We start from the raw sequence: 57,671 nt of genomic DNA on the forward strand, positions 1-57,671 counted from the left end.
GTTCTTCGCTGTAGGCGGGGAGAAAGCCGGTATCCAAGCCTTCACTGGCGCCAAGTTCATGGAGCATTCGCAGGATGCTGGGTTGGGAGGGTTTGAGAATGTGTACCGAGGTTTTGAGTAATTCGCCCTTGGCGCAAACCCGCTCAATCAGGGGTGTCACCGGGCTGGGTGGGAAGAAGACGGTGGCGGGTGGGGAAAATGGCGGTGAGGCGGTGGCTGTCTGCTGGGCTTCGAGTTCTTGCCAGCGAGCGATGATACGCATCCTCAAGACGGGATCATAACCACTGACCAAGGTTAGTGTAGTTAATTTATCCAGCCGGTACTGCGTTCGTTTTTTCCTTGCACATCAACATAAGATTCTGATTCACAATGCCAATCCAGATTTGGATCGGCCTCCAGGCGCGTAATCATGGTGCGTATGTCCCGCAGGATATGCGGATGTTGTTTCCGGTCAGGTCCGCAATTTCGCGGCTGGTCATGGATAATGCCGGATTCAAGAACGTTTGAGACATGAGCAAGTTTCTCCGTAAATTTAAGGATAAACCGCCGTATATAGTGCAAAGTATAGGGACGGCGGATTGCGCAAGGTTTGCACTACCGTTACAGAGAAACCGGCCACCGGGAAGGTGCCCTGCGCAAGCCACCACAGCGAAATGATAGGCAGGAAAAAACGCGCCGGATTATGGCGAGCGTGGGTTATGGTCTCTGTTTTCGGGGTGCAAATCCCGACACCATTTACACGGTGCATGGCAAGCTTAGGCAAGCCCATTCGCCCTGTCAACCGGGTGTGAAGGAGCGCCGAGTGGTACTCGGCCAGCTCCAACGCCAGGCTTAAAACCCGCCGAGTGCAACTCGGCGATCCCAATGGCGACATCATCCTGATGCCGCAAACAGAAAGCGACACCGGGAAGGTGTCGCCACGAAGGCCAAAAGCCCATTACTGTCGCGCGCGAACGAGACGCACCCGGTAAGCATAGTACTTGTAGTAATGGCTGACAGGACCGTTATCGAAGCCCACGCACCACGCATGGCCACTATTATAGGCATTGGGCGAGGACGACCAAAACCAACTAGATGGCGTGTTGGGAAAGGCCTGTTCTACGATGGTGGGACGGTGGTAACCGCCACTACAGAATGTAAAGTCAGCCTCCATGCCAAATTCCTGTGGTAAACCTGTGGAGCAGTAGACCAGGCTGCGCAGTTCGGTGCGATTAGGCAGACGAAAGCCTCCGGGAGGAGTCAGGGCGATGGCATCGTCCCAGGTAAACCTGCCAGCCTCGCCATCACAGGATTGCTGCGCTGAATTCCAGGTCTGCCCCACGGAGCAGCGCTGCCATTCCAGGTCGGTGGTGATGTCGCGGATGATGGAGCCGTCTTCGATGGGTAGATAGCGCCCGGCGATCAGATCATCATCCGGGCTGGAATCCGGTGTGCGAACGAGGCGTACCGAGCGATTATTATCAATAGATTCATAATTAACATAACCAGCATTAAAGGTTACATGCCACGCATAACCACCATCTCTTGCATAGGGCGATGATGACCAAAATGCTGTTGATGCTGTATTGGGAAAAACAGTGATATTAGCAGATGGAATACAGCTTCTTTCTACAATAGACATCAGTTCACGACGATTAGGTAAACGCCAATCTGTATAGCCTGCAAATTCAGTGTTTTGTGCGGTTTGCAGGGCACCAACCCAGGTGTAAGTTGATGCATCACCAATACAGGTATTGTTATCCCATATTTGACCCAAACTGCAGCGCATCCACATCAAGCCCGTTTTGGTATGTGTAGCTACACCATTTTCGTGCAATATAAAATCAGTGGTGGGAGTAGTAATGGGTACACTAGGATCTTGGCGCATACATATTACATCAGCTAGCACCGCAGCGGGCAAAGTGATTAACACCATCAACACGATGCCAAGCATATGGAATTTTATTCTTAAAAGCATTTTTCACGTTCTCTATTGTTCGTCGGGGTAAGCGTCAACGCTTGATTGATACTATAACGCTGATTAAAAGCATCAATATCGCTCCAGTAAGTAAATTTTGATAAGTGGAGCTGATGATTTTCTATGATTCCAAGGTGAATCTGAAAAATAATTCTAAAATATTAGCGTATCACACGAACGAGACGTATCCGTGCACGTTGTTCAGCTACCTTTTCATAATCGTTGACTAGGCCATCATAAAATCTCACACCCCATGCATACATATTTATAATGGACGTAGATGTGGATGACCAAAATACACTGGAACTCCCCTCAGGGAAGTAGTGAATATCAATAGCAGGATCAAAGCGCCCGGCATGGACAAGAGATTCCAGTTCATTGATGTCTGGAAGACGCCAGTCATTGGCGCCACACAAGCCCTGAGCGTTTACCGCTTGCACATAACCTAGTGTGTCGCAAGCACTGCCTACGCACCTACCGCCATTTTGTGTGCCTGCATCTCCGCCGTTGGTGTTGGGATCGGGGTTGTACCAGGAATAGGTGTGACCATGATAACGCAGGGTAGACTCATTGACCTTGACCTCCCAGATCAGACCGGTGACGTTATCTTGTACGCATGACCAGCGCGTGCCATCGGTTTCATTGCCGCCATCACTCCAAGGCATGTTCTGAATGGCCAGCGGTCTGCCGTTGGCATCGAGCTTGGTGTAGTCAAAGCCTGCCGCACCTGCGCCTATCTTTTGCAGTTGCCCTTGGCGTGCTAAGGCATCGCGGCCATGATCACCATCTTGGTCTGGAAAACCGGCAACCGGGCAGCTCAGGTTATTGCTGCTGTTATCGGCACACCAGTCAATGCCGGTGTCGTTTAACGGGATAGCACTGTTGATAACGACAGATGGGGGTTCAGTCTCAATTGCCTGCGGGGTGGCCGCAACTGCTCCGGTCAATATGGGGCTGTCGATGCCTTGGCCTTCAACTTGCAATACCACGTAATATTCCCTGCTATTATCCAGGCCACGGAGGGTGTAACCACTGCTGACATTGCTAAACATCTGGCCATTGGCGCAACGGCTGTAGTTACTGATATCGCAGTTGGCATCGCTTGAAATGAACAGGTTGTAGACATAGCCTGATGTTTCATTCCATGAAGCGGTGATCTGGCTATCACCGGCCTCAAGCCTTAACTCAGGTAGAGGGTGTTCAACCTCGTTTGGATTGCGAACGAGACGCACCCGGCTTGCATTGTCTTGGAAAGATCCGAAGATGCTACCGTTATCGAAGTCTACCTGCCACGCGCTAGTATCCATGCCAGAGCCTCCACTGTAGGATGACGACCAGAAATAAACGTAAGGTATAGGCATATTGGGAAATGCATGTTGCACGATGGTAGGACGCTGGAAATCGCCACTACAGCGTGTAAAGTTTGCATCCATACCAAATTCCTGTGGTTGGCCGGTGGAGCAATAGACCAGGCTACGTAACTCGGTAATATCAGGCAGGCGGAAACCTCTGGAATCTGTCAGTTGCATAGCATTATCAAGGGGATATCTAACCCAGTCAGCCTCGCCATCACAGGATTGCTGTGTGGCGTTCCAGGTCTGCCCCACGGCGCAACGCTGCCATTCCAGGTCGGTGGTGATGTCGCGGATGATGGAGCCGTCTTCGATGGGCAGGTAGCGCCCGGCGATTAGATCATCATCCGGGCTGGAATCCGGCGCGCGAACGAGACGCACCCGGAGAGTATTGCTCTTGTAGCCGTTGAGGACACGACCGTAATGGAAGTCCACGCCCCACGCATGGACACTACTATAGGCATGGGGCGAGGACGACCAAAACCAACTAGATGGCGTGTTGGGAAAGGCCTGTTCTACGATGGTCGGACGCTGGTAATCGCCACTGCACGCTGAAAAATTTGCATCCGTTCCGAACTCGTGTGGTTGACCTGTGGAGCAGTAGACCAGGCCGCGTAGTTCGGTGATATCAGGTAAACGAAAGCCACCGGGGGCAGTTAGGGTAACGGCATTGTCCCAGTTAAAGGTACTAGCGTCGCCATCACAGGATTGCAGCACTGCATTCCAGGTTTGCCCCACGGCGCAGCGCTGCCATTCCAGGTCGGTGGTGATATCGCGGATGATGGAGCCGTCTTCGATGGGCAGGTAGCGCCCGGCAATTAGGTCGTCATCAACGGTGGGCTGCGGCGCGCGAACGAGACGCACCCGGCTTGCAAAGCTCTTGCTGCTGCCGCTGACACGACCGCTATTGAAGCTCACGAGCCACGCATGGAGACTATTACCGGCATCGGGCGAAGACGACCAAAACCCAAGAGATGGCGTATTGGGAAAAGCCTGTTCTACGATGGTCGGACGCTGGTAATCGCCACTGCACATTGTATAGTCTGCATCCATACCAAATTCTTGTGGTAAACCTGTGGAGCAGTAGACCAGGCTGCGTAGTTCGGTGATATCCGGTAGACGAAAACCACCCGGGGCGGTCAGGGCAACGGCACTGCCCCAGCCAAACCCGCTAGTGTCGCCATCACAGCTTCGCTGCGTGGCATTCCAGGTTTGCCCCACGGCGCAGCGTTGCCATTCCAGGTTGGTGGTGATATCCCTGATGATGGAGCCGTCTTCGATGGGTAGGTAGCGCCCGGCGATCAATTGCGCCGTGGCGGCGTGTGGCGTGCCACTCACTACCGCACTGGGGCTGCTTTCAACCGTGTTGCGTTGACTGGTTAAGACAACATAATAGGTCGTGCCATTGTTAAGCCCGCTTACACGATGCTGTGTCACATTTCCCAGGACTACTCGCTGCGTAAAACTGTTATTGACATCTGGATGGATATTGGAATCCGTGCCGTAATACAGCACATACGCTGTGGCATTACTGACAGCATTCCAGGACAACTCGATACTTTGATCGGCTGCCACGGCCACAAGATTTCCCGGTGCCGGAGGTGGTTGTGTTGTTTCCACCACAGGCAAGGTGTTTGCCACAATCTGGCCATTTTGATCCACCTGAATGCGCGTATCGCTGCTGTTCTCACCTACCTTGATGCGTGGCGTTTCCCCTTGGCGGTTGACGGGTAAGCTGAGCATGAGATTACCCGCATGGCGAATCTCTACGCGGCCCGTATTGACATTGAAGCGGTATGTGTATTGATCGCTGTGTGGCAGGGTGAATTGCGCATGACGGGCAATAGCGGCGCTTAGATGTGCGATGCGGGCGTTGGTATCTTGCAGGATAATATCCAGCGTACCGTATTGGGTGTTAGGCCGTGGGTAAAGGTTGACGGTGCCACTGATCCAAACGGTGGTATTGGTGCTGTCAAGGTAAGCCGTGCCGCCATTTAACTGTAAAACGGTTGCCTGTACAGCGGGCAGGCTACTTAAGCCGAATAAGAGCAGTAGAAAGACGATGGTATGCCGTAGGCGGTGTTGGGATCGTAGTGAGTCCATGATGAGTCGATGCTCTAAGGTTGGGTTAGGTCAGTGCCTTTGGGGCGCGAGTGATGACCACGGGCGTTGTCAGGGAAAACAGGAACGTGTAAAGAGGCTCCAGATATCTGGCGCGTGGGTAGGATTTCTTGGTGCGGTTACGGTTTTGCGTGTTCACGTCCAGATGCCATGCTTATGTTTATCCCACAGGATTTTTGGATTGATCCTGATACGGGTAACGATATGCAAACAGCGCAGCAAAGGCAAGGCTTTTTTGATGAAAAAATTGATTTATATCAATCATTTGGCGTTTTGTGAACTATAAAATCTACCCGCGACTACACCGTGCAGAGGTGCATCGTTTTCGCTGTGTTTGTGTGTCGCTCAGGGGCGCTGGGGGCGGATGCCGCGAATGTCTTGCCACATGAGTAATAAATCCTCTGCCAGGACGTAGTAATCGAGGCTGCCTCGGCTGCGTGGGCTGTAGAGCTGGATGGGTTTTCTGGCGGCGAAGGCCTCGGCCAGGCGGATGTCGGTGCGGATGCCGCGCAGCAGGCGTTGGCGTCCGTATTGCAGGGAGATGTTGTCGAGTACGGATTGATGACATTCGACGCCGCGTTCGAGCATTACCGGCAAAAGTCCCAGGAGTTGCAGGTGGGGGTTGATGCTGCTGCCGATGCGGAAAAACAGCCGGGACAGTTGGCGCACGCCTTCGCCCGAGAGGTGATGCGGGAGCATCGGGATGAGGATGCCATTGGCGGCGGCCATGGCGTTCATGAGCAGGATGTCGAGGCTGGGCGGTGTGTCGATGACGATGATGTCGTAGTGTTCGGCAATCGCCGGGGCCTCTATCTGGCGTCGGAGCACCAGCAGATCTTTGGGGCCGCCGCCATGTTCGAAATTCTGGTCAGCAGGCACGAAATGCAGGCCGCTGACCAGGGTGGGCACGATGGCGCACACCAGGGCAAAATCTGGCTGCACGAACATGTCCTGCGCAGTGGGCGCACCGCGCGGACAGTTCACATCCAGCCCAACAGCCGCATGGCCTTGGGTGTCAAGGTCGATCAGCAAGACCTGATAATCGCGCTGGGCGAATTCCACGGCCAGATTGACGGCGGTGGTGGTCTTTCCGGTGCCGCCTTTGCGATTGGAGATGCTGACCACAAACGGGAGTGGGTTCACAAAAACAGCCCTTGCGAAAAAGCATCGTGGGTTGCGCCAAACCCGGGGCGTGCTGTATAGCGCCGGCGTTGCGGGCCTTTAGCGATGCAGGCGTGGCCCGATGCGGGCGGTTTTTACGCCATTGTGTTTGATCTGTACGATTTCAATGGGGTAATGGTCAATCAGCACGCTGGTATTGGCATCGGGAATATCTTCCAGGTACTCAAGAATCAGGCCATTGAGCGTTTTGGGGCCGCTTAGCCGAAAGTGTGAGCCAAGGACGCGGTTTAATTCGCGCAGATGGATGCCGCCATCGACAATGTAGCTACCATCGGCCTGCGGGATGACCTCCGGTGAGCGGGCGGCCGGGTCGCTGGTAAATTCGCCGACAATTTCTTCGAGCAAATCCTCCAGGGTGACCAGTCCTTGTATATCGCCGTATTCATCGACCACCAGGCCGATGCGGCGGCGTTCACGCTGGAAATTGATCAGCTGGCGGTTTAATGGCGTGCCCTCGGGGATGAAGTAGGGATCTTTGAGCAGCAGGCGCAATTCGTCGATGCTGAAACGATCCTCATAAATCAGTGCTAACACTTTGCGTAGATGGATAAAACCCAGGACCTGATCCAGATTGCCGACATAGACCGGCAGGCGGGTGTATTGGCTGTTTACCAGTTCGCTGGCCAGCTCATCTAAATCCTTTTCCAGGTTGAGGCCGATAATCTCGTTGCGCGGCACCATGATGTCTTCTACCGTGGCTTTTTCCAGGTCAAGAATATTGATCAGCATGCGTTGATGCTTGCGCGGAATCAGGCTGCCGGCCTCGTTGACGGCGCTGCGCAATTCTTCGCTGGACAGCGCCTGCTGTTGAGCTTCGTTGGCCCGCACGCCGAGCAGGCGCAAGACCGTATTGGATAAGAGGTTTATCGACCAGACCAGCGGGTAGAGGGGTTTTAATAGCAGCGCATAAACCCGGGCAGCCGGATAGGCCAGCCGTTCGGCATACAGGGCGCCAAAGGTTTTGGGTGCTACCTCGGCAAAGATTAACAGACACAGGGTTAACAGCCCGGTCGCCAGTGCGATGCCGATGTCGCCATACAGCCGATAGCCGATGTAGGTGGCTAACTGGGTGATCAGAATGTTGATCAGGTTATTGCCCAGCAAAATCAGGCCAATCAGCCGGTCTGGCTTGGCCAGCAGACGCTGGGCCTTGAGCGCGCCGCGATGCCCCGTTTGCGCTAAATGGCGCATACGGTAGCGGTTAAGCGACATGAGCGCGGTTTCTGAGCCGGAAAAAAAGGCCGAGCAAAGAAACAACGCGATCAGAACAGAAAATAAAACCGTGAGAGAAATGTTTTCCAAGGGCGGAAAAAACCTCAAATTTTGGCGGGTGCGTGGGGTGTCGTGCCGCCATGCGGCAACGACGCCAAGGTGTTCAGGCCGCTTTTCCAGGCGGCCTTAGATGATGCCAAACCGGGCGCGCTGCTCACAGGCAGGGCGTGGTTAGTGGCTGATCAAAGCCATGCTATTATAATGCCCCAGTACCCGTTTGACGTAATTTTGCGTTTCTGTGTAGGGCGGGATGCCGCCGTGGCGTTGCACGGCACCGGGGCCGGCGTTGTAGGCGGCCAGCGCCAGGCGGGTGTCGTGATTGAAGCGTTCCAGCATCCGTGCCAGATAGGTAATGCCGCCGCGAATATTCTGGCGGGCGTTGAAGGCATCATCCACCCCGACTTCGCGGGCCGTGCCGGGCATCAGTTGCATCAGCCCCTGAGCGCCCACGCGCGAGACGGCGAGACGATCAAAGCAGGATTCGACCATGATGACGGCGTGGACCAGGTTGGGATCAACCCGATAGTGTGCCGCGTAATGGCGGATGATCTCTTGATAGGGTGCAGCGCGATCACTCATGACGCGGCTGTTGACGCCCTGACAGGATGCCGTGGCGGTGGGGCGGCCATGGGTGCCGATGAAGGTGTAGCCGGCGCCCATGTCGCGCCGGTCAGTAAACCAGCGGGTGCCGTCTTTGTCACGATGGATGTAGATCTCGGCATGGACCAGCAGCGGTGCGCTGAGCAGGCTCAGCCCGGCCAGCCAAAGTGCCAGAGTGTAGGCGCTGCGGGGCGCGAGGCGAGGGCGGTGGCGACACCCGCCCAGCGGGATCATCCTCTTGAATAATGCATACATGGCGGCTGCGTATTCCCATCTAATTAAAATGTCGGAATGATTGACCGTGCGCGACGATACGATGTTATCCGCTGAGCGGGTATTTGCGGCCCTGCCTGAGCGCTTGCAGCACAGTTTGCCCAAGCCGCTGGTGTTGGCCTCGGTAGATTCTACCCATGCCATGCTGTTAGGCCAAGCGCGTAGTAAAAAGCACATCACATGCCAAATCTGTCTGGCGGAGTATCAAACGGCGGGGCGCGGTAGGCGCGGTTCTTGCTGGGTGATGCCTGCAGGCAGCGGTATTGCCTTATCCTTGCTCTGGCCAGTGGATGCATCAAGTGCGCTGGCACCCACACTGAGTCTGGCCTTTGGGGTGGTGATCGCCGAGGCGCTGGAACGGCTGGCGCCATCGCCAACGGCGCATATCGGTTTGAAATGGCCCAATGATCTGCTGGTCGAGGGTCAAAAACTCGGCGGTCTGATTTCTGAGGCGGTGTTTTGTGGGGGACAGCCCAGGGCCTTGGTGGTGAGCGTGGGACTGAATGTGTGTTTGCCCGCTGATGCACCGATTGATCAGGCCTGGACAGATCTGGTGCGCACCGGCCTGCAGCCGCCCAAGCCTTCGCGCTCGGTGATTGCGGCGGTGCTGATCACCGCTCTGGTGGATGTTCTTGACACCTATCCGGCTCACGGGTTTGCCGCCTATGCCCCGCGTTGGCAGGCGCGTGATGTGAGTCATGGGCGCGCGGTCAGCTTTATCCAGGCCGGTCAGACTATGCAGGGGATTGCCCAGGGGCTTGATCTTGAAGGTAATCTGCGGGTGCTGTGTCAGGGACAGACCTATACCCTACGTTCGGCGGAATGCAGTTTACGCATAGCCACTGACACACCCTCCCGGCGCTGAGCACGGTGTACTTGCCAGCGGGGCTGTGGCTGTCGATACTGTGCGCTATTGATGCGAGGGGGGTGCCGTTTTCCCACGCTGGCTGTGTGACCATCATTGAACCCGATCCATTAACCCTAAAGATAGCCAAGCTGATCATAAAGAAGGAGATGGGGCTGAGGGCGGTGCCTTGGCATCGCGTGCTATCCCTCCCTAGCCTTTCGCGGTTAGGCCGTCCCGCGCAAAATCCATGAAATCACGTTATGCTCATGATGCAATGTCCGCCGATGATCAAGATAGTGTCTATCAAAGCATCAGCCGCCGCATTGATGGCTTTTTGTACCGTTGCCGCAGCGACACCAGTTTCAGCATGGTGGTGATGAGTGGCGCGGTTAAGGAGATCACCGGTTACAGCGAAAAGGATTTTCTGGAAGGGCGACGGGTCAGCTACGCCAATCTGATTCATCCAGACGACGCCACCGTGGTCAATGATGCCATCAAGAAAGCCAACGCCAAAAAAACCAACTGGCGGGTCGATTACCGTCTGCAAAAACCCGGCGGTAAACACTGCTGGGTCACGGAAAGCGGGGGGGCGATTTTTGATGAACATGGCGAGCCGCTATTTCTTGAAGGTCTGGTCATCAATATCAGTGACCGCAAGGATCTGGAGGCTGAGCGGCGGCGGCGGCTTGATGAGGTTGGCCAGACCAGCAGCTCGATTATCAGCGAGACGCAAAAGATTTTGCAGATCCTGCGCACCCTCAAGATGCTCAGCCTGAATGCCAGCATTGAGGCAGCCCGTGCCGGTGAAGCAGGGCGCGGTTTTGCCGTGGTGGCGGATAAGGTCAAGGAGTTGGCGGATGAAACCGGCGAATCGGCAGAAACCATCACCGCCTTGATGAGTGAGCTCAAGCGGCTGGTCATGGCCGAGTCCATGGCCGAATCGGAGCATCACTAAACACGTATGTCTAGTTATACCGCCTCGGATATCGAGGTTTTATCCGGACTGGACCCGGTGCGCAAGCGTCCGGGGATGTATACCGACACCACGCGCCCCAATCATCTGGCCCAGGAGGTGATCGACAACGCGGTGGATGAGGCCATTGCCGGTTTTGCCAAACGCATTGCGGTGGTGTTGTATGCCGATGGCGCCTTGTCAGTCACCGATGATGGCCGGGGGATGCCGGTGGATCTGCATCCCCAGGAAAAGCGTCCGGGGGTTGAGGTGATTCTGACCACCTTGCATGCGGGCGGCAAGTTTTCCCATAAAAATTACCGTTTCTCCGGAGGGCTGCATGGGGTGGGGGTGTCGGTGGTCAATGCGCTGTCTTCGCGCCTGGAGGTGAATATTCGCCGCGAGGGCAAAGAGTATGCGATGCACTTTGTGGATGGCTACCCGGCCAGCAAGCTTTTGCAGATTGGTACAGTGGGGCAGCGTAACACCGGCACCCGGGTGCATTTTTGGCCGAATCCGCACTACTTTGACAGTGTGAAATTTTCCGTTTCCCGACTCACCCATATTTTACGCGCCAAGGCGGTACTGTGTCCGGGCCTGCACATCACCTTTTATGACCAGGCCCAGGATGCCTTTCAGGAATGGCATTATCAGGCTGGGCTGAAGGAGTATCTGCAGGGGCTGTTGCACGGTTTTGAGTATTTGCCGGATGAGCCGCTGCTTGGGGCGCTCAGCGGCGAGACTCAGGCCGCCGAGTGGGCCGTGGCCTGGCTAACGGAGGGCAGCGCCGAAACGCTCAGTGAAAGCTATGTGAACCTGATTCCCACCGTGTCGGGCGGTACGCATGTCAATGGCTTGCGCACGGGCCTGACCGAGGCCCTGCGTGAGTTCTGCCAATATCGCAATCTCTTGCCCAAAAACCTTAAAATCAGCGCCGATGATGTCTGGGAGGACGTGGCCTATATCCTGTCTTGTAAATTGCAGGAACCGCAGTTTTCCGGCCAGACCAAGGAGCGGCTGTCCTCACGCGAGGCCGCCGCGTTTATCGCCGGGGGCGTAAAAGACAGCCTGAGCCTGTGGCTCAATCAGCATCCCAATACCGGCGAGCGCATTGCCGAGCGGGTGATTGCCCGGGCGCATAGCCGTGCCCGTCTGGGGCGCAAGGTGGCACGCAAACGCCTCACCCAGGGGCCGATGTTGCCGGGCAAGCTGGCCGATTGTGCCAGTCAGGATTTAAACCGCACCGAGCTGTTTTTGGTGGAAGGTGATTCTGCCGGGGGATCGGCCAAACAGGCGCGTGATCGTGATTTTCAGGCCATTTTGCCATTACGTGGTAAGATTCTTAATACGTGGGAGGTCGCGGTCGATCAGTTATTGGCTTCGCGCGAGGTGCATGATATTGCCCTGGCCATCGGCGCAGAGCCCGGCAGTGAGGATCTGCGCGGTCTGCGCTACGGCAAGATCTGCATCCTTGCCGATGCCGATTCCGACGGGGCACACATTGCTACCCTGCTGTGCGGGCTGTTTGTGCGTCATTTTCCCGCGCTGGTGCAGCAGGGGCATGTGTATGTGGCGATGCCACCACTGTTTCGCATTGATGTGGGTAAAGAGATTTTTTATGCCCTGGATGAGGCAGAAAAACAGGGGATTCTGGCACGCATTGAGGCGGAAGCTAAACGCGCTAAAATCAGCGTGACCCGTTTCAAGGGACTGGGCGAGATGAACCCCTTGCAGCTGCGGGAAACCACCATGGACCCGGATACGCGCCGCTTGGTGCAGCTAGGTCTGGAGGATGTCGCGCAGACCCTGGATACTCTGGATCGGCTGCTGGCAAAAAAACGTGCCGCCGATCGTCGGCGCTGGTTAGAAGATGCCGGCAATCTGGCCGATCCTTCTTAGAAAGAACGGTTATTATGGCTTTTCAATACGGCACACGGTTGAGCAGGAACTGATGACAGATGAATTAGTCAAGGCCGAAGGGCTTTATCGTTATTACGGGCCGCATTGTGCGGTGGCCAACCTGGATTTATCCTTGCATCGCGGCGAGGTTTTGGGCTTGCTCGGGCCAAATGGGGCCGGCAAATCCTCAACCCTGCAGATGCTTACCGGAAATCTGGCCCCCAGTGCCGGACGCATCCGCATCAATGGTGAGGATTTGCTCGATGAGCCGCGCAAAGCCAAACGGCATATTGGTTATTTACCCGAGCAGCCGCCCTTATATCGTGATCTGACGGTGCGCGAGTACCTGCGCTATTGTGCGCGCTTACATGCCGTGCCGGGGCGGGAGGTGCAATCTGCGGTGGATCAAGCCTGTGCGCGCTGTGGCCTGAAAACGGTCAGCCGCCGCTTGATCGGTCATCTCTCCAAGGGGTATCAGCAGCGCGTGGGCATTGCCCAGGCAATTATCCATCGCCCGGCAGTGATTGTGCTTGATGAGCCGACGGTGGGGCTTGATCCCCTGCAGATTCAGGAAATTCGCCGCCTGATCCAGGAACTGGCCAGTGAACATGGGGTGATTTTATCGACCCATATTCTGCCCGAGGTGCAAAGCGTGTGTTCACGGGTGCAAATCGTCCACCACGGACGCACAGTGTTCTCGGCCCTATTGAGTGAGCTGGATCGAAATGCCTCCGGCGCGGTGTTAGCCCGCTTTGCCAATCCACCCGCCGTGGAGGTCTTGCAGCAGCTTGAGGGGGTGCGCGAGGTCGAGGTGCTGGCTGATGGACATATCCGCCTGGTGCCCCACGCCAAGATGGCACTGGCGGAAGGCATTGCCGAACAGGCGGTGGCTCACGGCTGGCGCTTGCAGGAATTACTCACCGAGCAGGCCAATCTGGAGCGTATCTTCACTGATGTGGTGTATCACGAACGCAATGCCGCCACTGCCCCAGAGGCCACCCAGGAGAAGGCTTTATCATGATATTTGTCATTGCCGCCAATGAACTTCGCCGCATGTTCTACAGCCCTTTGGCCTGGTTTATTCTGGCCATGCTGTTATTGATCGAGGGGCTGTTGTTTTTGGTCTTTATCGAGACCTTCTTGACTCAGGTGCAGCCGCGTTTTGCCGGCATTGATGGCGCACCGGGCGTGACCGATTCGGTGATTTCGCCGCTGTTTTTGTGGGCAGGGGTGTTGATGCTGGGAGTGATGCCGCTGTTGACCATGCGCCTGTTCAGCGAGGAACGGGCGCGTCAAACCTTGGTATTATTGCGCTCCGCTCCGCTATCGACCACGCAGATGGTGCTGGGGAAATTTTTTGGCTTGCTGGGGTTTATTCTGGCGATGCTGGCCTTGATCTTACTGATGCCGCTGGCCTTGGCGCCCTTTACCAGCCTGGATTGGGGTAAGCTTTTAAGCGGTGCGCTGGGATTGTTTTTGCTCAGCGCCTCCTTTGGCGCCGCCGGGCTTTATCTGTCCACCCTGACCGCACAGCCCACCATTGCCGCTGTCAGCAGCTTTGGCTTGCTGCTGTTTTTGGTGGTGTTATATCTTTCCGGTAGCTCGCCGGGCACGGCCTCGGAACTGTTCGTCTATTTATCGCATTTCGGGCATTTCATCGCCTTTTTGGAAGGGCTGTTTGATACCCGCCATTTAAGCTATTACCTATTATTCATCGCCGCGTTTCTGATTCTGGCCGTGCGTCGCTTAGATAACGAAACCCTCAACCGTTAAATCAGCCAAGCCTTTAAACTCATGCAGATCAGTTCTCGTTCACGCTGGCAGATACGCTTGCAAAATGCCCTGTTTGTGGTGTTGTTTCTGGGTGTCATTGGCCTGCTGGCCTGGCTCAGTCAGCAGCATTACCGCGAAATCGACTTAAGCGCCGGGGCGCGCAATTCACTCACCGAGCAAAGCCGTCAATTATTGCAGGCGCTCGAAGGCCCTGTGCAGTTTACCGCCTTTGTGCAGGATGACCCCGGTCTGCACCAGGCGATCACTAAGCGCATTGGCATGTATCAGCGCGTCAAGCCCGATATTAGCCTGCATCTGGTCAACCCGGATTTAAACCCCGATGCGGCGCTGGCTGCCGGGATTACCCGCCAGGGGCAAATGCTGATTACCTGGGCTGAGCGGCAACAGCGCGTCGAAAGCCTCGCCGAACAGGAAATCGGTCAGGCGCTGCAACGCCTGCTGCGGGCAGAAGACCGCTGGCTGGTTTTTGTTGAGGGCTTTGGAGAGCGCTCCCTGCAGGATTCTGGGAGTCGGGGACTGAGCCAGCTACAGGGCCTGCTGGAACGCAGCGGGTTTATGGTCAGCGGCCAGAACCTGATTCGCAACCCCACGCTGCCCGAGCTGGCCAGTGCTCTGGTGCTGGCCGGTCCAGTCAACGCGATGCCAGAAGGGGTTCAGCGTGCGCTGCGTGATGAGCTGGCGCGGGGGCGCTCGCTGCTGTGGCTGGCAGAACCCAACACCCAAACCGGTCTGGATGATTTAGCCGCCGATCTGGGCATTGCCTTTATCGACGGGGTGGTGGTGGATGCTAATCTGGAATTGCGCGCCCTGATGGGGATTGATCATCCGGCGGTGATTCCGGTGGTGGACTATGGCGGGCATCCATTGACCCGTGAACTCAATGTCCACACCCTGTTCCCCGTAGCTGTGGCCATTGATCTGGATCTGGAAAGTGCCTGGGATGCGCGTCCCTTTTTGATCACGCTGCCGCGTACCTGGGCAGAAACCGGCCCGCTGGAAGGCGAGCTGACCTTGGATGAAACGGCTGGTGATCGGCCCGGCCCGCTGGTGTTGGGATTGAGCCTGAGCCGTGAGCATCCCGAAGCGGGAGAGCAGCGGGTGGTGGTGATCGGCGACAGCGATTTTATCGGCAATCACTACCTGGGCTATGGCGGCAATCTGGATCTGGCCATGAATGTCTTTAACTGGTTGACCCAGGATGACACCCTGCTGTCCATCAATCCACGCAGTGCACCGGACACCCGTCTGGACATCGGCGAACGCACGCTGATTGCCCTCGGGGTCATTTTCTTAATCATGTTGCCACTCACCCTTCTGGCGATAGGCATCGCTATCTGGATTGCGAGGCGCCGTTCATGAGCACTGCACATCGTCGTCGTTTATGGATCAACCTGAGTCTGGCGATCATCGTGATTTTGCTGTTGAGCCTGGCCTGGTGGCTGGATCAAAAAGATGAAGAACAAGATGCCGCTGAGCCCTTGCTGAACTTGAGCAGCGAGGCATTGACCCGCATTGAGATTGGCTCAGCCTCCGCTGACAGCCGCGCAGTGGTACTGACGCGGGATGCGGAGGATAAATGGTGGGTGAGCGCACCGATTCAGCACCCTGCCAATCCCGGTCGGGTGCATCAACTCACGCGCTTGCTGGCCTTAACGCCGACGGTCCGTTACAGCGTTGAAGATGAGATGCAGTTACACAGCTTTGGTCTGAGCAACCCCCAGCATATCGTGCGCTTTAATGATATTCGCCTGAGTCTGGGGCAGGTCAATCCGGTCACCCGGCAACGCTATGCGCGAGTGGATGATGGCGATATTCTGCTGATTCCCGATTATCTGACCCGGGACCTGCCGCAAAATTTTGCCGCCTATGTCAGCCCGCGCCTGCTGCCCGAAGGGGTCGAGATCGTCAAGGTGGAATTGCCACAGGCCACCTTAAGCTATGATGGCGATCACTGGGAGGCCTCGCCAGCGGATACCGTCGATGCGGTGCAGGCGCGGCTACTGGCGGATACCTGGGAGGAGATGGTGGCGGCTGGCGCTGAAGCCTTGGGCTCACAGACACCTGAGTATGAATTGACCCTGCATCTGGATAGCGGCGAGCAAATCACCTTTCAGGTTCTGGAGACTGAGCCGGTCCTGCGGCTGGCGCGTCCCGACCTGGGGATTGTCTATATCCTGCCCGCTGGGTGGGGGCATGATTTGATCATCCGCTAGGCCCTGTCACCGTGTATGCGCCCCCATGCTGACTGAAGCTGATCTTTCCACTGCGTGCCCGCGTGTTCACCTGCACCTTGCGCCGTTCACCGCGTCCACGCAGGTCACGCAGTCTCTGATCCAGATCGGCTTTGGTGAAGCGCATCAGGCCAGCACCGCACATCCAGGCCTGTTGCAGGTGGGTCTGCCGCCATTGGGGCAGACCTTGGGGCTGGAATGCTGGGAAGTCAGCGGCCCGATTGAGCGGGGCCAGGTGGACGGGCTGGCCTATAACTATACCGAAGATTTTCTCTTTGGCTGGCTGTTGCTGGAAGACAGCGCGCACGGTGACGCCTTTCAACGCATCAGTGCCCACGCCTATACCCAGTTACTGGGCTTTGTCCGCGAGAGTGGTTATCCGCATATTCTGCGCATCTGGAATTATTTTTCGGCCATTCATCAACTTAGCGACGGTCTGGATCGTTATCAGCAATTCTGTCTGGGGCGGCATCAGGCACTGTGCCGCGCCGCCTTGCAGGAAAGCGAACTGCCCGCCGCTACCGCCATCGGCACCGCAACACCGGGGCTTTTGATTTATTTTCTTGCCGGCAAACAGCCCGGTCAACAACTCGAAAACCCCCGACAGCTTAGCGCCTTTCAGTATCCACGCCGTTACGGTCCGCAAAGCCCTTCCTTTTCGCGGGCCACCCTAAGCCATTGCGGCCAGCACAGGCAGTTGTATATCTCCGGCACTGCCAGCATTGTGGGTCACGAAACCGTGCATCAGGACCCCATCGCCCAAAGCACAGAAATCATCAACAATCTCAAGGCCTTGCTTGAGCAAGCCCGGCTGGGTATCGAGCACCCCGGTGCGCTGGATCTGATCAAAGTCTATGTGCGCGATCCGGCCATGCAACCGGCCATTGCCCATTATCTTCAGCAGGTGCTGGGCGGGCATGAGGCCATCATTTATCTGCGCGGGGATATTTGCCGTACTGACCTGCTGGTTGAGATTGAAGCGCTATGCCTGAATTGCCCGAAGTAGAGACCACCCGGCGCGGCATTGCGCCGTATCTCATCGGACGCCGGATTATTGGCGTTACCGTCAGAAATCCCCGGTTACGCTGGCCCATCGCCCCAGACCTTGCAAGCACACTGTGCGGTCAGCGCATTCATGCGGTAACGCGGCGCGCTAAATACCTGCTCTTGGCCGCTGATACCGGCCAGCTTTTGCTGCATCTGGGCATGTCGGGCAGTCTGCGCATCAGTACGCCCGCGCAGGCTTATAAAAAGCATGACCATGTGCAATGGCATTTAGAAGACGATATCGCCATGCGTTTGCACGATCCACGTCGTTTTGGCTGCGTGCTCTGGCTTTCTGGGGAGCACAGCGCCACTCATCCGCTGCTGGCCGGACTGGGGCCAGAGCCACTGGAGGATGTCTTTGATGCGGCCTACCTGTATCACTACACGCGCTCGCGAATCATACCCATCAAGGTGTTGATCATGCAGGCGCGCTGCGTGGTCGGTGTTGGCAACATTTATGCATCAGAATCCCTGTTTATGGCCGGAATACGGCCCGGTACCGCCGCCGCCCGGCTGAGTAAAGCCCGCTGTGCACGGTTGGTGACGGCGATCAAGACGGTGTTACAGGCCGCCATTGCGCAGGGTGGTACCACCTTGCGCGATTTTGTCCGCGAAGACGGCCAGCATGGCTATTTTCGCCAGCAATTGCAGGTGTATCAGCGTGACGGCCAGCCGTGCCACCACTGCCACAGCCTGATCAAAAAGGCCGTGCATGGGCAGCGTGCCAGCTATTATTGCCCCGCCTGTCAGGCTTAACGCCCACAGATGCAGGCGCGTCTTGAGCGGCGGGCGGCGCAGGCAGGGCCCAGATCGTGACCCTAAGCCTGGCATCCCCTCTAACTGAACCCAGCAGGAACCGAGACTGACATGCGCAACAACCAGCCGATCACGCAAAAAGAATACGTCTTGCCTGAAGGGAGCGTCATCATCTCCTATACCGACCTCAAGGGGCTGATCACTCACGCCAATGAGGATTTTATCGAGGCCTCCGGCTTTGAGCGTGATGAACTGATGGGCAAGCCGCACAATATCGTGCGTCACCCGGATGTCCCCGTCGAGGCCTTTCGTGATTTATGGGATACCATCCAGAACGGACGCCCGTGGGAAGGCATCGTCAAAAACCGGCGCAAAAACGGGGATCATTACTGGGTGAAGGCCACCGCCACGCCCCTGCCCAATAACAGCGGCTATATGAGCGTGCGGATTGCGCCCACCCGTGAAGAGATCAAAAGCGCAGAGATACTGTATGCCGCGATGCGCAAAAACCCCAACATCCGCCTGGCCGGTGGACTGTTATACCAGCCGGGAATCATCGGCGCGCTGCGGCGGGTTTATGCGCGCCTGCCCTTGCTGGCCAAAATCCTCCTGCCCACCGTGTTGATCGCGCTGCTGGGCGGCCTTGGCGGTACCGTCTGGCTTGCTCTCATGCTGGAAGGGGCATGGTGGCCGATGGCCCTCGGGGTAGGTCTGCCGCTGCTGCTGACCCTTGCTGCACTGGCGACGCTGCTACACCAGCAAACCCGGCGCCTTGGCCGGATTGCCACAGCTGCCCAGGCCATTTGTGCGGATGACTATACCCATTCACTGCCCTATGGCGGCGAAGACGATGTGATGGTATTGGCCTGTGCCGTGGCCTTTATGCGCAACCGCATGGCCGAGATGGTATTTAGCCTGCGTCAGGGACTGGAAAAACTCAACGACAGTGCGCGAGGCTTGGCCCAATCCAGCCATAACACGGCCACTGGCGCAGAAAATCAATCAGCCGCCGCCATTACCATCTCGGCGGCGGTGGAAGAATTATCGGCCTCCATTCGTACCCTGGAAACGGACGCCGGCGAGACGCAAAACATTGCGGTGGATGCCGGACATGCCTCGCGCCGGGCGGCCAAGACAGTGCATGATGCGGCGCTGGAAATCGCCCATATTGCCAAGGCCGTCAATCACGCCGCCGCTGAATTGAGTGAACTGGAAAACATCTCGCAAGAAATCGGCAAAATCGTCAACAGCATTCATGAAATTGCCGAACAAACCAACCTGCTGGCGCTCAACGCCGCCATTGAGGCCGCTCGCGCCGGGGAGCGCGGACGCGGCTTTGCCGTCGTTGCCGATGAGGTGCGCAATCTCGCCTCACGCACCACCAAGGCCACCGCTGAAATTGGCAATATGGTGGAACGCATCCAGGCGCGCACCGAGCAAACCGTCGGTGAGATGAAACACAGCGCGTCTCTGGTCGATGATGGGGTACGCTCTGCCCATGATGCCGGGGATCAGGTCGCCGCACTGGAAGACAAGACCCAGCGCGTGGAACAGTCCATCACCCACATCTACGAACTGCTGCAACAACAAGCACTGGCCACCGACGAGATTGCCGGCAATGTCGATGGGGTGGCCCACACCGCCGAGGATAATCTCGACGCCGCTCGCCAGGTGGCCAACGCCGCCAGCGAAGTCGAATACATGGCGCAAACCCTCACCCGTCTGGCCTGGCGCAAATAAAATACCGCAGATGCGCGTTTCAGGGCACTCAATCTATATCAGTTTGTTATAAACTTAGCATATAAAAACATGCCATGGAGCGGCCCCGCCCCAGCTCGGCGATACAAGGCCACGCGGGAGCGTGGCGCGCCATCTCACATACACATAACACCTGCCCGAGGTAAATGATTGATGAGTGCCCTGCCTGAATTTGAAAACCACGCCCAGCAAGAAGTCAAATATACCACCTGCTATATGTGCGCCTGTCGGTGTGGGATCAAGGTGACCCTTGAAGAGGGTAAAATCCGCTATATTCAGGGAAATCGCGAGCATCCTGTCAATAAAGGGGTGTTATGTGCCAAGGGTAATGCGGGCATCATGAAACAAAACTCACCGGCCAAGCTCACGCAGCCTTTGTGGCGCAAAGAGGGCAGCGAACGTGGAGCCGGTGAATTTGAACCCATTAGTTGGGAGCAAGCACTGGATCGGCTGACCGAGCGTCTGGCACAGATTCGGGCAACGGATCCCAAAAAGCTGGCCTTTTTCACCGGGCGTGATCAAATGCAGGCACTCTCCGGGCTTTGGGCGGCGCAGTTTGGTACCCTTAACTGGGCCGCGCATGGCGGGTTTTGTTCGGTCAATATGGCCGCAGCGGGGCTTTATACCACCGGCTTTGCCTTTTGGGAGTTTGGCGACCCTGACTGGGAACACACCAAATATTTCATGCTCTGGGGGGTGGCTGAAGATCATGCTTCCAATCCCATCAAGCTCGGTATAGAACAGATCAAACGGCGCGGGGCTAAATTTGTTGCCATCAATCCCGTACGCACCGGCTACCAGGCCGTCGCGGATGAATGGGTTGCCATTCGCCCGGGTACGGATGGACTGCTAGCCCTGTCGATGATTCACGTCTTGCTGAAAAATTCGCAGTTTGACTGGGCCTATCTGATTCGCTACACCAATGCGCCCTGGCTCGTCATTGATACCCCCGGTGTCAAGGGGCATGGCCTGATCTGGCGCGATGCGCAGGGACGCCCCCAGGTGTTTGATCAAACCAGCCAGGGCTTTGTTAATGCCCTGGAGGTTGATACCACACCGGCGCTGTTTGGTGAGTTTGTTACCCCGGATGGGCGCAAGCTCAAAACGGCCATGACGCTGTTGGCAGAACGTTACCTGGATGCCCAGTATGCACCGGAGACGGTGGCTGCCACCTGTGGGGTTGCGGCGCAGACCATTGAGCGTCTGGCACTGGAGATGGCGCACGTTGCCTTTAAGGAAAGCATTGAGATTGACTGTCAATGGACAGATGCCTACGGGCGCGTGCATGATAAATTCATTGGACGTCCGGTATCCATGCATGCCATGCGCGGTATCTCGGCGCATTCCAATGGTTTTCAGACGGCCCGCGCCATTCACCTGTTACAACTGCTGCTGGGTAGCGTGGATGTGCCAGGAGGCCATCTCGCCAAACCACCGTATCCCAAACATATTCCGCCGGCGATCAAACCGGCGCGGCAAACTACCCCCAATACGCCCTTAAAAAGCCCACCGCTGGGTTTTCCTACAGGTCCTGAGGATCTGGTCATCGACGAGGCCGGTAATCCCTTGCGTATTGACAAGGCTTATTCCTGGGAAGCTCCTATGGCCAATCACGGATTGATGCACATGGTGATTACCAATGCGGTCAAAGGCGATCCGTATCCGATTGATACCTTGATTTTTTTCATGGCCAACATGTCCTGGAATTCCACCATGAACACCAGCGAGATCATGGATATGTTGCGTGCCAAACACGAAGATGGCCGCTATAAATTGCCCTTTTTGGTCGTGTGTGATGCCTTTGATGCGGAAATTGTGCGTTTTGCCGATCTGGTACTGCCGGATACCACCTATCTGGAGCGTCATGACACCATCTCCATGCTGGATCGTCCTATTTCAGAACCCCATGTTGCGGCAGATTCGATCCGGCATCCGCTGCTTGTGCCGAAGCGTGATGTACGTCCCTGGCAGGAGGTGCTGGTTGAACTCGCCACACGGCTTAAATTCCCTGCTTTCACGCGTGAGGATGGCAGCCCTCGTTTTAGTTCCTATCAGGACTTCATCATCAACTACGAAAAAGAGCCCGGCATTGGCTTTCTTGCCGGTTGGCGAGGCAAGGATGGTACACAACATCTGCGCGGTGAACCTAATCCGAGGCAGTGGGAAAAATACATTGAAAATCAGTCGTTTTTTGCCCATCACTTTGAACCATCGCAGCGTTTTTACCGTTTCGTCAACCGCGATTATCTGACATTAGCCAAGCATGCCGGCTGGGTGGGTTCAACCGATCCCATCATCATGGAGATCTATTCCGAAACCCAGCAACGCTTCAAGCTGGCCGGGCAAGGGCTGTATGAAGGACCTATGCCAAAGCAGCCTGAACATCAACGGCGTCTGCGTACATACTTTGACCCATTGCCCATCTGGTACACGCCTTTAGAACAAGGCCGTATTGACGAGGCAAAATACCCGTTTCATGCCATCAATCAACGCCCGATGTTTATGTACCACGCCTGGGATTCGCAAAACGCCTGGTTGCGCCAGATTTGTGCCCATAATTATCTGTACATGAATCGGGCACAGGCTGAATCCATGGGCATTGCTGATTTATCCTGGGTATGGGTCAGCTCGCACAAGGGCAAGATTCGTGTACAAGTCAAGCTGATTGAGGCGGTGGAACGTAACACGGTCTGGACCTGGAATGCCATTGGTAAACAATCCGGTACCTGGGGCCTTAAAGCGGATGCCAACGAAGCGCAAAGGGGTTTTTTGATGAATCATTTGATCTCGGAGTTGCTGCCTGCACGCGGTGATGCACAGGATGCCATCACCAACTCAGATCCCATCACCGGACAGGCTGCCTGGTATGATCTGCGTGTGGCCATCACCCCAGCAGCGCCTGGGGAAACCGGCACCTGGCCGACCTTCGCCAGCCATAAACCCCTCCCTGGGCAGACCGCCTCACCGGATGTGCTACGCTATCAATCCCATAAGGCCGTGCATCTAAACCGCAGCCTGCGCGACATCCTGACCCGCAAATAATCCCGCAACTACATGGCGGCATCATCTTGATCTGGATCGCCGAGTTATACTCGGCTGATCTTGACTTGGCGTCTTCGCGTGAGCTGTCTTGTTTTCGTTGCCGGGAGCAACTGGGCGCTCCAGTTGTCTCAGTACATCACCGCCAGCCAAAACATCGGCATGATGATCATCGCCAGTTTTAGCCAATCCCTCATGCTCGGACGCGCCAGCGGCGATACTGTCAGGCAGGTCAACGGCGCCTGCCGGGCGTGCGTCAAAATCGTATCCAGCAATTGCGCGGAGCGTTCCAGCGGGCCACCGTGTCCGTCCTTGACCAACTTCGTCGCCAGCTCATGCACCTGCGGGGCGGCATCCAGGGTCAGCACCAGACGCACCGCAAACCGCTGTGCCGGAAAACCCACCGCCTGCAATGGTTGGGTGAGCCACAGCAGACCGCGCACCAGCGTATCCTGCGTGGTGGTCTGCAACAGCCAGATCACCGCCCCCAGCGACAACACAATCAATAGTGTGTGCTGCACACCCGCGAGCAAACCCATCGCGGTCGGTGACAGCAGACCCAGCGCAGGCCACAGCGGCTCACCCGGTGTAAACCAGCCAAAAATAGCGAAAATGGAAAGATAAAACCACACCAGCCGCCGCGCCATCTGGCCAAAACGCCGCCAGGCCAGGCTACCAAGAAAAGAAAGTCCCAGCACGATAAACACCGCACCGAGCAGCAACACAGGCCACCCCGTCTGCGCCAGACAGGCAATAAACAGCATAACCCCAAGGATACGCAAGGCAGGATGCATCAGGCCGATCGCCTGTTAAGAGAAAAAACGAAGGGATAAATCTATGGTGCAGATGGTCGGAGTCGAACCGACACGGCTTGCGCCACCGCCCCCTCAAGACGGCGTGTCTACCAATTCCACCACATCTGCAAAACTGAAGGCTGCGCATTATAGCAAAAAAATCCCAACTTGCCAGCCTTCATACACGGTGGATTGCCCCAAGCTGGAACCTTTGCAGCAGGCCGAGGCGCTGATGGGGATGCTCTCGCACCTGTGGCGGCATCATCCTGATGCCGCGTAAAAGCAACGGCTGGAAGCCGTCGCTACGCTACGGTCAAGCGCTGCTGGTGAACAGTTCTCGAAATACCGGGAAGATGTCGCCTTTGGCGCGTACTTTGCGCATGGCCATGGCATGTCCTGCTTCCAGCAATCCTTCGTACAGTAGCCACAGATCGGAGGGGATGTCCCAGCCGCGTTCTTCGCTGACTTCAATATAGGCAAAATAACGACACAGCGGCAAAATCACGTCTTCCAGAATGCGTGCCACTGCCGGGTTGTCGCTTTCGGTGTTGTCGCCATCGGAGGCCTGGGCGGCGTAGATGTTCCAGTCGGCGGGGGTATAACGCTCGCGCACCACGCGCTGCATTTCTTCAAAGGCGGGCGAGACGAGGGTGCCGCCGGTTTCGCGGGAATAAAAGAAGGTGTCTTCGTCCACTTCCTCGGCGATATGGGTGTGCCGGATAAAGACCACATCCACATGCCGATAGCGCCGCTCCAAAAACAGATACAGGAGGATAAAGAAACGCTTGGCCAGGTCTTTCATGCCCTCGGTCATGGAGCCGGAGACATCCATCAGACAGAACATCACCGCCTGGGAGATGGGGCGGGGCACCGGGGTATAGCGGTTGTAGCGGATATCAATGGGGTCGATATAGGGGATCAGCCGGGCACGTCGCCCGTGTTCTTCGCGCTGCAAAATCAGCGCCCGCAGCCGCTCAGGCTCTTTGCCGGAGCGCTCCAGGCGGTCAATCTCCCGATCCAGCGCCAATAGCTCTTCCCGTTTGGGGCGGTGCAGGGCCAGGCGGCGTGACATGGCGTTGCGCATGGTGCGCCCCAGATTGAGGTTGGCCGGGGAGCCGGAGGTGGCATAACCGGCGCGTTGCAGGCCCTCGTGCTCGGTCTTGGTGATCTGATTGCGCACCAGCCGGGGCAGTTCGAGATTCTCAAAAAATAGGTCGAGAAACTCCTCACGGCTGACGGTGAACTGAAATTCGTCTTCCCCCTCGCCTTGGTCACTGCCGCTGTTGCCCCGTCCGCCGCCTTCGCTTTGGGGTCTGGCAATGCGATCTCCGGCGCGGTATTGCTTGTTGCCGGGCAAGACATGCTCACGCTGGCCGTGACTGCTGCCTTTGTGGAAAAACGGCTCTTGCAGGTTGTCTGCGGGAACGCGGATTTCTTCTTCCTGCTGGGCAATATCGGAGACCTTGCGCCGGGCGGAAATATCACGCACCGCGTCCAGAATCTGGCGCTTGGCACGCCGGATGAAACGCTGGCGATTGGCCAGGCTTTTATCCTTGGGATTCAAACGCCGATCGACAATGTTCACCACGGCCCCCTTAAGCTTAACCGGCCTGTTTGACCCGCATGTACCATTCGACCAGGCGACGTACCTGGCGTTCAGTATAGCCCCGCGTCACCATGCGCTCGACAAATTCATGGTGTTTGCGGTCCACATCTGAATCGGCCTTGGCGCCAAAACTGATCACCGGCAGCAGGTCTTCAACATGGGCAAACATGCGTTTTTCAATGACTTCGCGGATTTTTTCATACGCCGTCCATTCCGGCATTTCCCCCCCCTTGCTGGCGCGGGCGCGTAGCGCAAATTTGACCACCTCATTGCGAAAATCCTTGGGGTTGGCAATGCCGGCGGGCTTTTCAGTTTTGGTCAATTCCTGATTGAGCGCCTGACGATCCAGCAGTTGTCCGGTGTCCGGGTCTTTGAAATCATGGTCTTCGATCCAGGCATCGGCATAGGCCACATAGCGCTCAAACAGATTCTGCCCAAAGTCGTGATAAGACTCCAGATAGGCCTTCTGAATCTCATTGCCGATGAAATCGGCATAGCGCGGTGCCAAATCAGCCTTGATGATTTCCAGATAGCGGCGTTCGGTTTCCTCGGGGAATTGTTCACGGCGCAAGGCCTGCTCCAGCATATACAGCAAATGCACCGGATCGGCAGCCACCTCGCGGGTGTCGTAGTTAAAGGTCTCGGAGAGTACCTTGAAAGCAAAGCGGGTGGAAATTCCGTCCATGCCCTCATCCACCCCGGCGACATCTTTGTATTCCTGCAAGGATTTGGCACGCGGGTCAGTGTCTTTGAGGCTCTCGCCGTTATAGATGCGCATCTTGGAATACAGACTGGAATTTTCATGCTCTTTGAGGCGGGTGAGCACCGAAAAACGCGCCAGAATCTCCAAGGTTGAGGGCGCACAAGGGGCTTGCGCCAGCTCGCTGGTACTGACCAGCTTTTGATAAATCAGCTCCTCTTCGGTGACGCGCAGACAATAGGGCACCTTGATCACCGAAATGCGATCAATGAAAGCCTCGTTGTTTTTATTGTGCTTGAAGGTCTGCCATTCTGATTCGTTGGAGTTGCCGGTAATCAGCACCTTGCCATTGCGGCGCGCAATCAGCGTATGGTTCGGCGTCTCCAGGCACCAGACCATGCCGGCATAGTCAACCATTCCCTTGTTAACGTTGTCACTGCGCACCTGATTCACGCCCAGCCGGGTGTTGAGCATGAACACATCGGCATAACCTTCTTTACGACTGATGGCGCAGGTCGTTTTGCTGCCGCTCAGTGCCGCCAGTTCCTGCAGGAGATCACGATGGAAAGGCACATTGGTGCTGAGTTGGTAGTGATTCTCCCGACTGTTTTGCCCCTGACTGCCATCAGTGATGCCCCATTCCTGCAAGAGTATCGTGGCTTGCCGGGCCGACAGGAGGCGGTGGATTTCCGTGAGTTGCTTGGTGAATTTGGCCGACATGCGCTTGACATAAAATGCCGTGGTGCCGTCCGGAGATTCCTCACCCTGCTGCCAGGAAAAATCCAGTCGGGACAGCAGTTCCTGGAAGGCTTTGATCTTGCGGTCTTTATTGAAGTGAAAGCGATAATTAAGACGTCCGTCGTTGGCAATGTAATGGACCGAGCCTTCGGTCACACACCAGATATGGAAGCGTAACTCATCATCACTGGCGTAGTAATCGAGATCCGGGCGCTCCAAAACGCCGGAGACGGGCAGATGTGCCCCCTTGACGAAGAAGTCCTCGGCGAGCGTTTCCTTATAAGAACCATAGGACTCGTAGATGATCTTGTGATTCGGCGTGACGAGGTGATCAGCCGCACTGCTGGAGAGGTGGTACATCGGGCCTTCGTAATACATTTCGTATTTCTTCAGCGCCGGTTGATATTCGATCTTGCCAGTCTCGCGATTAAGGGTGGCGATCAGATCATCGACCTCGACCGCTTCACGGCGCTTCCATCCCCCGACGGTGAGGATTTCGGTATCCTCGCTAAAGCAGTGCGCCATGATGATACCTTGAAAGGGAATGGCACCAATGTTTTCCGTGCCCACATAGTTGCTTTCCTGGGTGGCTGTGAGCAGCGGATGGAGCATTTTGATCGGCGCCTTAAACATCTCCACAAATTCCAAAATGCCCTGATTGGCGCGGTTCAGGCCGCCGGAGTAGCTGTAGGCATCGGTGTCATTTTGGCTATACAGCTCAAGCTTGCGGATATCCACCTTGCCCACCAGCGAGGAAATATCCTGATTATTTTCATCCCCCGGCTCGGTTTTGGACACGGCAATCTGGCGCAATTTGGACGGATACAGCCGCACCACACTAAAGCGGGAAATATCGCCGCCCAGTTCATCTAAGCGTTTGACCGCCCACGGTGAAATTAAGCCCGTAAGACGGCGCGCCGGGATACCAAAACGCTCCTCCAGCAGCGGCCCCATCGTGACCGGATCAAACAGCCCCAGCGGGCTTTCAAATACCGGCGAAAGCTCATCGCCGACCTTGAGCACATAGATCGGATGCTTTTCCATGAGGCTTTTGAGGCGTTCTGCCAGCGAGGATTTGCCTCCGCCCACCGGCCCCAGCAGATACAAAATCTGCTTGCGCTCTTCCAGCCCCTGGGCGGCATAGCGGAAAAAGCCCACGATGCGCTCAATGGTTTCCTCCATCCCGTAAAAATCTTCAAAGGCCGGATAGAGCTTGATGGTGCGGTTCATGAAAATCCGCCCGAGCCGCTCATCCTGGGCCGTATCGACCACCGTTGGCTCACCGATGGCCGCCACAATGCGCTCGGCGGCACTGGCATAGTGCAATGGGTCATCCTTGCAGGCTTCAAGGTATTGTGCCAGGGACAGCTCCGCTTCCTGACGTTTTTGATAATGACGCGCATAGTGCGCGATTAAAGTCTCTGCCGAATCCATGATGCTTACCTCGCGATGGTCGGAATGGACAGGTTACTCACGGTTAATCATGCAAAAAAACACCCGTTAAAACCACATGGGCAGACCGCTGCAGCGTGAAAAGCACAGCGTCTGGGTTGCCTTATGAGAACGCCGGGCTGCGGTGAGTTCATTTGACACGAGGCGATACATACTATCGCAGCGCGGTGGTTTTTCGGTTAGCATAACTTAACACAGCTAAAGCGCAGCGTTTTCTGCATTCAAAATATAAAGGGCGCATCATCTATGTCGAGTGTACAGGCGACCACCACGATCATGCTGGTGGACGATACGCCAACCAACCTCATTTTGCTGGGAGAAATCCTCCATGCAAATGGCTATCGTGCAGTAGCCTTTCCCAGTGGAGAGCTTGCGCTTAAGGCCGCCGCAAAAAACCCGCCGGATTTGATCTTGCTGGATATCCGTATGCCCCAGATGGATGGCTTTGAGGTCTGTCGGCAGCTCAAAGCCATCCCCCTTCTGGCGAGCATTCCCGTGATCTTCATCAGCGCCATGGACGACACTGAACACAAGCTGCAGGCCTTTGAGCTGGGCGGCGTGGATTATGTCACCAAGCCCTTTCAGGAAGCCGAGGTACTGGCCAGAGTCGCCACCCATCTGCGCATCATCCATCTGCAACGCCGCCTGACCGAACACAACGAAAATCTGGAGCAGCTTGTCGCCCAGCGCACCCAGGAACTCGCCCAGGCGCACAGCCGCTTATTGGAGCTGGATCGGCTGAAAAACGATTTTTTACACATGATCTCACACGAAATCCGCACCCCGGCCAATGGCATTCTAGGCATTGGTGAATTATTGCTGGAGCTGTGCGCCGATAACGAGGAAACGGCAGGCTTTGCCGATGCCTTTCGCCAAAGCAGCGAACGTCTGCATAACCTGATTAACGACGCCACCCTGCTGGCCGAGCTGAAGCATCTCAGCACCGATATGGCGCAAAGCACGTCCTTGGCCCATATTGTTGATGATCTCAAACAGGCGCTGCGACCCTTGGTGATTACCGTACACACGCGCACCGATCTCACCGCGCTGCACAGCCAGGCCAACCCCGTTTTAGTACAAAAGGCGCTAAAAACCGCCGTACAACTGGCCCATTGTTTTTCCAAACCCAGGCACCATCTTGTCCTGGAACTCAGTCTGGAGGAGCATGTGCTCAACCTCCGCATCGCCCTGGATGATTTGTCACTGAATGCCGCCCAGGCAGAGGAATTTTTTCAGCTGGCCTCTGCTGTGCGCTCCTGCTCACGCGCCGAAAACATGGGGCTGGCACCGGTGGTGGCACACAATATCCTCACCGCGCTGGGTGGTGGTCTAGCGCTGTGCAAGGTCGCAGATGACGCCACCCAGGACCACCTGCTCGCCCGCATTCCGCATTGCAGCTACCTTGCCCAATAGGGGTGGCATCGCCCAGATGCCGCTTAAAACAAGCATGTCCGCGTGCGCGCACTCCGCCATCGTCCAGACCGTGCAGCAACAGCTAGTGCAGAATCTGCGGCGTTATCCGCCTACCCGCCATTATTGTCTGGCCTACAGTGGCGGCCTGGATTCCCACGTCTTGTTACATGCCATGCAGCTCTTGGCGCAGCATGATGCCTCACTCAGCCTACAGGCTGTGCATATCCATCACGGCCTCAATCCCCAGGCGGATCACTGGGTCGAACATTGCCAGCAAATCTGTGCCGCGCTTGAAGTCCCGCTGACGGTGCAGCGGATCAACGCCCGCCCGTCCACTGGATACAGCCTGGAAGATTTTGCCCGCCGCCAACGCTATCAATTACTGGCCAAGGCACTCCCGCCGGGCGCCGGGTTGTTACTGGCTCAACATCAAGATGATCAGGCGGAAACCCTGTTATTGCAGCTGCTGCGCGGCGCGGGCCTTGCCGGACTGGCCAGCATGGCGCCCTGGCAACCCTTTGCCCAGGGTTTCATGGCCCGCCCCTGGCTTGAGGTGTCACGCAGCACCTTGGCGCAGTATGCCCACACCCATCAACTGCGCTGGATTGAAGATGATAGTAATCAGGATACGCGCTTTGATCGCAACTACCTGCGCCATGAGATTCTGCCGCGCCTGCAGCAGCGCTTTCCCGGCACCGTCGCCACGCTGGCGCGCGCTGCCAAACACCAGGCCCAGGCCCAGGATTTACTCGGTGAACTGGCCCGCCGTGATTTAGACAGTGTGCGCGCCCTCACCCCCGGTCAGCTCTCGATCGCAGGTCTGCGTCTGCTCAAACCGGCACGCCAGGTCAATGCGTTGCGCTACTGGCTGCATGAGAAAGGCCTGCCAATGCCGCCACAGGCCCGTTTGCACAGCGGACTTGCGCAGCTGTTAACCGCCCGCCACGATGCCAGCCCGCACATCACCTGGGAGGGTGCCGAGCTGCGCCGCTATCGCGACACCCTCTACGCCATGCCGCCGCTGGCGCCCCATGACCCTCGCATATCCTTACCTTGGGATGGCCAAAGCGTGCTGCGACTTGAGACGTTAAACCTGTGCTTAACGCCCGCAGAATTACCCGCACTCACCCCGCCGCTGCGTCCCGATGAAACCCTGTGGGTCCGGTTTCGCCAAGGCGGTGAAACGCTGCCTTGGCAAGGCCACACCCAATCGCTAAAAAAACGCTTTCAGGCCGCTGGGATTCCCCCCTGGGAACGCGAACGCATCCCGTTGATTTATCGCGGAGAATGTTTGATCTATGTACGCTGGCCGTGAATAGCGTTCACCACCAGAGCATATCGATATAACGGTCCGCTTGCCCCACACCGCCACGCCACTTAAGCTGTGTTAGACTAACCCCCTTGACCCTTGACCCTTGGCACGGTAAATGGAACCTGTCTGGCATATCCGGGTCATTGAACGGGTGCGGGTGTATTCGCACAGCCCTGTTTGGAATATCCATTTAAAATATAAAGTAACGGAGAATTGTGACTGATGAAGAACGCAGTTTATGCGATGATTGCTGGTCTGGTGCTGGTTTTGAGTGCCGGTTCTGCCTGGGCGACGAGCCCGGAAGATGCGCTGAAATACCGTAAAGCGGTTTATCAGGTGTACAAGTGGAATATGGACGCGATGGCCGCCATGGCACGCGGAGAAGCCCCCTTTGATGCCGAGCGTTTTGCCCTGCATGCCGGGCGCATCAACGCCATGCGTGAAGACGCCATTGAAGGTTATGTGGAAAACTCAGCGATTGGTGACACCACTTCCAAGCCAGAAATCTGGTCCCAGTGGGATGCCTTCATGCAGCGCCAAAACGCCTTTGAGCAGGAAATTGGCAAGCTGGCGGAAACCGCTGCCGGCGGGGATGCCCGTGCCATTCGTGCCCAATTTGGTGCCGTTGGGCAAAGCTGCAAGGCCTGCCACGATGACTTCCGGGTTTCTCGTTGATTAGGCTTTAATCCGGGATACGCAGACTGCCAGAGCAACACCGCTCTGGCAGTTTTTTTAGTCGCAAAGCGGCTGCCCCTTAGAAGCGATCCATCATCTCCTGCATCCGCTCACGGCTGACCGACACCGCATTTTTCAGCACATCCGTCCAGTTGCCAGAATCCGGCGCTTTGGTGGCGGCCAGATGCTTGATCAGATCGGCCTGATCCTGAGCCTCGTCACTCCCTTCAGCAAACACCGAAGGATCACCGGTAAACAAGACGACTGGCATACAGGTGGTAATCACCTTATCCGGCTCACGCCCCGCCAGACGCCCCAGCAAACCGGCCGGAGTCACGACCACTTCCTGCGGCTGATAGATCTGCTGCCCCGCCACTTCGCGGCGCAAAATCTGACGATTGACCACCGGCACAAAATTTAAGCCTGCATCGTTAATGGCCTTAAACACTGGATTTTGCGTGTTGGGGAACTGCACAAAAAAGGCCAAAGCCGCATTCCCATCGATCACCGCCTGCACCGCCTCCATCGCCCCATCGAAATAGGTGATGTTGCGCATATTGGCCAGACTCTCATCCATGCTTTGCAGATAACGGAAGGTCGCCGTAGAACCACTGCGCTCAGACGGCAAGGCTACCGGCATCCGTGGCGACAAACCGCGCAGGTTGTCGATACCACTCTCACGGGTAACCGCATACAGACACTCAAGGCCGATGCCCGGATTCACCAACGCAATCCGCCCCGGCTGCTCATCGGCCACCGCCGCCACCACATCAAACTGACCGATGCCGATATCTTTGGGGTTTTCTAACACCCTGGCCACATTATCCGCACTGCCCTGACTGGTAGCGCATTTATGCTCAAAAAACTCCTTGCGAATCGCCCGCTCCACCTGCGGACAAAAATCATTGGTATAACTGCCCGTCGGCGAACCCGCATGGATGGCGCCCTGCGCCAACACCGGGGTGCTAGATACACCGCTCAAGAGCAATCCGAATACTAACCACTGAGAAAAAGAGAATCTACGCATCAACAGCCTCCTAGTTTTAATTTACGCGCCCGTGTCAGGCACGACATAACACCTTGGCAAGCATAACTTGTTGACATCCTCCCCCGCCTGAAGGCGGGGGATTCCTAACCTCACGATTAGGACTTTCTGTTTCAACGAGATCAGCCAATGCCGCTTTACAGCAACACAGGATTTACGTTCTCTCCACAGACTAACCCCGCCAGCCCGGCGGTTAAAATAAAGGTAGCATCCATGTATAGAGAGAGCAACCTACCAAAGAAGAGGCGTCGGAAACGGGCGCACGCTTTGCGTGCTGCGCTATCCCTCCTTGGCCTTGCGGCCGGGGTTTCTCGCGCAAACTGATGAGTAATAAAGTTTCAATCCACGCGCCCGCGTGGGGCGCGTGTGACGGCATCATCTTGATGCCACCACGTCAAAGACTCTCCCCCTGCCAAGGGGGAGTCCCGCCGCAGGCGGGGAGGGGGTCAAAACCACCCATAACCACCCCGCCCCTACGCGCCACCCCTCCTTGAAAAGGAGGGGAGTTTTTAAGCGGCATCAAGATGATGCCGCCACGAAGGCCAAAAGCCCATTACTGTCGCGCACGAACGAGACGCACCCGGTACTGCGCGATCTTGTAGCGGTTACCGACATTACCGTACCCGAAGCTCACGTACCACGCATCATCAGCAGTATAACTGGCATAGGGCGAAGACGACCAAAAGAAATCAGCAGGTGTTTTTGGAAAGGCCAGCGAATCAATGGTTGGCTTGTGATAGTCACCTTCACAACGCCCAGAACCTCCTACAGGCTCGCCCGTTGCATCAAATTCCAAAGGTTTTTGTCGGCCAGAGGAACAATACACCAGGCTGAATAATTCCTTGAGTGTCGGGAGGCGCCAATCCGTATAACCGGCATAGCCACCGGAGGCATTCAGCGCCTGCGCGGCCTGCAAGGCCGCATCCCATGTATATTCATTGGCCTTGCCGATACAGCGCCCGTTTTCCCAGGTTTGTCCCAGACTGCAACGCATCCACTGCAGCCCCGTTCGGACATCCAGCACCGTGCCGTCATATAAATCCTGGTAACGTCGAGAACCGATAAAGCTGCGTTCATGGGCAAGTAGTTTCTCTAACTCCTCTACCCGCTTTAATGCGGCCTCATGATCTTGCAATAACTTCATCGTCCCCGCGCTGTCGCCGCTAGGAGTGGCACACATCGCCTCCAGAATTTGTGCATCTATCTCAATATCAAATGCGGTACATAAACCCTGCAAAGCGTCTTTTTAGGTAGAGTTTTTAACCCCTATACCTGCTCAGCCAAGGCGTTTTCTTTGCGGGACAACAGCCATTTTTCCAATAAACCACTGTGCAAATGCTCATAGACCTCCGTGCAGAAATGCTCTCGTAAGCTGTCGATATCACTTATCGTGTGCCCATCCATCACAAAATCAAATTTAATCCGCTTTTTGATCACCATGATCAGAATCCTCAATACTGTTAAATCGTCATACGTAGCAACACCCTGGGAACGCGCAGCCCCAGTTTATCAGGAGCACGGAGCTAAAGCTCCGTTCCCCCGGTGCACAGCGGGAGCTGTGCGCTCCCGGCAAACACTGTATATACATACACCCCTTGGCCGCGCCTGCGTACCGATCTGGCCAGCTACCCGCAGCAGCTTCGCCGAAGATGGCGGGCTGTTTGGCTTAGCGTGTGGGGAAGAGTCCCAAGACGGAGGTTTTGTTGTAAAACTCCAGATAATCATGTCCGCTGTTGGCGATTTCGCCCAGGGTAAAGGCGCCAAAGACCGGGGTTTCGCGTCCCACGGCCTGTAATTCCTGGGTGATTTTGTCGCCGAGAAATAATACCCGCGAGATGCAGTCAATAAACAGGCCTGCCGTTGCACCCGGCTGTTTGAACCCGTCTTTGGCCTGATCCCGAGCGGCGGCGGCGGCTTCGATCAAGGAGTCGCTGGTGCCGTTGAGCAGTTTGACAAAGCACCCTTCCGGCACCTCGCCTACGCACAGCAATTCAGAGCCATTGACCACTTTGAGCGGGTCACGCACGATCATCTCCGTGCCCAGTTTGGCAATGCCAAAGGGGTAGGATTTGGCCAGGTCGAAAAAATTATCTTCACGCAGTTCTTGCCCACTGTGGGCTTCCACCAGACGTTTATAGACCGCAAAGGCCGGTTCCCAGTCGAGGGTCTGGATCAGGTTGCGCTGGGCGCTGGTGACTTTGATGCCTTCGCTGATGGCCTGCCAGCCGTGGGTGACGCCGATGCTGCTGTACAGTGGCAGACGGGCGAGAATCGCAACATCCTGCAAGACGCCCTGCGGGGTGAGGATGCAGGGGCGTTGTTGAAAGCTCAATGAGCCTGCGCCTCCGCCGATGAAGTTGTCATCCAGGCCGAAATAGAGAAACAGGCCTTCAATCAGGCTGCTGATGCGACTGGCCAGACCGTCCACCAGAACCAGCAGGGTGGCGGGGCCATCCAGATCTTCCCATGCGGCGGTGGCGTGTTCGATGTGTTGATCAAAGTCAGCTGCCGGATCGCTCAGGCCCTCAATCACTGCCAGGTCAGGGGTGACCGGTAAGCCGACCAGCAGGGTGCCTTGGGCGTAATTGGTATTGGCATAGGCAATTTGCGGGAAGATGCCGCCAAAGACCGGCAGCGGGTTGTCACGCAGAAGCTGGGATAGCTTTTGTGTATCCCAGTCATTATGATCACAGCCTAATACGAGAATGGCCTTAAGATCGTCGCTGCGGTTGAGGGTTTGCAGGGCGAGGGCAAATTGCGCCAGGCTTCCTGTGGGTTCAAAATAAAGCTGCATGTTTATCTGCCTTTGTTGTCGCATCGCATGGTTAGCATAGAGGCCGCTGATCAGGGGGGTCAACGAGGTCAAGTATATCCAAATACCGCGTTATCTTGGCCTATGTTGCGTGGTTTTTGGTAGCGTGGCATCGTGTATCGGCCCATCCCGCCATCACTGGATAAAAAAACTGATGAAACGCTTATCGGAGAGTGCAGAGCATACGCTGTTGCTGGTTGATGATGATCCTACGCTGCGTTTACTGGTCGCGGCGGGGTTGCAGCAGCAAGGTTATCGTGTGATCCAGGCAGAGCAGGGCGTGCAGGCACTGGAGCAGATCAGGGCGCATCCGGTGGATTTGGTGTTGCTCGACGTGATGATGCCGGGGATCAGTGGTTTTGAGGTGTTGCGAACCCTGCGGGCCTTGACGGGGCATGAGCATTTGCCGGTGTTAATGCTCACCGGGGCCGATGATGTGGCATCGGTTAATGAGGCTTTTGAAGCCGGGGCGACGGATTTCATCACCAAGCCGATCAATCTGCCGTTGCTGATTCAGCGGGTGCGCTATGCCTTGCGCGGGGCGCAGCGCGAAACCATGTTGCGCCAGCTCTATTTGCAGCAACAAACGGCCTGCCGGCTGGCGCACCTGGGCTTTTGGCAACTGGATGTGCGCACAAAAATGATTTGCTGGTCGGAGGATGCCGCCGAGCTGCTGGGCTGGCATGAGGCGCTCCCCGCGACGGTGGATGAATTTGTCAAGCAGGTGGTGCCATCGGATCAAGCGCGCCTGGAAAGCCTGTTAAATCTTACGGTGCAGCATCACGAGGGTTTTAATACCGAAGTGACCCTGGGACAGGGCCATCAGGAGCGTACCTTGCGTTTGCAGGGGACGATTCCACCGCAAGATACCGTAATGATCGGCGCCTTTCAGGATGTCACCGCCCTGCGCGCCTTTGAAGATCAAGCCTTTTATCTGACCGGGCATGACGAACTCACCGACCTGCCCAATCAGCGCCTGTTTACCCGCCTGCTTGGCGAGCAGATTCAGCGCTTGAACGCCACGCAGGCGCCCTTTGCCCTGCTGGTATTTGACATCCATCGGCTGCATCGCATCAATGAGGGCTTTGGGATCAAGGCCGGCGATGAGGTGTTGCGCACCTTTGCCCAGCGTTTGCAACAGCATACCCCGCCTAATGCGCTGCTGTGTCGGCTGGAGGCCGATACCTTTGCGCTGACGCTTCCCATTGAGACGGGCGATAAGGTCAATGAGATCGTGCTTGATCAATGGGCTGAATCTCTGGAGCGGCCTTATGGCATCGGCAGCCGCGAGGTGTTTGTGGATTTTTCCGTCGGTGGCTGTCGCTATCCGCACGATGCCCAGCAGGCCGAGGCCTTGATTCAGCTGGCCAAGCGCGCCCAGCGTCATGCGCGCCAGAAAAACGGTCTGAAACTGAGCTTTCATCATCAGATTGATCTGGATAGCTCAACCCAGGGGATTATTCTGGAGACGGATTTACGCCGGGCGCTGGAGCGCGATGAGTTTTTTTTGGTGTATCAGCCCCAGCAGGATATGAGCACCGGGCAGATTGTCGGCGCCGAGGCGCTGTTACGCTGGCGCCATGCCAGGCAGGGGGTGATTTCGCCGGATCGCTTTATCCCCTTGCTGGAGGAAAGCGGCAAGATTCAGGCCGTGGGCGAGTGGGTGATTCAAGCGGCCTGCGCCCAGACGGCGAGCTGGCGGGCGCAGGGGATGGCGCTGCGCATGGGTATTAACCTCTCGGCCTTGCAGTTTGAGCAGCCGGATTTGACCGCGAGGATTAAGCACCATGTGGCGCAGTATGGCGTACCCGCAGAACATATTGAGCTGGAAATCACCGAAAGCATTGCGATGCGCAATCCCAAAGCGACCCTGCTCACCTTGCAAAAGCTCAAAAGCGCGGGCTTTCAGATTGCCATTGATGATTTTGGGACCGGCTACTCATCCATGGAATATTTGTTGCGCTTTCCACTGGATAAACTCAAGATTGACCGCAGTTTTGTCCGCAATATCACCGATGAGGCGCGCAGTCGCAGCATCATTCGGGCGCTCAATGTGCTGGGCAATGGCCTGAACCTGAAAATCATTGCCGAAGGGGTCGAAACACAGCGCCAGCGTGATTATCTGGATGCCCTCGGGATTCAGGAAATCCAGGGCTTTTTGCTGGCCAAACCCTTGCCCGCCGATGAATTTGAAGCCTTTTTCCAGCAACACGCCGTCGAGCAGGCGCAACATTGCCCGGCTTCTGACGCCTAACTGGCTACCCCTGACCTACTCGCTGAGATACCCATGCCCGACACAGTACACGCTCAGGCCATCAATGAAACCGAGATTTTATATGAAATCTCCTTATCCATTGGCCGTACCCTTGAGCTGGAGGCGATGCTCAAACAAAGCCTGGGCACCCTCATGCGTCTGTGCAATTGCAATGCAGCGGTGGTGCTGCGCTATCAGGTGGACTGTGAGGAATGTAAGCGCCTGATCAGTCTGGAGGCGCCGATTGCCTGGGATAAGGTCTATGTCGCGCCGCGCAATATTGCCAACAAGCCGGAATATGTTCAGTTTCGCGAATCGCTGGCGCTGCCCATGCGTATTTGTGAAATCAGCGCATGGACTCAAGGCCTGCCACGCGCTGCGCCAGGCGCGGTGGCGGGACAGACCTTTTATGCCTTCAATCTCCCCGACTTTGGGGTGCTGGTGTTGCATCGTACCGGCGAGGCGATGCGCGAGACCTTTGTGCAGTCCTTACAAAAACTGATGGATAAGCTGGCCTACTCGGCCAAGGCCTGTCTGTATGAAGCCGAATTAAAGCATCAGATGGAGGCGGCGCAGGCGGCCAATGTGGCGAAAAGCCGCTTTCTGGCGAATATGAGCCATGAAATCCGCACCCCGATGAACGGCATTCTCGGGATGCTGGATATTGTGCTGGAAACCCCGCTGGAAAAAAGCCAGCAGGATTATCTGCGGCTGGCAAAGCTGTCGGCACAGCACTTGCTGGGGATCATCAACCAGGTGCTGGATATTTCCAAGATCGAGGCCAACAAGGTTGATTTGCATGAAGAAGTGCTCGATTTAGTGGATTTTATCGGCAAGGTCATGCAAACCCAAAGCGCGCTGGCCTTGGCCAAAGATATTCAGCTGCATTATCGCCTGGGCGCTAAGTTACCGCGCTATGTCACTGCTGATCGGGTGCGTTTGCAGCAAATCCTGGTTAATCTGCTGGGGAATGCGCTCAAATTCACCGAACGCGGCAGCGTGACGCTGGAGGCCAATGCTCTGGACAGTGATGCCGGGGATCAGTGTCTGCTCTCCTTTCACATCAAAGATACCGGCATCGGCATCCCGCAAGATAAGCTGGTGCGCATCTTTGATGCCTTTGAGCAGGTGGATACGCAGCGTAATCGCAAATATGAAGGCACCGGGCTGGGGCTGGCCATTACCAAGCAGTTGGTGGAGCTGATGCAGGGGCAGATCAGCGTGGGCAGTGAGCTGGGCAAAGGCTCGCAATTTACCGTCAAATTGCCGCTGCCGCTGGCCGATCCCGCCGCGATCATCGACACCGCTCCGCCGCACTGTCCGCAGATTCGCAAGGTCTTGTTTGTGGATGACGAGCCGATCAATCGCGAGGTGTTTGCGGCGATGATGCAGATCATTGATCTCCCGCATGAGATTTGCAGCAGCGGGCCGGAAGCGATTTTTCGCCTGAAATGGGCGCGGGAGGCTCAAGAACCCTTTGATCTGGTGTTCATGGACAGCCACATGCCGGGCATGGACGGCTACACCGCCGCTGAGCAAATCATCAAAAACGGCCTGCTCGAAGGGCACCAGATTCTGATTCTCACCGCCTCCGCGCTCAAAGAAGAATCCGAACGCTGCAAAGAACTAGACCTCTTGGGCTATCTCACCAAACCCATTGCGCTCAATGATCTGCGGGCGGTGTTTGCGCAAAATGCCCGCCTGAATGCCCCGCCGCAGGATGTCTCGGCCTTGGCACAGACCACCCGGCCATTGGCTATCTTGCTGGCGGAGGATAATCAGATCAATCAGATGGTGGCGCTGAAACTGCTGGAAAAAATCCACGCCCAGTGCAGCGTGGCCAATAACGGCGCCGAGGCGGTACGCATGGCGCAGGAAAAAGATTTTGACCTGATTTTGATGGACATCATGATGCCGGTGATGGATGGCATTGAAGCCATTCGCTGCATCCGTGAGGATGCGCAAACGCACGGGCGTCCCTTCGTGCCCATCATCGCCATGACCGCCAATACCATGAAAGGCGATAAAGAGTATTATCTTTCCGAAGGCGTGCAGGGCTATGTCGCCAAGCCGGTGGAACCGAGCGCCCTGTATCTGGAGATTGAGCGGGTGGTGGCAGAACATCCGGTGAGCCATCGCGTTAAAAAGAGCGCACGGCTAAGCGGCTTGGACGATCTGCTGGCCTTGGGCGATGCTGACACAGAAGATACGTGGCGGCATCTTCCAGATGTCGCTCCAAACATGGAAACGGCGCAAAGTAGCGACGCCATCCCCACAGAGGCGCCGCTGTTGCTGGACTGGGATCGTGCGGTTAAGCAACTGGGGGGCGAGGCCGCCATCCTGAGCACGGCGCTGACGATGTTTACCGAAGGGTTGCCACAGACCTTCGAGGACATGCGTCAGGCCTTTGCTGATCAGGACATCGCCCGCCTGGCCTTGCTGGCGCACACACTCAAAAGCCAGTGCGCGACATTTTGCGCCGCCCCGGCGCAAGCCGCCGCCCTCAACCTTGAACAACTGTGCAAGGCCAAAGAGACGCCTGCACAGATTGAGGCCGCACTCAAGCAACTCTTAAGGGAACTTGAGGCGCTGGATACCGCCATACAAAGCACTGCCCAACAGCGACAACCCATTGAAAGTGCCCAGCGTACCCGCTTAGCATAATAACGATAAAACCATGACAGACCCAGCCTCCCCCGTACCTGCCGCATCCAAGACCCAGGCAAGCTACACCATTGCCTTGCAAGCCATTTGTGACCGCCACTATCGCCATGTGGCCGATGAATTACTCTACCGGGCACAGCACAATGCTGATCATGCCGACATCGCCGACCCCTTGCAGGCGACCGCCCGTGCCTGCAGCGCCGCGCTGTATGAAGTCGGGCTGTCTGCCCTGGTGGGCTCGCGCTCTTTGTTTTTCAATACCTCTGAAGAATGGATCAACAACCCCGAAATCATGCCGCTGTCCAGTGAACAACTGGTGGCAGAAGTGCCCTGTCATCTGCTGCACCAGGCCGATGCCTGCAAAAAACTCGAATATCTGCGACAGAATGGCTACCGCATTGCGCTGGATGATTTTTCGCTGGAAACCCACCCCCTGTCGGCGCTCAATCTGGTGGATTATCTGAAAATCGACATCCGCGCCCCCCACGCCCCCCACGCCCTGCGCTACCTGCAAACCTACAAAGATGCCGGGGTATTGCTGGTCGCCTGCTTTGTGGAAAGCATCGAGCAACTGGAACAGGCCAAGGCCGCAGGTTTTGATCTGTTTCAGGGCTATGTCTTTGCGCCCCCCGCAGAAATCCGCACCCTCGGTCTCAAGCGACACAGCAACCGCGAGGCCCAACTGCGCATTCTCAGTGAGCTGTGTTTGGCCCAACCCGCCCTGGAGCGACTGGAAACGCTGCTGGCGCAAGACCCGCATCTATGCACCCTGCTGCTTAAATACATCAACTCCGCTGCCAATCAACGCCGGGCGCATACGATTACCCATTTGCGCGACGCCATCCTCATTGCCGGTTTTGACCGCATCAAGGCGCTAGCCTCCGCGATTTTGCTATCACGCAACGACCCCATTCATCAAGTGCGCCTGCGCACCGTGCTGATCCGCGCGGCGATGTGCAAACATCTGGCCCAACGCATCAGCACCCTGGACAAAGACAGCGCCTTCATCGTCGGCCTGTTCTCCAACCTCGAAGGCCTGGAAGACACCCCCCTCAATGAACTGCTCAAAACCATGCCCTTTAGCGAGGCAATCAAAGACGCCTTGCTGCACCGTGAAGGCGAACTGGGTAAATTACTGCAACTGGTGGAAGACTACGAAGCCGGACGCCTGCTACAAAAATCGCCACAGTTCATCGCCCTTTTAAACCAGGACTACCTGCAAGCCAGCGTCTGGACGGAAAACCTGCTCACCGCACACGGCATGAGCCTAAGTCCCGGATAACCTCGGTTCGCCATCCTTTCGCCGCGCAAATCGCCCGCGACACAGCATCACATGGCTTATTACTCCACCGTCACACTCTTGGCCAGATTTCTGGGTTTGTCTACGTCGGTGCCTTTGACCAGGGCGACGTGATAGGCCAGTAATTGCAAGGCCACCACATGCAAGACGGGCGATAACAGGCCATAGTGTTCCGGCAGGCGCAGGACGTTGACGCCATCACTTTGTACAACGCCTGTTCCGCCGTCAGCGAATACATAAAGCTCCCCGCCTCGGGCGTGTACTTCCTGCATATTCGCCTTGAGTTTGTCCAGCAGGGCATCATTGGGCGCGACCACAATCACCGGCATCTGTGCATCCACGAGTGCCAGCGGCCCGTGTTTAAGCTCACCGGCGGGGTAGCCCTCGGCATGGATATAGGAGATTTCCTTGAGCTTTAAGGCACCTTCCAGGGCAATGGGGTAATGATGTCCCCGCCCCAGAAACAGGGCATGTTGCTTGCTGGCAAAACGCTGTGACCAGCGTTTGATCTGTGGTTCCAGGGCCAGGACATTCTCCACCGCCACCGGCAGATGGCGCAGTTCTGCCAGAAAAGTTTGCTCCGTCTCCAATGATAAACGCCCCTGCACCTTGGCCAAGGACAAGGTGAGCAAAAACAGCGCCGCCAGCTGTGCGGTAAAGGCCTTGGTTGAGGCCACGCCAATTTCTGGCCCGGCGCGGGTGATAAAGCGCAGGCGCGTGGCGCGCACCATGGCCGACTCCGGCACATTGCAGATGGACAGGGTATAGGCATGGCCCTGTGCCTTGGCATGATGCAGGGCTGCCAAGGTGTCTGCGGTTTCGCCGGATTGAGAAATCACCACCACCAGTTGCTGCGGATTCGGCACGCTGTGGCGATAGCGGTATTCGCTGGCAATCTCCACCGTGCAGGGTAGTCCTGCCACCGCTTCAATCCAGTAGCGGGCTACCTGACCGGCATAGCTGGAGGTGCCGCAGGCGAGAATCAACACCGCCTCCACCTGTGCAAAGATTTCGCTCGCTTCTACGCCAAAAATGCCGGGCTGCAAACGGGCTGCCCCGCCGATCATCTCCAGGGTATTCCCCAAAGCCTGGGGCTGCTCAAAAATCTCTTTTTGCATGAAATGGCGGTAATCGCCCAGCTCGACGGCATCGGCGCTGAGCGTGGATTGAACCACCTCACGCACCACCGCCTGCCCCTGACGATCGACCAGCTCCACGCCCGTACCGCGTAGCCGGGCGACATCGCCGTTTTCCAGATAGATCATGCGGCGCGTCACCGACACCAGCGCCGAGGCATCCGAGGCGGCAAAATGCCCCCGCTCACCAAGCCCCAGCATCAACGGCGAACCCTCACGCGCTACTACCAGACAGTCGGGCTCTTCCTCACGCATGACCGCCAGGGCATAAGCCCCTTGCAGAAAGAGCACTGCCCGGCGCACGGCGGTGAAAAGATCGGGAGCAGGCCCCGCAAAGCCCAATGCCGTGGCATCCTCGCACAAACAGGCACGCAGCAGATGCGCGATGGTTTCGGTATCGGTATCTGAGCTAAACACATAGCCCAAGGCCTGGAGCTGCCCTCGCAGTGCTTCATAATTTTCGATAATGCCGTTATGCACCACTGCCAGACCGCCCGAGACATGCGGATGAGCGTTGTGCTCTGCCGGGATGCCATGCGTGGCCCAGCGGGTATGCGCAATGCCTACGGCACCGCTAATTCCCAGCTGCGCCACCCGCGCCTGCAGTTCAGATACCCGCCCCTTGGCGCGCACGCGACACAACGCCCCGGACGCATCCAGCACCGCCAGCCCGGCCGAGTCATAGCCGCGATATTCCAGGGTCTTGAGGCCTGCGAGCAGGAAAGGGGTAAAGTCATTTGCGCCGATGGCGCCAACAATTCCACACATAAAGGGATGCTTAGCCTTAAAGGTATACGATGGGCGAAAACAACGGTACAGGCATCTTCCCGATGCCGTTTTTACTTAGCCACGAATCAGGGTGCCCACCCCGCGATCGGTAAACAATTCCAGCAAGACCGCATGTTCTACTCGCCCGTCAATGATGTGAGCGGTTTTCACCCCGGAACGCACCGCATCCAGCGCGCATTGAATCTTGGGAATCATGCCGCCGTGAATGGTGCCATCCGCAATCAGCTCATCGACCCGGGATGCGCTCAAGCCCGTCAGCAGCTGGCCTTGTTTATCCAGTACGCCGCTGGTGTTGGTCAGCAGGATCAATTTCTCGGCTCCCAGCACGCTGGCCATTTTTCCAGCAACAGAATCGGCGTTGATGTTATAGGTGGCGCCGTCTTCACCCACGCCAAACGGCGCAATCACAGGAATAAAGGCACCCGAATCCAGCATATGCACCACCGCCGGATCAATGGCCGCTACCTCACCGACATGACCCAGATCGATAATCTCCGGGGCCTCAGCCTGCAGATTGGGGCGGATATGGGTCAGACGGCGGGCATGAATTAAGCGCCCGTCTTTGCCCGTCAAGCCCACTGCCCGACCGCCAAAGCGGTTGATCAAGGACACAATTTCCTGATTCACCAGGCCGCCCAGCACCATCTGCACCACATCCATGGTCTCGCGGTCCGTCACGCGCAGACCATCGACAAAGCGCGACTCCTTGCCGATCTGGCTGAGCACCTTGCCGATCTGCGGACCACCGCCATGCACCACCACCGGATTGATGCCGACTTGTTTTAACAACACAATATCGCGGGCAAACCCCTCCTTGAGGATTTCATCCACCATCGCGTTACCGCCGTATTTAATCACCAGGGTTTTGCCAGCAAAGCGCTGGATATAAGGTAGAGCCTCAATTAAAACATGAGCAATGCGCGTGTCCACGCGATCCTCCATAGCATCAGAACCTGAGTAGCAAGAAAGGAGTGCAGCATAGCAAAAGCACCCCCGCGTGATCTAACCCGGCGTATCCGTGTCACAGACTCGCGTGGCATTTTTTACGCCGTATTGCCCCACCGCAAGGGGCAGCAGTACGCGCTTTCTGCGGGGTCATTGGCCATTGCTGGGTGGCTCGCCTACAATGCCCGTTCAACATTGATTGGGGGGGGAAGGCGAGATGATCAGACTCGATTTTTTACGTCATGGTGAGCCGGTTGGGGGTAAGCGCATTCGCGGGCATGGGGTGGATGATCCTTTGAGTGAAACCGGCTGGGAGCAAATGTGGCAGGCGGTGGGGGGCGTTGAGGGCGCCCAGGCGGTGGGGTGGGATCAGGTGGTCAGTTCGCCCTTGCGCCGCTGTCTGGATTTTGCCACGGCCTTAGCACAGCACCTTGAGCTTCCCTTGACAGTGGATGAAGATCTCAAGGAGGTGGGGTTTGGGGCGTGGGAGGGTCTTGATTTTGACACGATCCGCGAGCAGCAAAGCGAGCTGTATAAAGCCTTCAAGCGCAATGCCTTGGGGTCTCGTCCGGCGGGCGCGGAGCCTTTGGAAGTGTTTCGGGCGCGGGTAGATGCGCGCCTTGAGCATTTGTTTCGCCAGCATGCTAATCAGCAGGTGCTGGTGGTGACCCATGCCGGGGTCATCCGTGCCACCTTGGCGCATGTGCTGGATATTCCCTCGGAACGCATGTACCGTTTAAGCCTTCCTTATGCTGCCCGGCTCAGATTGAGTCTGGATGGCGGTCAGTTACAGGCGGAATTTCAGACATAATTCTGTGGAAGATGTCGCGACATCATTCCCATCTTTGGTTTATCACGTTCATTTAGAGAAATTGCATGACTGTTACGCATTATCAAGCGCCGCTTTCATTTGTGGCCGAGCCGGGCGGGGTGTTGCAGGGCCGTATCCGGGTGACGGGGGATAAGTCGATTTCGCATCGGGCGATCATGCTCGGGGCGATTGCGCAGGGATGCACCGAAATCAGTGGTTTTTTGGAGGGCGAGGACTGTCTGGCGACCTTGCAGGCCTTTCGGGCGATGGGGGTGCCCATTGAGGGGCCGGTGGATGGTCGGGTGCGGGTGCATGGGGTTGGCTTGCGCGGTCTGCAGGCGCCCGCACAGCCGCTGGATATGGGTAATTCCGGGACTTCGATGCGTTTGTTGACGGGCTTGCTGGCCGGGCATGGTTTGGCGGCGGTATTGGTGGGCGATAGCTCGTTGATGCGCCGTCCAATGCGGCGGGTGACCGATCCGTTGGCGCGTATGGGGGCGCAGATTGCCACGGCCGATAACGGGAATCCACCGCTGAACATTCATGCCGGTCATGCCTTGCAGGGCATTGAGTATGTGATGCCGATGGCCAGCGCCCAGGTAAAATCGAGCATTTTGCTGGCCGGTTTGTATGCACAGGGCACCACCTGTGTCACCGAGCCCGCCCCAACCCGCGATCATACCGAGCGGATGCTGCAGGGTTTTGGCTATCCCTTGCGCCGGGAGGGGCCGAAGGTGTGTCTGGAGGGTGGACATGCCTTGCAGGCAACGGCGATTGATGTGCCGGGGGATATTTCCTCGGCGGCGTTTTTTATGGTGGGGGCCTCAATTGCCAAGGGTTCGGAGCTGCTGCTTGAGCATGTGGGTATCAATCCGACCCGTACCGGGGTGATTGATATTTTGCGCCTGATGGGCGCAGATATCGAGCTGCTCAATGTGCGTGAGGCGGGCGGTGAGCCGGTGGCGGATATTCGGGTGCGCAGTGCGCCGTTGCATGGGGTGGATATTCCCGAAGCGCTGGTGCCGCTGGCCATTGATGAGTTTCCGGCGATTTTTATTGCGGCGGCCTGTGCCCACGGCAAGACGGTGTTGACCGGTGCCCGCGAGCTGCGGGTTAAGGAAAGTGACCGCATTCAGGTGATGGCCGATGGCTTGCAAACCTGCGGGGTGGCCGCACAGCCTACGGAAGATGGCATGGTGATTACCGGTGGGCCGCTGCAGGGCGGGGAGATTCACAGTCATGGCGATCATCGCATTGCGATGGCCTTTGCGATGGCCGCGCTGGCGGCGCAGGGGAGGTTACTGATCCATGATTGCGCGAATGTGAATACCTCGTTTCCCGGCTTTGCCGAACTGGCGCGGCATACGGGCGTGCGCCTGCTGACCCGGGAGGGGGCCTGATGTTAGGGGGCATGGTGGCGCCGGTGCTGACCATTGATGGCCCGGCCGGTTCGGGAAAAGGGACGATCAGTGCCCTGGCCGCTGAGAAACTCGGTTGGCATTTGCTCGACAGTGGGGCCTTGTATCGGCTGGTAGCCTTGGCAGCGCTGCGCCACGCTGTCTCGCTGGATCATGAGCAGGCCCTGGCACGCATTGCGGTGAATCTGGATGCGCGTTTTGCCTTGCATCCCGTGAAGGGATTGAGTGTCTGGCTCAATGGTCTGCCGGTTGATGAAGCGCTGCGAGAAGAACGCACCGGGGAGGCCGCCTCCAAGGTGGCGACCTGGCCGTTGGTACGCGATGCGCTGTTGCAGCGTCAGCGGGCCTTTTGTCAGGTGCCGGGCCTGGTGGCCGATGGGCGGGATATGGGGACGGTGGTGTTTCCGCAGGCCCATTACAAGATTTTTTTGACAGCCAGTCAGGAAGAACGGGCGAATCGGCGTTACAAGCAGTTGAAAGAAAAAGGACTTGATGCTAACCTTCAGACCCTTTTAGAAGACCTGCAGGCGCGTGATGCACGCGATGCAAACCGGGCGGTCGCTCCGCTCAAGCCGGCAGACGATGCTCTGGTGATTGATTCTACCGGCAAAGGGATTGATGAGGTCTTGGCGCAGGTGCTTGATTATGTGGCCCAAGGCGTGCATCCATCTTGAAACGGGTTTTGTCCCGCACAGCGTATATAATGGCGGCTTGCCTGTCTGCCGCGACGCACGCGGCGCAGGCAGGTAGCCGTCGCTTTGTTTAAAACGGCATCAACGATGATGCCGCCACACCCCTTTACTTTAACCCAACCGGTTTGCATACGGATGTAGACAAACCTTTTGTATTGATCGTAGGTTCAACCAACTCATGAGTGAAAGTTTCGCGCAGATGTTTGAAGAAAGTATGGCCTTAACCCAGATGAAGCCTGGGTCCATACTGAATGGAACCGTCATCGACGTGCGTGCCGATGTCGTTGTTGTTAACGCAGGGCTTAAGTCGGAAGGGGTCATCCCCATTGAGCAGTTTTACAACGAGCGTGGCGAACTGGAAATAGAACTGGGCGATGTGGTTGAGATTGCCCTGGAATCCGCCGAAGACGGTTTCGGTGAAACACGCATGTCGCGCGAAAAAGCCAAACGCGCCAAGGCCTGGGAGCGTCTGGAAAAAGCGATGGAGCAAGAAGCCACGATCACCGGAGAAATCACCGGCAAGGTCAAGGGTGGCTTTACGGTTGAACTGGGCGATATTCGCGCTTTCCTGCCAGGTTCTTTGGTCGATGTGCGTCCGGTGCGTGATACCACCTATCTGGAAGGCAAGGATCTGGAATTCAAGCTGATCAAGCTGGACCGCCGTCGCAATAATGTGGTGGTTTCGCGCCGTGCGGTGGTCGAGCAGGAATACAGTGCCGAGCGTGATGCCCTGCTGGAAAATCTGCAGGAAGGCATGGTACTCAAGGGCATCGTCAAAAACCTCACCGATTATGGCGCTTTCCTGGATCTGGGCGGCATTGATGGTCTGCTGCATATCACCGATATGGCCTGGAAGCGGGTCAAGCATCCTTCCGAGGTGATCAGCATCGGTGAAGAGATCGAAGTCAAGGTGCTTAAGTTTGACCGCGAGCGTAACCGGGTCTCCCTGGGTCTGAAGCAACTGGGCGATGATCCGTGGGAAAACATCACCCGCCGCTATCCGGTCAACACCCGCATGTTTGGCAAGGTCACCAACATCACCGACTACGGCTGCTTTGTCGAGGTTGAAGACGGGGTTGAAGGTCTGGTGCATGTCTCGGAAATGGATTGGACCAACAAAAACGTCAATCCTGCCAAGGTGGTCACTGTCGGCGATGAGGTCGAGGTGATGATTCTTGACATTGATGAAGAACGCCGTCGTATCTCCCTGGGCATGAAGCAGTGCCGTGCCAATCCGTGGGAAGAATTTGCAGCCACGCACAACAAAAATGACCGCGTGGTGGGTGTCATCAAATCCATCACCGATTTTGGTGTTTTCGTCGGCCTGGATGGCGGTATTGATGGTCTGGTGCATCTGTCCGATCTGTCCTGGAATATGAGCGGCGAAGAGGCCGTGCATAATTTCAAGAAAGGCGATGAAATCGAAGCGGTGGTGCTGTCGGTTGATCCGGAGCGTGAGCGTATTTCGCTGGGTATCAAGCAGCTGGACAAGGATCCCTTTGCCAACTTTGTGGCGGAATACACCAAGGGCTCCATCGTCAGCGGGGTGGTGCGTGAGGTGGATGCCAAGGCCGCTGTGGTCGATCTGGGTGACGGCGTAGACGGCATCTTGCGGGCCTCTGAGCTATCGCGTGATCGCGTTGAAGATGCCCGCAGCATTCTTAACGTTGGTGAGAAGATTGAGGCCAAGTTCATCGGCGTTGATCGTAAAAACCGCACGGTGTCCCTGTCCATCAAGGCCAAGGAAAACGATGAGGAAGCCGAGGTATTGCAAGACTACAGCTCCTCGGTCAATCCGACCACGTCACTTGGTGCGCTGCTGAAAGAAAAACTCAGCCACGATCCAGAAGACAAGTAAATCGCCCGACCACGCTCACCGGGCCAGGGACGGCTCGGGGGCGTATGTTGCCCAACCTTCTCCTAAACCTGAGCGATTTAATCTGGATCATCGACCTCTGGGTCAAGGACTCTGTGTTTTTTTTATTTAGTGTACGCCCGAGGAGGCCCGTGGGCATGACCAAGTCCGAACTTATTGCAGCGTTAATCCGCAAGCAGTCACATCTCCCTCCCAAAGACGTGGAAGAAGCCGTTAAAATCATCCTCGAACATATGAGCCAGGCACTGGCCAGCGGCGAGCGCATTGAAGTACGCGGTTTTGGCAGCTTTTCGTTGCATTTCCGTCCGCCAAAGATGGGACGTAATCCAAAAACCGGTGAAAAAGTGCCATTGGAGGCCAAGTATGTGCCTCATTTCAAGCCGGGCAAAGATTTAAGGGAACGCGTCAATCAGGGCTTAACATCCGAGGACTGACGCCATCCACAGCCTCCCCGAATACGGGGGAGGCTGCTTTAATCGACGTTTTTCCAAAGTCTCTGGTGATCCTCTGATCCTGCTGGGGGGCGGTATTGATGTTTAAATTTCTCGCCATTGCGTTGCTCGCCTGCATTCTTGCCGTCGCGGCGGTATTTGCCGTGCTCAACTCCGGCATGGTGACGCTGGATCTATACACGCGTAGCTTTACCCTGCCGTTGTCCATTCTGGTGCTGCTGTCGATTCTATTGGGCACCTTGCTGGGCCTGATCATGAGCATCGGTGCGCAATTCAGAAAAAGTGCCAGGCTGCGTGAGCTGCGGCGTCAATTAAAAGCGGCACACAAGGAACTGGCGCGCTTGCGTCCGGTGCGCGCCAAAAGTGTTCAGGGTAGCGGCCCGACGCAATAATGACCGAATTTTTGTGGCTGCTCCTTCCGGTGGCGGCCGCTTCGGGGTGGTTTGCCGCCCGTAAAGCCCAAACCCGCCAGCGCAGTGTCTCCGATGCGCTTAAACCCGCCTATCTGCGTGGCCTGGGTTATTTGCTCAATGAGCAATCCGACCACCCACTGGAGGTGTTTGGGCGCATGGTTGAGCAGGACCGCGACACCGTGGAGACCCATTTAATCCTTGGCAGTTTGTTTCGACGCCGTGGCGAGGTGGATAAGGCCATTCAGGTGCATCAGGCACTGATTGAACATGCCGCCCTGGATCAAACACTGCGCGCCCAGGCCACCCTGGAACTGGCCCGCGATTATCTCAAGGCCGGGGTATTGGATCGGGCCGAGGCATTGTTTAAAACCGTGCTGACCAGCGGTCATCTGCAAAGCGAAAGTGCGCAGTGTCTGTGCCGTTTGTATGAGCAGGAAAAGGAATGGGAAAAAGCCATCTGGGCGGCGCAGCAATGGACGCGTTACAGTACGCAAAAACCCACGACACAGCTGGCCCATTATTTTTGTGAGCGGGCGGATCTGGCCTTACACGAAGGCCAACTGGTGACAGCCAAAACGCAGGCCCTGCAGGCCCTGACAACCGATCCGTTCAGTGTGCGCGCCCGTTTGCTGTTAGGGCAGATTGCCTTGCAGGATGCCGATTATCCGCAGGCGGTATTGCATTGCAGCAAGGCGATTGAGCAGGATATGCGTCTGGCTGTGCTGGTTCTGCCGTGCTTGCATGCCGCCTATCAGGCGATGGATGCGCAAGACCCGTATCGTGCTTTTTTAAGCCAGATCAGCCAGACAGCGCACACGGACTGCAGCCGTCTGGCGGTGTTGCAGGCCCTGGAAGACAGCGGTGAGCACACCCTGCTTGATGCCCTGCTGCATCAGGAGATCGAGCGCGAATCGCTCAATCTGGGCGTCCTGGCCCTGTTTATCCGTCAGGCGCAACGCCAGGGACAGTTAGGCTCGGCCAAGGTGGTCGCACACTTGCAACGGGTTTTGGATCAACAACTCAGCGAACGTCCCCGCTTTGGCTGCCAGCACTGTGGATTTAAGGCCAGCGCCCATTTCTGGTGCTGTCCGAGTTGTCATACCTAGGGAACCGTATTTTGCCTTTAGCCATTAACACCTTGATTGAAAAATAGCTTATGAACGTATCTGCATCGCCACGGGTGATTCTGGCACTGGATTTTTCCGACATCGCGCAGCTCAATGCGCTGGTCGAGCGCCTGGATCCCACCGCTTGCCGTCTCAAGGTCGGCTTTGAGTTATTTGTGACCGGTGGTCCGGCCCTGGTTGAGCAGCTGATTGCCAAGGGCTTTGAGGTGTTTCTGGATCTTAAATTTCACGATATTCCCAATACCGTCACGGCGGCCTGCAAGGCGGCCTGTCAGCTTGGCGTGTGGATGCTGAATGTACATGCCAGCGGTGGTCAGCGGATGCTGCTGGCAGCGCGTGAGGCGGTGGATTCTCAAAGCCATCGTCCGCAGCTGATTGCCGTCACGGTGCTCACCTCGATGGATCAGACAGACCTGCAGGACACCGGGGTACAGCGTCCGCTGGCTGAGCAGGTGATGGCCTTGGCACACGCGGCGCAGGTCTGCGGTCTGGATGGAATCGTCTGTTCTGCCCAGGAGGCCCCTGCCATGCGTACCCGCTTTGGACCGGCGTTTTTACTGGTTACGCCGGGGATTCGCCTGCCGGGCGATCAACACGGCGATCAACGGCGCATCGTCACTCCGGCTCAGGCCATTTTTGATGGCGCCTCCTATCTGGTGATGGGGCGCTCGATCACGCAGGCCAAAGACCCCATGCAGGTTCTGTCTGCGGTGAATCAATCCCTTGTTTTGTCATGATGAATACCCGTATCCGCATTAAAATCTGTGGCATTACCTCACTCGACGATGCCCTGATGGTGGCACAGGCCGGGGCAGATGCCATCGGTTTTGTGTTTTACCCCAACAGTGTGCGCTATATCGCACCATATGCAGCGCGTGAAATTGCCCTGCGATTGCCACCCTTTATCACCCGCGTGGGTCTGTTTGTCGATGCCGGACGCGAGCGGGTCACGGAGATCATCAACAGCGTACCGCTGGATCTTTTGCAATTTCATGGCAACGAGGATCCCAGCGAGTGTAGCGCATTTGATCGGCCTTATATCAAGGCAGTACCCATGCAAACCCCGCTGGACGTGCTCACCTATACTCAGCGTTATACGGATGCGGTCGGGGTTTTGCTCGACAGCCACGGCGGGGGCAAGGTCGGGGGCACCGGAGAAACCTTCGACTGGAACACGATTCCAGCGCAGCTCGCCCAGCCGTTGATCCTGGCCGGTGGACTCAAGCCCGGCAATGTCGCACAGGCCATTGTGCAGACGCGCCCCTGGGCGGTGGATGTCAGTAGTGGCGTAGAGTCCGCACCGGGCCATAAAGATCCGGCGCTGATCAGCTCTTTTATCAACGAGGTAAGACGTGTCGAATTCACTTAACGCCATACCGGCTGCCTCCAGTATCACTGACTGGAACGCCTTCCCCGATGCCAGCGGCCATTTTGGCCCCTATGGCGGCTGTTTTGTCGCAGAAACCTTGATGCAGCCGCTGGAAGAATTGCGCAATGCCTATGCGCGCTATCTGCAAGATCCCGATTTTTTGGCTGAACTGGATGACGATCTGCGCCATTATGTCGGGCGGCCCTCGCCTTTGTATCATGCCAAACGCTTATCGCGGGAACTGGGCGGGGCACAGATTTATTTCAAGCGCGAGGATCTCAATCACACCGGCGCGCACAAAGTCAATAACACCATCGGGCAGGCGCTGCTGGCCAAACGCATGGGCAAGACCCGCATCATTGCCGAGACCGGCGCCGGACAGCACGGGGTGGCAACCGCCACCGTAGCGGCGCGTCTGGGGCTGGAATGTGTGGTGTATATGGGCGCCGATGATATTCAGCGCCAGGCCCCCAATGTGTATCGCATGAAATTGCTGGGAGCCACCGTGGTGCCGGTGACCTCCGGCTCGCGGACGCTTAAAGATGCGCTTAACGAGGCGATGCGCGACTGGGTGACGCACGTCGATCATACCTTCTACATCATCGGCACAGTCGCCGGGCCCCATCCCTATCCGGCGATGGTGCGCGATTTTCAGGCCATTATCGGGCGTGAGGCACGGGCGCAATGCCTGGAGCTGACCGGGCGTTTGCCGGATGCCCTGATCGCCTGTGTCGGTGGCGGCTCCAATGCCATCGGCTTGTTTCATCCCTTCCTGGCCGATCGCGAGGTGGCGCTGTATGGGGTTGAGGCCGCTGGCGAGGGCATTGAGACCGGGCGTCATTCTGCGCCGTTGTGTGCCGGTCGGCCCGGGGTCTTGCATGGCAATCGCACCTATCTGATGGAAGATGCCAACGGCCAGATCATCGAAACCCACTCCATCTCTGCCGGGCTGGATTATCCGGGCGTGGGGCCAGAACATGCCTGGCTCAAAGATACCGCACGGGCGAACTATGTGGCGGTGACAGATACGCAGGCGATGGCTGCCTTTCATCATATTACCCGCACGGAGGGCATTATCCCCGCACTGGAATCCAGCCACGCGCTGGCCTATGCGATGGAACTCGCCCCTACCCTGCGCCCTGAGCAGATCATTATCGCCAATCTTTCCGGACGTGGCGACAAAGACATCAACACCGTCGCCCAGCGAGAGGGCATTACCCTATGAGCCGCATTGCCACGCGTTTCGTCGCCTTGCAGGAGCGCTCCCGCAAGGCCCTGATTCCCTATATTACTGCCGGTGATCCGCATCTGGATGTGACCCTGGCCTTGATGCACGATATGGTCAAGGCCGGTGCTGATCTGCTGGAGCTGGGGGTGCCGTTTTCCGATCCTATGGCGGATGGCCCGGTGATTCAGCAAGCCTGTGAGCGTGCCCTCAAGCACGGCGTGAGTCTGCGGGATGTCCTGGGCCTGGTGCGCCGTTTTCGCCGCGATGATCAGGACACCCCGGTGGTCTTAATGGGCTATCTCAATCCCATTGAGGCCATCGGCTATGAAACCTTGGCCAAGGAGGCCAGCGAGGCCGGGGTGGATGGCCTGCTGACGGTGGACCTGCCGCCCGAGGAAAGCCGTGAGTTTCTTGCGGCCTTGCGCCCCTATGCCATTGATCCGATTTTTCTGCTGGCGCCCAACAGTGAAGCAGCGCGTACCCAGCGCATCTGTGAGCTGGCCTCGGGCTTTGTGTATTATGTCTCGCTTAAAGGGGTGACTGGCTCCAAATCTCTGGATATTCCCGCCGTTGCCGAAAAATTACAGCAGATCCGCCAACATACCCGCCTGCCGCTGGGCGTGGGTTTTGGTATTCGCGATGCCCAGACGGCTGCAGCGGTGGCGCAAGTCGCCGATGCGGTGATTGTTGGCAGCACGCTGGTCTCGATACTCGCCGAACACGGCAGCCAACCAGAGCTGGCCCGGCACAAGGTCAGTGAGCTGCTCGCGCAGATGCGCCAGGCCATTGATCAATCCACGTAGCGCTTAGCCGCCCTTGCTCCGCATTACAGGTCACTACTCATGAGCTGGTTTGAAAAACTCGTCCCTTCACGCATCCGTACTGACGCCACCAATAAACGCGCCGTTCCCGAAGGGCTGTGGCTGCGCTGCGATGGCTGTAATGCCACCCTTTACAAGCCCGAGCTGGAGCGCTGTCTGGATGTCTGCCCCAAGTGTGGGCATCACCGCCGTCTGAGCGCCCGCCGTCGCCTGGAGGTGTTTCTCGATAGCGAGGGACGCGAGGAAATCGGCGCGCAGATTGAGCCCATGGATATTCTGCGTTTTCGCGACAGCAAAAAGTACAAGGATCGGCTGACAGCGGCACAGAAGGAAACCGGTGAAAAGGATGCCCTGATCGCCATGCGCGGCACCCTCAAAGACATCCCGGTGGTGGTGGCGGCCTTTGATTTTAACTTCATGGGCGGGTCGATGGGCTCGGTGGTGGGTGAGCGCTTTGTGCGGGCAGTGAATGTGGCCTGTGAGCAGCGCATCCCCTTGATCTGTTTTAGTGCCAGTGGTGGGGCGCGGATGCAGGAGGCGCTGTTTTCCCTGATGCAGATGGCCAAAACCAGTGCCGCCCTGGCGCGCCTGCGTGCCCAGCGTGTGCCCTATCTATCGGTGATGACGGACCCGACCATGGGCGGCGTCTCGGCCAGTCTGGCGATGCTCGGTGACATCAATGCCGCTGAACCCGGCGCGCTGATTGGGTTTGCCGGTCCCCGGGTGATCCAGCAAACCGTGCGCGAAACCCTGCCGCCGGGCTTTCAGCGGGCAGAATTCCTGGTTGAACACGGGGCCATCGACATGATCATCGACCGGCGCGAGATGCGTGAACGCATTGCCGCCATACTGGCCATGTTGTTGCACCGCCCGCCCACAGACAGCCAAAGACCCTATCTGGAATATCATCCCCCCAAGGAAGGCGAGGTTCAGGCAACAGATAGCGCCAATCCACCGCTGGATGCGCCATTGCCGGACGATAACCCAGCCAAACCCGGCACACCTTCTGCCAGCTAATGGTTCTCAGGCTTCTTTGATCACGACCGTCCTGGTGGCGGTCCATGTATGGATAAAACGTCGCGATGCAATGGGATATCCTGGATAAACAGACGCGCTATCAAGGTTTTTTTGATGTCTGCCATGTGCGCATACGCCATGACTGCTTTAGCGGCGCAAACCGCATGGTGATTGAGCGTGAGCTGATCCAGCGCGGGGATGCGGTGGCGGTGCTACCCTATGACCCGCAGCAAGACACGGTGGTTTTGATAGAGCAATTCCGCATCGGCGCCCTGCAGTCCTCCCACGGTCCGTGGATGATAGAGACGATTGCCGGACTGGTCGAGCCTGATGAGGCCCTGGCCGAGGTGGCACATCGCGAAGCGCTGGAAGAAGCTGGTTGCACCCTGTTGGAGTTGTTACCGATTCACCATTACTATGCGACCCCCGGCAGCTCCTCAGAACGCATCGGGGTCTTTATGGCGCGGGTAGACAGCCGCCAGCTGCAAGATCAGGCGATTCACGGTCTGGCCCATGAAGGCGAAGAAATCCGCGTACATATCCTGCCGGTGGAACAGGCCTTTGCCCTGCTGGATAGTGGCCGGATCGAATCCGCCATGCCCATCATTGCCCTGCAATGGCTGCGCCTCAACCATGACGCCCTGCGCACCCGCTGGCACACGCCTTAAACTGTTTTTTGCTCTCGTCAGTCCGTGCGTGACTGACGGCGGATTTGCTCACGCTCCAGGACAATCATGGAACGCTGCAAAATCCGGTCGGCCTGCGCCGAGAGCTTGAGAAACATCAAACCTACGCTTAGCTGCCGCCGGTTACTGTCGTCTTGCACCCGCCGCACTTCAACCTTGACATTGAGGTTATCTTCATCGGGCAGGTATAACTCCATCAATTCCAGTTCTTCGCCCTCCTTGATCGGCGTATCGCGTGGCAGGGAAACCCCCAGTCCACCGAGCGACAGATCCACCAAACGCCCCTCAAACTCTTCTTCCTCGGCATTTTTCAGCTTCACCCCGAAATGCTGGCCCAGGCCGATATAGACCCGGTAGTGGGAGCGTTTTTGCTGATAATCGATCGACTCCGGAAAAGGCAGCACATACACTGCGGTCTTGTCGTGCGTCTGAATTGATTCAATCACCGTCATAAAATGCACCCCCACCCGATCCTTGAGGGTGTAGATATGCACCTTGATACCCGGCGCCACACGCTGATGACCCTCAGCAGGAAAGAGCTCATCCAGATAGAGATACCCGCGCTCCTGATCCACATTCAGCAAGGCGCTGTTAAAGTAACGTTCACTACCTGCCAGACGTACATTGACCAAGGAACGCTTACCCGCGATGCTGTGCAAGAAAGCGGCAATTCTTGCGGGTTGCGTGATTTTTTCGGTTTTTTCGGCTTTATCTTTCAAAGGACTGACTCAGGAGATTACACGGTGAGACGATAATGATGATCAAACACTTGCTGCGAAGAGCAAAAAACAGCACATAACAAGCGTTCACTAGGCAAATATTATCCCATGTTATTGACAGACACACAAAAGCCACCGCCACATAGGTGATAACGGCAGAGCGAGCATGTATAAATCCTTAGCCAAATAGAACCTTAGAACCGGATCGCCGAGTTGTACTCGGCAACGAGGCCGCAGGCCTCGCGGGGTTTAAAGGCTATGCGTAGCGGGTGCTGCGCGCTCCCAGGGTGCAATGCCGCGCTGGTGAGCGACACCTCAGCATGGCAT

Annotated in this window: 46 protein-coding genes, 1 tRNA gene and 1 pseudogene; 31 read left to right on the forward strand and 17 right to left on the reverse strand. The window is 56.8% G+C overall.

The window, feature by feature from the left end; all coding sequences use genetic code 11:
* The 3 genes and pseudogenes from THISIDRAFT_RS11710 to THISIDRAFT_RS11720 form a co-directional block, all read right to left on the reverse strand.
* Positions 1–262, reverse strand: a pseudogene (locus THISIDRAFT_RS11710) (hypothetical protein); the annotation flags it as partial.
* Positions 263–937: 675 nt separating this feature from the next.
* The gene (locus tag THISIDRAFT_RS11715) at positions 938–1,933 is read right to left on the reverse strand and encodes an Lcl C-terminal domain-containing protein (RefSeq protein ID WP_159098519.1); all 996 of its coding nucleotides are present in this window, start codon (positions 1,931–1,933) and stop codon (positions 938–940) included.
* Between the two features lie 185 nt (positions 1,934–2,118).
* Positions 2,119–5,412 carry an Lcl domain-containing protein gene (locus THISIDRAFT_RS11720; RefSeq protein WP_006787377.1) on the reverse strand — a complete coding sequence of 1,098 codons (3,294 nt, stop codon included), beginning with the start codon at positions 5,410–5,412 and terminating at the stop codon, positions 2,119–2,121.
* Positions 5,413–5,478: 66 nt separating this feature from the next.
* Here THISIDRAFT_RS11720 and THISIDRAFT_RS11725 point away from each other — a divergent pair, with 66 nt between their 5' ends.
* Positions 5,479–5,709, forward strand: coding sequence for a hypothetical protein (locus tag THISIDRAFT_RS11725; RefSeq protein ID WP_139063951.1), 231 nt, complete (start codon positions 5,479–5,481; stop codon positions 5,707–5,709).
* A gap of 66 nt (positions 5,710–5,775) precedes the next feature.
* Here the strand turns inward: THISIDRAFT_RS11725 and THISIDRAFT_RS11730 are convergent, their stop codons facing one another.
* The 3 genes from THISIDRAFT_RS11730 to THISIDRAFT_RS11740 form a co-directional block, all read right to left on the reverse strand.
* On the reverse strand, positions 5,776–6,573 hold the full coding sequence (locus tag THISIDRAFT_RS11730) for a ParA family protein (RefSeq protein ID WP_006787378.1): 798 nt from the start codon (positions 6,571–6,573) through the stop codon (positions 5,776–5,778).
* A gap of 78 nt (positions 6,574–6,651) precedes the next feature.
* Positions 6,652–7,914 carry an HlyC/CorC family transporter gene (locus THISIDRAFT_RS11735; protein WP_006787379.1) on the reverse strand — a complete coding sequence of 421 codons (1,263 nt, stop codon included), beginning with the start codon at positions 7,912–7,914 and terminating at the stop codon, positions 6,652–6,654.
* 141 nt (positions 7,915–8,055) lie between these two features.
* Complete coding sequence (locus tag THISIDRAFT_RS11740; protein WP_006787380.1) at positions 8,056–8,739, reverse strand: lytic transglycosylase domain-containing protein; 684 nt, start codon at positions 8,737–8,739, stop codon at positions 8,056–8,058.
* Between the two features lie 46 nt (positions 8,740–8,785).
* Here THISIDRAFT_RS11740 and THISIDRAFT_RS11745 point away from each other — a divergent pair, with 46 nt between their 5' ends.
* From THISIDRAFT_RS11745 to THISIDRAFT_RS11795, 11 genes are all read left to right on the forward strand, one after another.
* Complete coding sequence (locus tag THISIDRAFT_RS11745) at positions 8,786–9,622, forward strand: biotin--[acetyl-CoA-carboxylase] ligase (protein WP_139064011.1); 837 nt, start codon at positions 8,786–8,788, stop codon at positions 9,620–9,622.
* Positions 9,623–9,851: 229 nt separating this feature from the next.
* Positions 9,852–10,559: a methyl-accepting chemotaxis protein gene (locus THISIDRAFT_RS15120; RefSeq protein ID WP_139064012.1), complete on the forward strand. Its 708-nt coding sequence runs from the start codon at positions 9,852–9,854 to the stop codon at positions 10,557–10,559.
* A 6-nt stretch (positions 10,560–10,565) separates the two neighbouring features.
* Positions 10,566–12,455: a DNA topoisomerase IV subunit B gene (parE, locus tag THISIDRAFT_RS11755; protein WP_006787383.1), complete on the forward strand. Its 1,890-nt coding sequence runs from the start codon at positions 10,566–10,568 to the stop codon at positions 12,453–12,455.
* Positions 12,456–12,507: 52 nt separating this feature from the next.
* Positions 12,508–13,476, forward strand: coding sequence for an ABC transporter ATP-binding protein (locus tag THISIDRAFT_RS11760; protein WP_006787384.1), 969 nt, complete (start codon positions 12,508–12,510; stop codon positions 13,474–13,476).
* On the forward strand, positions 13,473–14,228 hold the full coding sequence (locus THISIDRAFT_RS11765; RefSeq protein WP_006787385.1) for an ABC transporter permease: 756 nt from the start codon (positions 13,473–13,475) through the stop codon (positions 14,226–14,228). Before THISIDRAFT_RS11760 ends, THISIDRAFT_RS11765 begins: the two co-directional genes overlap by 4 nt.
* 21 nt (positions 14,229–14,249) lie before the next feature.
* Complete coding sequence (locus THISIDRAFT_RS11770; RefSeq protein WP_006787386.1) at positions 14,250–15,608, forward strand: GldG family protein; 1,359 nt, start codon at positions 14,250–14,252, stop codon at positions 15,606–15,608.
* Positions 15,605–16,462, forward strand: a complete 858-nt coding sequence (locus tag THISIDRAFT_RS11775) for a DUF4340 domain-containing protein (RefSeq protein WP_006787387.1) — start codon at positions 15,605–15,607, stop codon at positions 16,460–16,462. The genes THISIDRAFT_RS11770 and THISIDRAFT_RS11775 overlap by 4 nt, the downstream gene beginning before the upstream one ends.
* 25 nt (positions 16,463–16,487) lie before the next feature.
* Positions 16,488–17,486, forward strand: coding sequence for a chorismate transformation FkbO/Hyg5 family protein (locus THISIDRAFT_RS11780; protein ID WP_006787388.1), 999 nt, complete (start codon positions 16,488–16,490; stop codon positions 17,484–17,486).
* A complete protein-coding gene (gene mutM, locus THISIDRAFT_RS11785) occupies positions 17,465–18,283 on the forward strand; it encodes a bifunctional DNA-formamidopyrimidine glycosylase/DNA-(apurinic or apyrimidinic site) lyase (protein WP_006787389.1) in 819 nt (272 codons plus the stop codon). The genes THISIDRAFT_RS11780 and mutM overlap by 22 nt, the downstream gene beginning before the upstream one ends.
* Positions 18,284–18,394: 111 nt before the next feature.
* Positions 18,395–20,023 carry a methyl-accepting chemotaxis protein gene (locus THISIDRAFT_RS11790; protein WP_006787390.1) on the forward strand — a complete coding sequence of 543 codons (1,629 nt, stop codon included), beginning with the start codon at positions 18,395–18,397 and terminating at the stop codon, positions 20,021–20,023.
* A 171-nt stretch (positions 20,024–20,194) separates the two neighbouring features.
* A complete protein-coding gene (locus THISIDRAFT_RS11795; protein ID WP_006787391.1) occupies positions 20,195–23,083 on the forward strand; it encodes a molybdopterin oxidoreductase family protein in 2,889 nt (962 codons plus the stop codon).
* A gap of 128 nt (positions 23,084–23,211) precedes the next feature.
* Here THISIDRAFT_RS11795 and THISIDRAFT_RS11800 read toward each other — a convergent pair whose 3' ends face one another.
* From THISIDRAFT_RS11800 to THISIDRAFT_RS14905, 4 genes are all read right to left on the reverse strand, one after another.
* Positions 23,212–23,874 carry an energy-coupling factor transporter transmembrane component T family protein gene (locus tag THISIDRAFT_RS11800; protein ID WP_006787392.1) on the reverse strand — a complete coding sequence of 221 codons (663 nt, stop codon included), beginning with the start codon at positions 23,872–23,874 and terminating at the stop codon, positions 23,212–23,214.
* A 44-nt stretch (positions 23,875–23,918) separates the two neighbouring features.
* Positions 23,919–24,003, reverse strand: a tRNA-Leu gene (locus THISIDRAFT_RS11805).
* A 184-nt stretch (positions 24,004–24,187) separates the two neighbouring features.
* Positions 24,188–25,462, reverse strand: a complete 1,275-nt coding sequence (locus THISIDRAFT_RS11810) for a YeaH/YhbH family protein (RefSeq protein WP_006787394.1) — start codon at positions 25,460–25,462, stop codon at positions 24,188–24,190.
* Positions 25,463–25,475: 13 nt separating this feature from the next.
* Positions 25,476–28,352: a PrkA family serine protein kinase gene (locus tag THISIDRAFT_RS14905; protein ID WP_006787395.1), complete on the reverse strand. Its 2,877-nt coding sequence runs from the start codon at positions 28,350–28,352 to the stop codon at positions 25,476–25,478.
* Between the two features lie 264 nt (positions 28,353–28,616).
* Here THISIDRAFT_RS14905 and THISIDRAFT_RS11825 point away from each other — a divergent pair, with 264 nt between their 5' ends.
* The 3 genes from THISIDRAFT_RS11825 (at position 28,617) to THISIDRAFT_RS11835 (ending at position 31,770) form a co-directional block, all read left to right on the forward strand.
* Positions 28,617–29,783, forward strand: coding sequence for an ATP-binding response regulator (locus tag THISIDRAFT_RS11825; RefSeq protein WP_006787396.1), 1,167 nt, complete (start codon positions 28,617–28,619; stop codon positions 29,781–29,783).
* A 16-nt stretch (positions 29,784–29,799) separates the two neighbouring features.
* A complete protein-coding gene (gene tilS, locus THISIDRAFT_RS11830) occupies positions 29,800–31,098 on the forward strand; it encodes a tRNA lysidine(34) synthetase TilS (RefSeq protein WP_246585385.1) in 1,299 nt (432 codons plus the stop codon).
* 219 nt (positions 31,099–31,317) lie between these two features.
* Positions 31,318–31,770: a c-type cytochrome gene (locus THISIDRAFT_RS11835; RefSeq protein WP_006787398.1), complete on the forward strand. Its 453-nt coding sequence runs from the start codon at positions 31,318–31,320 to the stop codon at positions 31,768–31,770.
* Positions 31,771–31,849: 79 nt separating this feature from the next.
* Here THISIDRAFT_RS11835 and THISIDRAFT_RS11840 read toward each other — a convergent pair whose 3' ends face one another.
* The 4 genes from THISIDRAFT_RS11840 to THISIDRAFT_RS11855 form a co-directional block, all read right to left on the reverse strand.
* A complete protein-coding gene (locus tag THISIDRAFT_RS11840) occupies positions 31,850–32,752 on the reverse strand; it encodes a type 2 periplasmic-binding domain-containing protein (protein WP_139064014.1) in 903 nt (300 codons plus the stop codon).
* A gap of 616 nt (positions 32,753–33,368) precedes the next feature.
* Positions 33,369–33,995 (reverse strand): Lcl C-terminal domain-containing protein, encoded by a 627-nt coding sequence (locus tag THISIDRAFT_RS11845; RefSeq protein ID WP_246585386.1) that lies wholly within the window; start codon positions 33,993–33,995, stop codon positions 33,369–33,371.
* Between the two features lie 86 nt (positions 33,996–34,081).
* On the reverse strand, positions 34,082–34,255 hold the full coding sequence (locus THISIDRAFT_RS11850) for a hypothetical protein (protein ID WP_006788055.1): 174 nt from the start codon (positions 34,253–34,255) through the stop codon (positions 34,082–34,084).
* 226 nt (positions 34,256–34,481) lie between these two features.
* Positions 34,482–35,609, reverse strand: coding sequence for an FIST signal transduction protein (locus THISIDRAFT_RS11855; RefSeq protein ID WP_006788054.1), 1,128 nt, complete (start codon positions 35,607–35,609; stop codon positions 34,482–34,484).
* Positions 35,610–35,781: 172 nt separating this feature from the next.
* Between THISIDRAFT_RS11855 and THISIDRAFT_RS11860 the strand changes: the two genes are divergently transcribed.
* From THISIDRAFT_RS11860 to THISIDRAFT_RS11870, 3 genes are read left to right on the forward strand one after another with little or no spacing between them, the layout of a single operon-like run.
* Positions 35,782–37,881 carry a putative bifunctional diguanylate cyclase/phosphodiesterase gene (locus THISIDRAFT_RS11860; protein WP_006788052.1) on the forward strand — a complete coding sequence of 700 codons (2,100 nt, stop codon included), beginning with the start codon at positions 35,782–35,784 and terminating at the stop codon, positions 37,879–37,881.
* Between the two features lie 33 nt (positions 37,882–37,914).
* Positions 37,915–40,545 carry a response regulator gene (locus THISIDRAFT_RS11865; RefSeq protein WP_006788051.1) on the forward strand — a complete coding sequence of 877 codons (2,631 nt, stop codon included), beginning with the start codon at positions 37,915–37,917 and terminating at the stop codon, positions 40,543–40,545.
* Between the two features lie 13 nt (positions 40,546–40,558).
* Positions 40,559–41,827: an EAL and HDOD domain-containing protein gene (locus THISIDRAFT_RS11870; RefSeq protein ID WP_006788050.1), complete on the forward strand. Its 1,269-nt coding sequence runs from the start codon at positions 40,559–40,561 to the stop codon at positions 41,825–41,827.
* Between the two features lie 59 nt (positions 41,828–41,886).
* On the opposite strand, the gene glmS is transcribed toward THISIDRAFT_RS11870, so the two are convergent.
* Together glmS and argB are read right to left on the reverse strand one after the other, a co-directional pair.
* The gene (gene glmS / locus THISIDRAFT_RS11875) at positions 41,887–43,749 is read right to left on the reverse strand and encodes a glutamine--fructose-6-phosphate transaminase (isomerizing) (protein ID WP_006788049.1); all 1,863 of its coding nucleotides are present in this window, start codon (positions 43,747–43,749) and stop codon (positions 41,887–41,889) included.
* A 75-nt stretch (positions 43,750–43,824) separates the two neighbouring features.
* Complete coding sequence (argB, locus tag THISIDRAFT_RS11880) at positions 43,825–44,712, reverse strand: acetylglutamate kinase (protein ID WP_006788048.1); 888 nt, start codon at positions 44,710–44,712, stop codon at positions 43,825–43,827.
* 220 nt (positions 44,713–44,932) lie between these two features.
* Here argB and THISIDRAFT_RS11885 point away from each other — a divergent pair, with 220 nt between their 5' ends.
* The 13 genes from THISIDRAFT_RS11885 (at position 44,933) to THISIDRAFT_RS11945 (ending at position 56,607) form a co-directional block, all read left to right on the forward strand.
* Positions 44,933–45,526 (forward strand): histidine phosphatase family protein, encoded by a 594-nt coding sequence (locus THISIDRAFT_RS11885; protein ID WP_006788047.1) that lies wholly within the window; start codon positions 44,933–44,935, stop codon positions 45,524–45,526.
* Between the two features lie 65 nt (positions 45,527–45,591).
* The gene (gene aroA, locus THISIDRAFT_RS11890) at positions 45,592–46,926 is read left to right on the forward strand and encodes a 3-phosphoshikimate 1-carboxyvinyltransferase (protein WP_006788046.1); all 1,335 of its coding nucleotides are present in this window, start codon (positions 45,592–45,594) and stop codon (positions 46,924–46,926) included.
* On the forward strand, positions 46,926–47,618 hold the full coding sequence (gene cmk, locus THISIDRAFT_RS11895; protein ID WP_006788045.1) for a (d)CMP kinase: 693 nt from the start codon (positions 46,926–46,928) through the stop codon (positions 47,616–47,618). The genes aroA and cmk overlap by 1 nt, the downstream gene beginning before the upstream one ends.
* A gap of 196 nt (positions 47,619–47,814) precedes the next feature.
* The gene (gene rpsA / locus THISIDRAFT_RS11900; RefSeq protein WP_006788044.1) at positions 47,815–49,494 is read left to right on the forward strand and encodes a 30S ribosomal protein S1; all 1,680 of its coding nucleotides are present in this window, start codon (positions 47,815–47,817) and stop codon (positions 49,492–49,494) included.
* Positions 49,495–49,649: 155 nt separating this feature from the next.
* Positions 49,650–49,946 (forward strand): integration host factor subunit beta, encoded by a 297-nt coding sequence (gene ihfB / locus THISIDRAFT_RS11905; RefSeq protein ID WP_006788043.1) that lies wholly within the window; start codon positions 49,650–49,652, stop codon positions 49,944–49,946.
* A 98-nt stretch (positions 49,947–50,044) separates the two neighbouring features.
* The gene (locus THISIDRAFT_RS11910) at positions 50,045–50,356 is read left to right on the forward strand and encodes a lipopolysaccharide assembly protein LapA domain-containing protein (protein WP_006788042.1); all 312 of its coding nucleotides are present in this window, start codon (positions 50,045–50,047) and stop codon (positions 50,354–50,356) included.
* On the forward strand, positions 50,356–51,483 hold the full coding sequence (locus tag THISIDRAFT_RS11915; RefSeq protein ID WP_006788041.1) for a tetratricopeptide repeat protein: 1,128 nt from the start codon (positions 50,356–50,358) through the stop codon (positions 51,481–51,483). The genes THISIDRAFT_RS11910 and THISIDRAFT_RS11915 overlap by 1 nt, the downstream gene beginning before the upstream one ends.
* Positions 51,484–51,533: 50 nt before the next feature.
* On the forward strand, positions 51,534–52,241 hold the full coding sequence (gene pyrF, locus THISIDRAFT_RS11920; protein ID WP_006788040.1) for an orotidine-5'-phosphate decarboxylase: 708 nt from the start codon (positions 51,534–51,536) through the stop codon (positions 52,239–52,241).
* The gene (locus THISIDRAFT_RS11925; RefSeq protein ID WP_006788039.1) at positions 52,238–52,873 is read left to right on the forward strand and encodes a phosphoribosylanthranilate isomerase; all 636 of its coding nucleotides are present in this window, start codon (positions 52,238–52,240) and stop codon (positions 52,871–52,873) included. The genes pyrF and THISIDRAFT_RS11925 overlap by 4 nt, the downstream gene beginning before the upstream one ends.
* Positions 52,857–54,098 carry a tryptophan synthase subunit beta gene (gene trpB, locus THISIDRAFT_RS11930; protein ID WP_006788038.1) on the forward strand — a complete coding sequence of 414 codons (1,242 nt, stop codon included), beginning with the start codon at positions 52,857–52,859 and terminating at the stop codon, positions 54,096–54,098. The genes THISIDRAFT_RS11925 and trpB overlap by 17 nt, the downstream gene beginning before the upstream one ends.
* Complete coding sequence (gene trpA / locus THISIDRAFT_RS11935; RefSeq protein WP_006788037.1) at positions 54,095–54,904, forward strand: tryptophan synthase subunit alpha; 810 nt, start codon at positions 54,095–54,097, stop codon at positions 54,902–54,904. Before trpB ends, trpA begins: the two co-directional genes overlap by 4 nt.
* A gap of 39 nt (positions 54,905–54,943) precedes the next feature.
* Positions 54,944–55,939 (forward strand): acetyl-CoA carboxylase, carboxyltransferase subunit beta, encoded by a 996-nt coding sequence (gene accD, locus THISIDRAFT_RS11940; RefSeq protein ID WP_006788036.1) that lies wholly within the window; start codon positions 54,944–54,946, stop codon positions 55,937–55,939.
* A gap of 65 nt (positions 55,940–56,004) precedes the next feature.
* Positions 56,005–56,607, forward strand: coding sequence for an NUDIX domain-containing protein (locus THISIDRAFT_RS11945; RefSeq protein WP_006788035.1), 603 nt, complete (start codon positions 56,005–56,007; stop codon positions 56,605–56,607).
* 17 nt (positions 56,608–56,624) lie between these two features.
* Here THISIDRAFT_RS11945 and THISIDRAFT_RS11950 read toward each other — a convergent pair whose 3' ends face one another.
* Positions 56,625–57,344, reverse strand: a complete 720-nt coding sequence (locus THISIDRAFT_RS11950) for a flagellar brake protein (RefSeq protein ID WP_006788034.1) — start codon at positions 57,342–57,344, stop codon at positions 56,625–56,627.
* Between the last annotated feature and the right edge of the window lie 327 nt (positions 57,345–57,671).

It is taken from the genome of Thiorhodospira sibirica ATCC 700588 (genome assembly GCF_000227725.2).
Taxonomy (GTDB): Bacteria; Pseudomonadota; Gammaproteobacteria; order Ectothiorhodospirales; family Ectothiorhodospiraceae; genus Thiorhodospira; species Thiorhodospira sibirica.

Bases quoted from the DNA above. Each gene is read 5' to 3' on its own strand.
- THISIDRAFT_RS11715 (WP_159098519.1), bottom strand. From the start codon at position 1,933: ATGCTTGGCATCGTGTTGATGGTGTTAATCACTTTGCCCGCTGCGGTG.
- THISIDRAFT_RS11720 (WP_006787377.1), bottom strand. From the start codon at position 5,412: ATGGACTCACTACGATCCCAACACCGCCTACGGCATACCATCGTCTTT.
- THISIDRAFT_RS11740 (WP_006787380.1), bottom strand. From the start codon at position 8,739: ATGTATGCATTATTCAAGAGGATGATCCCGCTGGGCGGGTGTCGCCAC.
- THISIDRAFT_RS15120 (WP_139064012.1), top strand. From the start codon at position 9,852: ATGAAATCACGTTATGCTCATGATGCAATGTCCGCCGATGATCAAGAT.
- parE (WP_006787383.1), top strand. From the start codon at position 10,566: ATGTCTAGTTATACCGCCTCGGATATCGAGGTTTTATCCGGACTGGAC.
- THISIDRAFT_RS11760 (WP_006787384.1), top strand. From the start codon at position 12,508: ATGACAGATGAATTAGTCAAGGCCGAAGGGCTTTATCGTTATTACGGG.
- THISIDRAFT_RS11765 (WP_006787385.1), top strand. From the start codon at position 13,473: ATGATATTTGTCATTGCCGCCAATGAACTTCGCCGCATGTTCTACAGC.
- THISIDRAFT_RS11770 (WP_006787386.1), top strand. From the start codon at position 14,250: ATGCAGATCAGTTCTCGTTCACGCTGGCAGATACGCTTGCAAAATGCC.
- THISIDRAFT_RS11775 (WP_006787387.1), top strand. From the start codon at position 15,605: ATGAGCACTGCACATCGTCGTCGTTTATGGATCAACCTGAGTCTGGCG.
- THISIDRAFT_RS11780 (WP_006787388.1), top strand. From the start codon at position 16,488: ATGCTGACTGAAGCTGATCTTTCCACTGCGTGCCCGCGTGTTCACCTG.
- mutM (WP_006787389.1), top strand. From the start codon at position 17,465: ATGCCTGAATTGCCCGAAGTAGAGACCACCCGGCGCGGCATTGCGCCG.
- THISIDRAFT_RS11790 (WP_006787390.1), top strand. From the start codon at position 18,395: ATGCGCAACAACCAGCCGATCACGCAAAAAGAATACGTCTTGCCTGAA.
- THISIDRAFT_RS11795 (WP_006787391.1), top strand. From the start codon at position 20,195: ATGAGTGCCCTGCCTGAATTTGAAAACCACGCCCAGCAAGAAGTCAAA.
- THISIDRAFT_RS11800 (WP_006787392.1), bottom strand. From the start codon at position 23,874: ATGCATCCTGCCTTGCGTATCCTTGGGGTTATGCTGTTTATTGCCTGT.
- THISIDRAFT_RS14905 (WP_006787395.1), bottom strand. From the start codon at position 28,352: ATGGATTCGGCAGAGACTTTAATCGCGCACTATGCGCGTCATTATCAA.
- THISIDRAFT_RS11825 (WP_006787396.1), top strand. From the start codon at position 28,617: ATGTCGAGTGTACAGGCGACCACCACGATCATGCTGGTGGACGATACG.
- tilS (WP_246585385.1), top strand. From the start codon at position 29,800: ATGCCGCTTAAAACAAGCATGTCCGCGTGCGCGCACTCCGCCATCGTC.
- THISIDRAFT_RS11835 (WP_006787398.1), top strand. From the start codon at position 31,318: ATGAAGAACGCAGTTTATGCGATGATTGCTGGTCTGGTGCTGGTTTTG.
- THISIDRAFT_RS11845 (WP_246585386.1), bottom strand. From the start codon at position 33,995: ATGTGTGCCACTCCTAGCGGCGACAGCGCGGGGACGATGAAGTTATTG.
- THISIDRAFT_RS11850 (WP_006788055.1), bottom strand. From the start codon at position 34,255: ATGGTGATCAAAAAGCGGATTAAATTTGATTTTGTGATGGATGGGCAC.
- THISIDRAFT_RS11855 (WP_006788054.1), bottom strand. From the start codon at position 35,609: ATGCAGCTTTATTTTGAACCCACAGGAAGCCTGGCGCAATTTGCCCTC.
- THISIDRAFT_RS11860 (WP_006788052.1), top strand. From the start codon at position 35,782: ATGAAACGCTTATCGGAGAGTGCAGAGCATACGCTGTTGCTGGTTGAT.
- THISIDRAFT_RS11865 (WP_006788051.1), top strand. From the start codon at position 37,915: ATGCCCGACACAGTACACGCTCAGGCCATCAATGAAACCGAGATTTTA.
- THISIDRAFT_RS11870 (WP_006788050.1), top strand. From the start codon at position 40,559: ATGACAGACCCAGCCTCCCCCGTACCTGCCGCATCCAAGACCCAGGCA.
- glmS (WP_006788049.1), bottom strand. From the start codon at position 43,749: ATGTGTGGAATTGTTGGCGCCATCGGCGCAAATGACTTTACCCCTTTC.
- argB (WP_006788048.1), bottom strand. From the start codon at position 44,712: ATGGAGGATCGCGTGGACACGCGCATTGCTCATGTTTTAATTGAGGCT.
- THISIDRAFT_RS11885 (WP_006788047.1), top strand. From the start codon at position 44,933: ATGATCAGACTCGATTTTTTACGTCATGGTGAGCCGGTTGGGGGTAAG.
- aroA (WP_006788046.1), top strand. From the start codon at position 45,592: ATGACTGTTACGCATTATCAAGCGCCGCTTTCATTTGTGGCCGAGCCG.
- cmk (WP_006788045.1), top strand. From the start codon at position 46,926: ATGTTAGGGGGCATGGTGGCGCCGGTGCTGACCATTGATGGCCCGGCC.
- rpsA (WP_006788044.1), top strand. From the start codon at position 47,815: ATGAGTGAAAGTTTCGCGCAGATGTTTGAAGAAAGTATGGCCTTAACC.
- ihfB (WP_006788043.1), top strand. From the start codon at position 49,650: ATGACCAAGTCCGAACTTATTGCAGCGTTAATCCGCAAGCAGTCACAT.
- THISIDRAFT_RS11910 (WP_006788042.1), top strand. From the start codon at position 50,045: ATGTTTAAATTTCTCGCCATTGCGTTGCTCGCCTGCATTCTTGCCGTC.
- THISIDRAFT_RS11915 (WP_006788041.1), top strand. From the start codon at position 50,356: ATGACCGAATTTTTGTGGCTGCTCCTTCCGGTGGCGGCCGCTTCGGGG.
- pyrF (WP_006788040.1), top strand. From the start codon at position 51,534: ATGAACGTATCTGCATCGCCACGGGTGATTCTGGCACTGGATTTTTCC.
- THISIDRAFT_RS11925 (WP_006788039.1), top strand. From the start codon at position 52,238: ATGATGAATACCCGTATCCGCATTAAAATCTGTGGCATTACCTCACTC.
- trpA (WP_006788037.1), top strand. From the start codon at position 54,095: ATGAGCCGCATTGCCACGCGTTTCGTCGCCTTGCAGGAGCGCTCCCGC.
- accD (WP_006788036.1), top strand. From the start codon at position 54,944: ATGAGCTGGTTTGAAAAACTCGTCCCTTCACGCATCCGTACTGACGCC.
- THISIDRAFT_RS11945 (WP_006788035.1), top strand. From the start codon at position 56,005: ATGCAATGGGATATCCTGGATAAACAGACGCGCTATCAAGGTTTTTTT.